Origin of the sequence: Mycobacterium mantenii (assembly GCF_010731775.1) — a bacterium.
In the GTDB taxonomy this organism is placed as follows: Bacteria; Actinomycetota; Actinomycetes; order Mycobacteriales; family Mycobacteriaceae; genus Mycobacterium; species Mycobacterium mantenii.
Genome location: NZ_AP022590.1, coordinates 6,118,003 through 6,173,127, shown reverse-complemented (window position 1 = coordinate 6,173,127; position 55,125 = coordinate 6,118,003). Strand labels below are relative to the sequence as shown.

Annotated in this window: 59 protein-coding genes and 5 pseudogenes (2 of these 64 cut by a window edge); 26 read left to right on the top strand and 38 right to left on the bottom strand. The window is 65.7% G+C overall.

Annotation, left to right across the window (positions count from 1 at the left end):
* The 4 genes and pseudogenes from G6N50_RS29655 to G6N50_RS28685 form a co-directional block, all read left to right on the top strand.
* A pseudogene (locus G6N50_RS29655) lies at window positions 1–901 on the top strand (IS3 family transposase) (its annotated part extends 334 nt beyond the left edge of the window); the annotation flags it as partial.
* 47 nt (window positions 902–948) lie between these two features.
* A pseudogene (locus G6N50_RS29650) lies at window positions 949–1,128 on the top strand (DUF4189 domain-containing protein); the annotation flags it as partial.
* Between the two features lie 1,516 nt (window positions 1,129–2,644).
* Window positions 2,645–3,040: a DUF732 domain-containing protein gene (locus tag G6N50_RS28690; RefSeq protein ID WP_158086041.1), complete on the top strand. Its 396-nt coding sequence runs from the start codon at window positions 2,645–2,647 to the stop codon at window positions 3,038–3,040.
* A gap of 30 nt (window positions 3,041–3,070) precedes the next feature.
* Window positions 3,071–3,364, top strand: coding sequence for a DUF732 domain-containing protein (locus tag G6N50_RS28685; RefSeq protein WP_083092752.1), 294 nt, complete (start codon window positions 3,071–3,073; stop codon window positions 3,362–3,364).
* A gap of 67 nt (window positions 3,365–3,431) precedes the next feature.
* Here the strand turns inward: G6N50_RS28685 and G6N50_RS28680 are convergent, their stop codons facing one another.
* From G6N50_RS28680 to G6N50_RS28655, 6 genes are all read right to left on the bottom strand, one after another.
* Window positions 3,432–3,608, bottom strand: coding sequence for a hypothetical protein (locus tag G6N50_RS28680; protein WP_163650923.1), 177 nt, complete (start codon window positions 3,606–3,608; stop codon window positions 3,432–3,434).
* The gene (locus G6N50_RS28675) at window positions 3,605–3,802 is read right to left on the bottom strand and encodes a hypothetical protein (protein WP_163650921.1); all 198 of its coding nucleotides are present in this window, start codon (window positions 3,800–3,802) and stop codon (window positions 3,605–3,607) included. Before G6N50_RS28675 ends, G6N50_RS28680 begins: the two co-directional genes overlap by 4 nt.
* A 59-nt stretch (window positions 3,803–3,861) precedes the next feature.
* Window positions 3,862–4,308 carry a hypothetical protein gene (locus G6N50_RS28670; RefSeq protein WP_083092756.1) on the bottom strand — a complete coding sequence of 149 codons (447 nt, stop codon included), beginning with the start codon at window positions 4,306–4,308 and terminating at the stop codon, window positions 3,862–3,864.
* Window positions 4,309–4,585: 277 nt separating this feature from the next.
* Window positions 4,586–5,161 carry a hypothetical protein gene (locus G6N50_RS28665; RefSeq protein WP_142275410.1) on the bottom strand — a complete coding sequence of 192 codons (576 nt, stop codon included), beginning with the start codon at window positions 5,159–5,161 and terminating at the stop codon, window positions 4,586–4,588.
* Between the two features lie 125 nt (window positions 5,162–5,286).
* Entirely contained in the window at window positions 5,287–5,652 is a 366-nt protein-coding gene (locus G6N50_RS28660; RefSeq protein WP_083092759.1) for a DUF7715 family protein, read from the bottom strand.
* 89 nt (window positions 5,653–5,741) lie between these two features.
* Window positions 5,742–6,302 carry a hypothetical protein gene (locus G6N50_RS28655; protein ID WP_142275411.1) on the bottom strand — a complete coding sequence of 187 codons (561 nt, stop codon included), beginning with the start codon at window positions 6,300–6,302 and terminating at the stop codon, window positions 5,742–5,744.
* A gap of 362 nt (window positions 6,303–6,664) precedes the next feature.
* On the opposite strand from G6N50_RS28655, the gene G6N50_RS28650 reads away from it, so the two are divergent.
* Entirely contained in the window at window positions 6,665–7,660 is a 996-nt protein-coding gene (locus tag G6N50_RS28650; protein ID WP_158086042.1) for a beta family protein, read from the top strand.
* On the opposite strand, the gene G6N50_RS30210 is transcribed toward G6N50_RS28650, so the two are convergent.
* The 13 genes from G6N50_RS30210 to G6N50_RS28590 form a co-directional block, all read right to left on the bottom strand.
* A complete protein-coding gene (locus G6N50_RS30210) occupies window positions 7,554–8,195 on the bottom strand; it encodes a sce7726 family protein (protein ID WP_142275412.1) in 642 nt (213 codons plus the stop codon). The genes G6N50_RS28650 and G6N50_RS30210 overlap by 107 nt on opposite strands.
* Window positions 8,196–8,411: 216 nt before the next feature.
* The gene (locus tag G6N50_RS28640) at window positions 8,412–8,594 is read right to left on the bottom strand and encodes a hypothetical protein (RefSeq protein WP_083092763.1); all 183 of its coding nucleotides are present in this window, start codon (window positions 8,592–8,594) and stop codon (window positions 8,412–8,414) included.
* A 131-nt stretch (window positions 8,595–8,725) separates the two neighbouring features.
* Window positions 8,726–9,121 (bottom strand): hypothetical protein, encoded by a 396-nt coding sequence (locus G6N50_RS28635; RefSeq protein ID WP_083092765.1) that lies wholly within the window; start codon window positions 9,119–9,121, stop codon window positions 8,726–8,728.
* Between the two features lie 25 nt (window positions 9,122–9,146).
* Window positions 9,147–9,800: a hypothetical protein gene (locus G6N50_RS28630; protein WP_083092767.1), complete on the bottom strand. Its 654-nt coding sequence runs from the start codon at window positions 9,798–9,800 to the stop codon at window positions 9,147–9,149.
* A 1-nt stretch (window position 9,801) separates the two neighbouring features.
* Window positions 9,802–10,194, bottom strand: a complete 393-nt coding sequence (locus G6N50_RS28625; protein WP_083092768.1) for a helix-turn-helix domain-containing protein — start codon at window positions 10,192–10,194, stop codon at window positions 9,802–9,804.
* 504 nt (window positions 10,195–10,698) lie between these two features.
* Window positions 10,699–10,962 carry a hypothetical protein gene (locus tag G6N50_RS28620; RefSeq protein WP_083092770.1) on the bottom strand — a complete coding sequence of 88 codons (264 nt, stop codon included), beginning with the start codon at window positions 10,960–10,962 and terminating at the stop codon, window positions 10,699–10,701.
* 148 nt (window positions 10,963–11,110) lie between these two features.
* On the bottom strand, window positions 11,111–11,479 hold the full coding sequence (locus tag G6N50_RS28615; protein WP_083092772.1) for a hypothetical protein: 369 nt from the start codon (window positions 11,477–11,479) through the stop codon (window positions 11,111–11,113).
* Window positions 11,476–11,721 (bottom strand): hypothetical protein, encoded by a 246-nt coding sequence (locus tag G6N50_RS28610; RefSeq protein WP_083092773.1) that lies wholly within the window; start codon window positions 11,719–11,721, stop codon window positions 11,476–11,478. The genes G6N50_RS28615 and G6N50_RS28610 overlap by 4 nt, the downstream gene beginning before the upstream one ends.
* A gap of 151 nt (window positions 11,722–11,872) precedes the next feature.
* Window positions 11,873–12,874 (bottom strand): AAA family ATPase, encoded by a 1,002-nt coding sequence (locus G6N50_RS28605; RefSeq protein ID WP_163650919.1) that lies wholly within the window; start codon window positions 12,872–12,874, stop codon window positions 11,873–11,875.
* Window positions 12,871–13,440: a hypothetical protein gene (locus G6N50_RS28600; RefSeq protein WP_142275413.1), complete on the bottom strand. Its 570-nt coding sequence runs from the start codon at window positions 13,438–13,440 to the stop codon at window positions 12,871–12,873. The genes G6N50_RS28605 and G6N50_RS28600 overlap by 4 nt, the downstream gene beginning before the upstream one ends.
* A complete protein-coding gene (locus G6N50_RS28595; RefSeq protein ID WP_083092779.1) occupies window positions 13,437–13,754 on the bottom strand; it encodes a DUF2742 domain-containing protein in 318 nt (105 codons plus the stop codon). Before G6N50_RS28595 ends, G6N50_RS28600 begins: the two co-directional genes overlap by 4 nt.
* Window positions 13,751–13,978 carry a DUF6011 domain-containing protein gene (locus G6N50_RS30205; RefSeq protein WP_372509946.1) on the bottom strand — a complete coding sequence of 76 codons (228 nt, stop codon included), beginning with the start codon at window positions 13,976–13,978 and terminating at the stop codon, window positions 13,751–13,753. The genes G6N50_RS28595 and G6N50_RS30205 overlap by 4 nt, the downstream gene beginning before the upstream one ends.
* A 54-nt stretch (window positions 13,979–14,032) precedes the next feature.
* Window positions 14,033–14,290, bottom strand: a complete 258-nt coding sequence (locus tag G6N50_RS28590) for a helix-turn-helix transcriptional regulator (RefSeq protein WP_083092781.1) — start codon at window positions 14,288–14,290, stop codon at window positions 14,033–14,035.
* Between the two features lie 99 nt (window positions 14,291–14,389).
* Here G6N50_RS28590 and G6N50_RS28585 point away from each other — a divergent pair, with 99 nt between their 5' ends.
* Complete coding sequence (locus G6N50_RS28585) at window positions 14,390–15,127, top strand: hypothetical protein (RefSeq protein WP_083092782.1); 738 nt, start codon at window positions 14,390–14,392, stop codon at window positions 15,125–15,127.
* A pseudogene (locus tag G6N50_RS28580) lies at window positions 15,114–16,234 on the top strand (tyrosine-type recombinase/integrase); the annotation flags it as partial. The gene G6N50_RS28585 and the pseudogene G6N50_RS28580, both read left to right, overlap by 14 nt.
* 80 nt (window positions 16,235–16,314) lie before the next feature.
* Here the strand turns inward: G6N50_RS28580 and nrdF are convergent.
* Window positions 16,315–17,289 (bottom strand): class 1b ribonucleoside-diphosphate reductase subunit beta, encoded by a 975-nt coding sequence (nrdF, locus tag G6N50_RS28575; RefSeq protein WP_179970078.1) that lies wholly within the window; start codon window positions 17,287–17,289, stop codon window positions 16,315–16,317.
* Between the two features lie 261 nt (window positions 17,290–17,550).
* Between nrdF and G6N50_RS28570 the strand changes: the two genes are divergently transcribed.
* Together G6N50_RS28570 and G6N50_RS28565 are read left to right on the top strand one after the other, a co-directional pair.
* Window positions 17,551–17,997 (top strand): SRPBCC family protein, encoded by a 447-nt coding sequence (locus G6N50_RS28570; RefSeq protein WP_083092784.1) that lies wholly within the window; start codon window positions 17,551–17,553, stop codon window positions 17,995–17,997.
* Window positions 17,981–18,525: pseudogene (locus tag G6N50_RS28565) on the top strand (TetR/AcrR family transcriptional regulator). Before G6N50_RS28570 ends, G6N50_RS28565 begins: the two are co-directional and overlap by 17 nt.
* A gap of 15 nt (window positions 18,526–18,540) precedes the next feature.
* Here the strand turns inward: G6N50_RS28565 and G6N50_RS28560 are convergent.
* From G6N50_RS28560 to G6N50_RS28535, 6 genes and pseudogenes are all read right to left on the bottom strand, one after another.
* Entirely contained in the window at window positions 18,541–20,082 is a 1,542-nt protein-coding gene (locus G6N50_RS28560; RefSeq protein WP_083092787.1) for a flavin-containing monooxygenase, read from the bottom strand.
* 153 nt (window positions 20,083–20,235) lie between these two features.
* Entirely contained in the window at window positions 20,236–20,964 is a 729-nt protein-coding gene (locus tag G6N50_RS28555; protein ID WP_142275414.1) for a TetR/AcrR family transcriptional regulator, read from the bottom strand.
* 61 nt (window positions 20,965–21,025) lie between these two features.
* Window positions 21,026–23,191: pseudogene (gene nrdE / locus G6N50_RS28550) on the bottom strand (class 1b ribonucleoside-diphosphate reductase subunit alpha).
* The gene (gene nrdI / locus G6N50_RS28545; RefSeq protein ID WP_083092790.1) at window positions 23,161–23,604 is read right to left on the bottom strand and encodes a class Ib ribonucleoside-diphosphate reductase assembly flavoprotein NrdI; all 444 of its coding nucleotides are present in this window, start codon (window positions 23,602–23,604) and stop codon (window positions 23,161–23,163) included. Before nrdI ends, nrdE begins: the two are co-directional and overlap by 31 nt.
* A gap of 141 nt (window positions 23,605–23,745) precedes the next feature.
* Complete coding sequence (locus G6N50_RS28540; RefSeq protein ID WP_064952259.1) at window positions 23,746–23,985, bottom strand: redoxin NrdH; 240 nt, start codon at window positions 23,983–23,985, stop codon at window positions 23,746–23,748.
* A 503-nt stretch (window positions 23,986–24,488) separates the two neighbouring features.
* Window positions 24,489–25,076: an NAD(P)H-dependent oxidoreductase gene (locus tag G6N50_RS28535; RefSeq protein WP_083092792.1), complete on the bottom strand. Its 588-nt coding sequence runs from the start codon at window positions 25,074–25,076 to the stop codon at window positions 24,489–24,491.
* Between the two features lie 59 nt (window positions 25,077–25,135).
* Between G6N50_RS28535 and G6N50_RS28530 the strand changes: the two genes are divergently transcribed.
* Both G6N50_RS28530 and G6N50_RS28525 read left to right on the top strand, forming a co-directional pair.
* Window positions 25,136–25,744 (top strand): TetR/AcrR family transcriptional regulator, encoded by a 609-nt coding sequence (locus tag G6N50_RS28530; RefSeq protein WP_083092794.1) that lies wholly within the window; start codon window positions 25,136–25,138, stop codon window positions 25,742–25,744.
* Window positions 25,741–26,778, top strand: a complete 1,038-nt coding sequence (locus G6N50_RS28525) for a DNA polymerase IV (RefSeq protein ID WP_083092796.1) — start codon at window positions 25,741–25,743, stop codon at window positions 26,776–26,778. The genes G6N50_RS28530 and G6N50_RS28525 overlap by 4 nt, the downstream gene beginning before the upstream one ends.
* Here G6N50_RS28525 and G6N50_RS28520 read toward each other — a convergent pair.
* Together G6N50_RS28520 and G6N50_RS28515 are read right to left on the bottom strand one after the other, a co-directional pair.
* On the bottom strand, window positions 26,713–27,642 hold the full coding sequence (locus tag G6N50_RS28520; protein ID WP_083092797.1) for an SDR family oxidoreductase: 930 nt from the start codon (window positions 27,640–27,642) through the stop codon (window positions 26,713–26,715). The two genes, G6N50_RS28525 and G6N50_RS28520, sit on opposite strands and share 66 nt — an antisense overlap.
* Before the next feature lie 31 nt (window positions 27,643–27,673).
* Window positions 27,674–28,309 carry a TetR/AcrR family transcriptional regulator gene (locus tag G6N50_RS28515; protein WP_083092799.1) on the bottom strand — a complete coding sequence of 212 codons (636 nt, stop codon included), beginning with the start codon at window positions 28,307–28,309 and terminating at the stop codon, window positions 27,674–27,676.
* A 114-nt stretch (window positions 28,310–28,423) separates the two neighbouring features.
* Here G6N50_RS28515 and G6N50_RS28510 point away from each other — a divergent pair, with 114 nt between their 5' ends.
* Window positions 28,424–29,902, top strand: coding sequence for a cytochrome P450 (locus G6N50_RS28510; RefSeq protein WP_083092801.1), 1,479 nt, complete (start codon window positions 28,424–28,426; stop codon window positions 29,900–29,902).
* An 89-nt stretch (window positions 29,903–29,991) separates the two neighbouring features.
* Here G6N50_RS28510 and G6N50_RS28505 read toward each other — a convergent pair whose 3' ends face one another.
* Window positions 29,992–30,492, bottom strand: coding sequence for a 2-isopropylmalate synthase (locus G6N50_RS28505; protein WP_083092803.1), 501 nt, complete (start codon window positions 30,490–30,492; stop codon window positions 29,992–29,994).
* A 333-nt stretch (window positions 30,493–30,825) separates the two neighbouring features.
* On the opposite strand from G6N50_RS28505, the gene G6N50_RS28500 reads away from it, so the two are divergent.
* Together G6N50_RS28500 and G6N50_RS28495 are read left to right on the top strand one after the other, a co-directional pair.
* Window positions 30,826–31,011: a hypothetical protein gene (locus tag G6N50_RS28500; protein WP_068270574.1), complete on the top strand. Its 186-nt coding sequence runs from the start codon at window positions 30,826–30,828 to the stop codon at window positions 31,009–31,011.
* A gap of 398 nt (window positions 31,012–31,409) precedes the next feature.
* Entirely contained in the window at window positions 31,410–31,628 is a 219-nt protein-coding gene (locus tag G6N50_RS28495) for a hypothetical protein (RefSeq protein WP_142275415.1), read from the top strand.
* 70 nt (window positions 31,629–31,698) lie between these two features.
* On the opposite strand, the gene G6N50_RS28490 is transcribed toward G6N50_RS28495, so the two are convergent.
* From G6N50_RS28490 to G6N50_RS28480, 3 genes are all read right to left on the bottom strand, one after another.
* On the bottom strand, window positions 31,699–32,691 hold the full coding sequence (locus tag G6N50_RS28490) for a sensor histidine kinase (RefSeq protein WP_083092804.1): 993 nt from the start codon (window positions 32,689–32,691) through the stop codon (window positions 31,699–31,701).
* A gap of 141 nt (window positions 32,692–32,832) precedes the next feature.
* On the bottom strand, window positions 32,833–34,290 hold the full coding sequence (locus G6N50_RS28485) for a FadR/GntR family transcriptional regulator (protein WP_083092806.1): 1,458 nt from the start codon (window positions 34,288–34,290) through the stop codon (window positions 32,833–32,835).
* 20 nt (window positions 34,291–34,310) lie between these two features.
* The gene (locus G6N50_RS28480) at window positions 34,311–35,504 is read right to left on the bottom strand and encodes a thiolase family protein (protein ID WP_083092808.1); all 1,194 of its coding nucleotides are present in this window, start codon (window positions 35,502–35,504) and stop codon (window positions 34,311–34,313) included.
* Between the two features lie 64 nt (window positions 35,505–35,568).
* On the opposite strand from G6N50_RS28480, the gene G6N50_RS28475 reads away from it, so the two are divergent.
* Window positions 35,569–35,904: a Zn-ribbon domain-containing OB-fold protein gene (locus tag G6N50_RS28475; protein ID WP_083093114.1), complete on the top strand. Its 336-nt coding sequence runs from the start codon at window positions 35,569–35,571 to the stop codon at window positions 35,902–35,904.
* Window positions 35,905–35,914: 10 nt separating this feature from the next.
* On the opposite strand, the gene G6N50_RS28470 is transcribed toward G6N50_RS28475, so the two are convergent.
* Complete coding sequence (locus G6N50_RS28470; RefSeq protein ID WP_083092810.1) at window positions 35,915–38,092, bottom strand: acyl-CoA dehydrogenase; 2,178 nt, start codon at window positions 38,090–38,092, stop codon at window positions 35,915–35,917.
* A 175-nt stretch (window positions 38,093–38,267) separates the two neighbouring features.
* The gene (locus G6N50_RS28465; RefSeq protein WP_067827497.1) at window positions 38,268–39,026 is read right to left on the bottom strand and encodes an SDR family NAD(P)-dependent oxidoreductase; all 759 of its coding nucleotides are present in this window, start codon (window positions 39,024–39,026) and stop codon (window positions 38,268–38,270) included.
* 111 nt (window positions 39,027–39,137) lie between these two features.
* Between G6N50_RS28465 and G6N50_RS28460 the strand changes: the two genes are divergently transcribed.
* The 6 genes from G6N50_RS28460 to G6N50_RS28435 all read left to right on the top strand — a co-directional run bounded on the left by G6N50_RS28460 (window position 39,138) and on the right by G6N50_RS28435 (window position 46,675).
* On the top strand, window positions 39,138–40,679 hold the full coding sequence (locus tag G6N50_RS28460) for an ATP-dependent DNA ligase (RefSeq protein WP_083092812.1): 1,542 nt from the start codon (window positions 39,138–39,140) through the stop codon (window positions 40,677–40,679).
* A 44-nt stretch (window positions 40,680–40,723) separates the two neighbouring features.
* Complete coding sequence (locus G6N50_RS28455) at window positions 40,724–43,003, top strand: carbon starvation CstA family protein (protein ID WP_083092814.1); 2,280 nt, start codon at window positions 40,724–40,726, stop codon at window positions 43,001–43,003.
* Window positions 43,004–43,160: 157 nt separating this feature from the next.
* Entirely contained in the window at window positions 43,161–43,457 is a 297-nt protein-coding gene (locus G6N50_RS28450) for a hypothetical protein (protein WP_142275416.1), read from the top strand.
* Between the two features lie 181 nt (window positions 43,458–43,638).
* The gene (locus G6N50_RS28445) at window positions 43,639–45,156 is read left to right on the top strand and encodes an Hsp70 family protein (RefSeq protein ID WP_083092817.1); all 1,518 of its coding nucleotides are present in this window, start codon (window positions 43,639–43,641) and stop codon (window positions 45,154–45,156) included.
* Between the two features lie 14 nt (window positions 45,157–45,170).
* Window positions 45,171–45,836, top strand: a complete 666-nt coding sequence (locus tag G6N50_RS28440; RefSeq protein ID WP_179970200.1) for a nitroreductase family protein — start codon at window positions 45,171–45,173, stop codon at window positions 45,834–45,836.
* 8 nt (window positions 45,837–45,844) lie between these two features.
* Window positions 45,845–46,675 (top strand): oxidoreductase, encoded by an 831-nt coding sequence (locus G6N50_RS28435; protein ID WP_083092820.1) that lies wholly within the window; start codon window positions 45,845–45,847, stop codon window positions 46,673–46,675.
* A 3-nt stretch (window positions 46,676–46,678) separates the two neighbouring features.
* On the opposite strand, the gene G6N50_RS28430 is transcribed toward G6N50_RS28435, so the two are convergent.
* Window positions 46,679–47,635 (bottom strand): LLM class F420-dependent oxidoreductase, encoded by a 957-nt coding sequence (locus tag G6N50_RS28430; protein WP_083092822.1) that lies wholly within the window; start codon window positions 47,633–47,635, stop codon window positions 46,679–46,681.
* Window positions 47,636–48,141: 506 nt separating this feature from the next.
* Between G6N50_RS28430 and G6N50_RS28425 the strand changes: the two genes are divergently transcribed.
* The 4 genes from G6N50_RS28425 to G6N50_RS28410 are packed head-to-tail and all read left to right on the top strand — an operon-like array spanning window position 48,142 to window position 52,585.
* Window positions 48,142–49,350, top strand: coding sequence for an acetyl-CoA C-acetyltransferase (locus G6N50_RS28425; RefSeq protein WP_083092823.1), 1,209 nt, complete (start codon window positions 48,142–48,144; stop codon window positions 49,348–49,350).
* Between the two features lie 2 nt (window positions 49,351–49,352).
* Window positions 49,353–50,129, top strand: a complete 777-nt coding sequence (locus G6N50_RS28420; protein WP_083092825.1) for an enoyl-CoA hydratase/isomerase family protein — start codon at window positions 49,353–49,355, stop codon at window positions 50,127–50,129.
* Window positions 50,126–51,268 (top strand): CaiB/BaiF CoA transferase family protein, encoded by a 1,143-nt coding sequence (locus tag G6N50_RS28415; protein ID WP_083092827.1) that lies wholly within the window; start codon window positions 50,126–50,128, stop codon window positions 51,266–51,268. Before G6N50_RS28420 ends, G6N50_RS28415 begins: the two co-directional genes overlap by 4 nt.
* A gap of 21 nt (window positions 51,269–51,289) precedes the next feature.
* Window positions 51,290–52,585, top strand: coding sequence for an acyl-CoA dehydrogenase family protein (locus G6N50_RS28410; RefSeq protein WP_083092829.1), 1,296 nt, complete (start codon window positions 51,290–51,292; stop codon window positions 52,583–52,585).
* On the opposite strand, the gene G6N50_RS28405 is transcribed toward G6N50_RS28410, so the two are convergent.
* On the bottom strand, window positions 52,582–53,229 hold the full coding sequence (locus G6N50_RS28405) for an MspA family porin (protein WP_083093115.1): 648 nt from the start codon (window positions 53,227–53,229) through the stop codon (window positions 52,582–52,584). The two genes, G6N50_RS28410 and G6N50_RS28405, sit on opposite strands and share 4 nt — an antisense overlap.
* Window positions 53,230–53,475: 246 nt before the next feature.
* On the opposite strand from G6N50_RS28405, the gene G6N50_RS28400 reads away from it, so the two are divergent.
* Window positions 53,476–53,679, top strand: a complete 204-nt coding sequence (locus tag G6N50_RS28400; RefSeq protein WP_232068852.1) for a hypothetical protein — start codon at window positions 53,476–53,478, stop codon at window positions 53,677–53,679.
* A gap of 12 nt (window positions 53,680–53,691) precedes the next feature.
* On the opposite strand, the gene G6N50_RS28395 is transcribed toward G6N50_RS28400, so the two are convergent.
* Together G6N50_RS28395 and G6N50_RS28390 are read right to left on the bottom strand one after the other, a co-directional pair.
* Window positions 53,692–54,651 carry a phosphotransferase family protein gene (locus G6N50_RS28395; protein ID WP_083092832.1) on the bottom strand — a complete coding sequence of 320 codons (960 nt, stop codon included), beginning with the start codon at window positions 54,649–54,651 and terminating at the stop codon, window positions 53,692–53,694.
* A protein-coding gene (locus G6N50_RS28390) for an SDR family NAD(P)-dependent oxidoreductase (RefSeq protein WP_083092834.1) crosses the window boundary here: on the bottom strand, window positions 54,652–55,125 show its 3' portion. 324 nt of this gene lie beyond the right edge of the window; the window shows 474 of its 798 coding nt (coding positions 325–798); the start codon falls outside the window, past its right edge — the gene reads right to left on this strand; its stop codon occupies window positions 54,652–54,654.

The following is a 55,125-nucleotide window of genomic DNA, read 5'->3' as shown; positions in this document are numbered from 1 at the left end:
CACAGGCACCGCTTCGGGTCGCTCCGATCTGCCGCGTGCTCACCGAGCACGGTGTGCCGATCGCCCCACGCACCTTCTACGCCTGGGTCAAGCGGGCACCGTCGAAGCGAGCCCTGTGGGACGCCACCATCAGCGAGGTCTTGGCCGGCTACTACGAACCCGATGAGCACGGCCGGCGCAAGCCCGAGTCGCTGTACGGGTCGGTGAAGATGGGCACATCTGCAGCGCAAAGGCATCCCGGTGCCGAAGTCCACGGTGGAACGCCTGATGCGCCGAAACGGGTGGCAGGGCGTACGCCGCCAGAAGGCCGTGCGCACCACGATCGCCGACCCGGCGGCGGTGAGGCCACCGGATCTGGTGGATCGCCAGTTCGTGGGCGCACCCAACCAGCTGCTCGTTGCGGACTTCACCTACGTCAAGCTCGTCACGGGGTGTTCGTCTACGTCGCATTCGTCATCGACGCCTACGCCGGGGCGATCGTGGGATGGAGGCCTGCGCCTCCAAGCAGACCCAGTTCGTCGAATCGGCGATCCGTCAGGCCGTCGCATTGCGGTCGCGTCAGGTCACCCGATCGAGGACGTCCACCACAGCGACGCAGGATCGCAGTACACCAGCGTGAGATTCGGTGAAACACTTGCCCGGGCATCCGACCCTCGGTCGGCAGTGTCGGCGATGCCTATGACAATGCTCTGCCGGACCACGATCGATCGGAAGACTGAGTCCGGCCTGATTCCCCGTTCCGTCGCGGGCGCTCACCACGGTCGGTGACGTCGAGTACATCACCGACTACGTCGCCTGGTACAACCAGCAGCGCTCATGCACCGCCTCGCGGCCGCCCCCGCCGAAGCCGAAGCCCAGTACTATTCCCTAACACGTGACCGACCAACCGGCCGGCTCACAGAACCGAGGGAGCAACCAAATGCGGTCGACCAGTGCAACGCTTCCACTGGCGGTGTCTGTGAAGCTGTGGCGGGCATGCACAACGGCTGCGCATCGGTTGCGATCGACCCCGACGCCGGCCGATTTCAAGGCGGATATGGTTCGGACACAACAGCATCCAATGCCGACGCGCTAACCGAGTTGGATTCACCCAGCGGCGTAATCGCGGCCTCGCATTGCTCTTCTTGAACGCACCTCGCTAGCGGCTTTTAGCCCGGCGGTCGGCGCGAATCGCCCAACTCGCCCATCCACGCCAGGCGACACCTCGACGCCAGCCGATCAGACCCGAGGTCGTCGCCGCAGCGCTATGCCTATTTCCCGGACAGGCGTCACTCCGCAATGCGAATATTCACAGAAGAACCAACAGGAGAGACCCAATATGGCCCGCAACCACAACCAGGACGACGAGCAACCCTTAACCACAGCTGCCGCCGCGCGTGACGAGACCGAGATCGGGCGGCCGCCGATGAAACCGAGCTCGTACCGCCGATCGCCGCCAGGGCGTCCGAGCTTGCCTGGTCTGATGAAGACGCGCCGCCGGCGGCGATTACTCGTGGGAGGCGCGGCGGAACGTGCCAGCATCATCGTTATCGCCGGCGCCGCAGTCGCTGTCGCGGTCGGTCTCTTGACGTGGCTTGGATTCCATCTCCTTGACCAGCCCAAGCCGACAGTAGCCCCGGAGGCCACACGGCCTGCCACGATCGTTCCGGAAGCACTGCCGACGGTTACCGCGGCGCCCCCATCGACGGTAACGGTCATACCCCCAGCGCCCGCGCCTACGACAGTCACGGTGCAAGCCCTGCCGCCACCAGCACCCACAGTGAAACCAGCTCCGGCGCTCCCGCCCCCTGGCGGGACCCACGTTTTCTCCATCTGCCCGGATGGGCATGAAGGTGTCGTCGGCGGCCACACCAGCTGTGCGTTCGCGGCGAACGTACGCCAGTCTTCTATGCCTCCGGCATGGCGGGCAGCTTCACCGCGTTCTCGCCGGTTACTGGGGATGGTTACGAAATGACCTGCGTCGGAAGATATCCGGCCTATTTTAGTGATGGATCGACCAAGGTATCGACGCGCTGCTACGGCGGGGACAACGCCGAAGTAGTTATCTGGTAGCGCATTTCACAACCGTGGCACGGGCGCGGAGAAGCGAGAGGGCATGCCAAACTCACGCGAGCGCCAGGGCACACATACTCCACCGCAGCGGACGATGAGGCTTTTGCCCCATGTGCTACTTCGACCGACCGGTGCCGCCGTGCCAGGAGCCGGAACCCTGCTTGTGTTGGGAGTGGCTGTTTGTGCCATCCCCGTCGTGAAGGTTGCTGGGTGAATGATCCGGCGAAGGAACGCAGTTCCCATCGACGTTGACATAGCCGCCGCAGGTCGGCAGCGGTCCCATAGGCGAGAGCGGGGCAAAGATCAAGAGAGCCGCGGCCACCCCAGCCGGGACAACGCTGATTTTATTGACACGAGACATGACTGAACTCCGGTGTGATGATGCGGTGCGGAACTGGACCCCCGACGTCCTGAGGCCATCAATGTAGCCCGGTGGACTGTCCGTGTTGGCGGCTTTCACAAATCCCGATGTAAAAACTCACGGAAGCGCATACGCTCCCATCGACGAATCGGACAACGTCACCGGACGACAGTCGCCAAGCAACCGGGAGTCGTGGGCATGCTGTTTCGTGGAGCTTTCGTCGCCACAGCCATGGCTATGGCACTTCTGGTGATGGCCGGATTGGGACCGGGCCGGGCGCATGCTGACCCCGGCCCCGGTTACTGCGGCGCCCGCCAAGATGCTCTCGACTGCGTGCCCTACGACGGTCCGGCGCCGCCGCCACCCACCCCGGCTGAAGCCTCGTTCCTGCGCGCCGGGCGTTCTTACGCTCCCAGTGCCGATGATGCGACGCTGCTAAGGATCGGCCGGGGCACATGCAACATGCTTCGCGGCGGCTCCTCGACCAACTACGTCGTTCACGACATTGCCCGCCACTTGGCCATGAGCAACCAAGGGGCCGACCAAGTAATGGACGCGGCGATGGGCAATATCTGCCCCGACGTACATATCGGCGCCAACGGCGCGGATGACTCGCGACCCCACTGACTCTCAACTGCCTGAAGAAAGATCAAAACCATGCGAAGCGTCATCACCCTCGTAGGAGTCGCGGCGTCGGCCCTGCTCATTGCCACCGCGGCGCCGGCCCGCGCCGACGGCGCCAGCTATATCCAATACCTCAATGACCACAACATATTCGTGCCGGGGATAAACGATGCCGTCAGGATCAGTCGCGGATCTCAAGTGTGCGTCTCGTTGCACAACGGCATGACGCCGCAACAGATCATCGACGCGAACCCGATTGTGTATTTCGACCTTCGCGGAGTGATCGACGCCGCCCAGCACGAACTGTGCCCGGACACGCTGCACTAGGGAACCGGGTCGCACTCGTCCGCGTCTGAATAGGTGGATCAGGCCTCGTACCCTATTTGTTTACCAGTCAGGTCCCGGCGTCGGCGTCACCGATCAGCGTCTCCCACGCCTCCTGTAGTCGCTTCTCTTTGGTGAACCGGTTTAGTTCCTCACCGATATTGCTGAATCGGCCTTGTTTCGCCGCCTGGACCACCACGACCAGCCGGCGAGCCAATTCCTCGGCTTCCCCGATCGAAAAGTTCAACGAGACACGTCCTTTTCCGGTGCCGGTGCGGCCGAAAGATCGAAGCCCTCTTCAAACGCTGCGGCCGTATCCGGCCCAAATGGTTCGACCGTAATGATCGCTTCGCGCTCGCTACCGTCTGCCGTCTTGCCCGGGGGTATCGAGTACACGGATGGTTTCGGGTCGTCGTCGAGATAGGTGACAGTCAGGAACATAAACCGGAAACCTAGCAACGCGACGTGCAACGACGATGAAGTGACGCGCCGGGGGCTCTCTAAGCCTTGGAGTAGGCCGCGAGTACGGCACCGATGAACTTGTCGGTCGCCTCGAGCCGTTCGGTCGGCGCACTGCGCGGGGTTCCATCCAATACGACCTGTCTGTCCTCGGAAAGTTCGAGCGTGAGCACACGGCCTATCCGCGATACGCGGGTGAAGTTGTCGTACTCGACCGCGATGTCGACCTTGATGCTCGGCAGTTCGGCGAGCCGCGTGAGCCTGCCTTTGATCTCCGCATCTTCATCGGATGCCCCTGTGCAGGACAGTTCACCGAGCACGCTGCCGTCGAGCCAGTACGCAACCCTGTCGGTGGCGGTCTTGGTCACACCGACCCGTGCTGATGCGCTCTCGGTCAACTGCAGCAAGGCATCTATGTATGCGCGCGAGACTGGCACGTTGGGGCCGAATAGTTCGAGGCGGAGGCTGTTGAGTGCGTCGTCGGTCATTGGTCGCTTACCCAGCGATGCAGGCGGTGTCCGCCGGGACCGATGGGACGCAAGCGGATAAGCACCCGCTGAGCGTGGTGACGCTACAAGCGAGCATCAGGGCAACGAGTATTCGGGTGAGACGAGGCATGACCCCAGCTCCATTCTGTCCGCGCTGAAACAAGTTGCCCGAAGCTAGTAACTGTACGTTGTGTTTCGTCGAGGCCAAGCCGGTTTTTCTATATCAGCGAGACACCGATGCCCGCGCCACTCCGAGACGCCGCTTCGAGGCGGTCTGTTACGCAGCGAGGGGAACCGCAACACATCCCCAGCTCGGCGAAGCGTTCGGCGCGGTAGCCGAGAACTGCCCTGTCGTAGACTCGCCGGCCGCGATCGGATATGCCTTTCCCGACACCGGTGCCTGATTCCACCGCTGCACAGGGGCGAAGTTGCTGAACCCTGTTCCCGTGGTGGCGTTGGTCGCTCCACCGAATGCCCCAACCGCGATCTGATTGGGGGTCAATGTCATGGACAGCGCCGCGTTTAAGCTGGCTCCTGTCGCGGAGGTGCCGGTGCCGATGCTTTTCACGTTGGTGTAGGCGAATGAGTTGAACGCGTAGTCCCAACTGGTACCGCCGGGAAGTGACAGCGTGAAAGTCTGTGCGCCGGTGGGGGGATTGAGCAGAGCGTAGGAAAATAGGTACCCGTAGTACCCGCCCCCGCCGGAGTAGAGCGTGCCAGAACCGTAGCTGCCGATAGTCCCGCCCGTCACCGTGGGAACGGATGTTCCGTTAACGCTGACCAACGCGTTGCCTGACCCGGAGTTGGTAACCCAATAGCCAAGAACCACAACAGCGTTGACGAGCGGACCCATGGTGTGCGTCCATGTAGGGGTCTGAACGGCACCCGCGCCGGTTGAATCCCATCGCGGCCCGGCTTTGACCAGAATCGGCGCCCTCATGATCGGGTTGTTTGGAAACCCACGGCCTAGTCGAGCCATCAGCGAGTGCAGGTTTCTGCTGGCTCAAGCCGATATTGCCATTCCCGGCCGCGGCCTTGCGTTAGCCGCAAGACGGTTCCGACTGGGTGCTCGGAAGCAGCCTCGATCGCGTCGGATGCGATCTCCTGGACGATGGATTCCAGGGGTTCGCCGAAGGTTTGGTCGTCGTGTCCGCTGTTCTCAAAGCTATTGCGGCAGGCGGCAATTACGTCTTCTTCTCGAACGTCCAAGTCGCGGACCATGAGCATGGTGGTGCATTCGTGCCACGGGCAGATGCCGGGGATGGCGAGTAGCTCACCGTCGACGCTCCATTGGAAGAACTCCCGATCGGCCTTAGTTGGCCTGTACACGGTCAACACTTGCATTGCCTACCTCATCCTTGCCTGTCAGCGGTCACCGCCAACGCTAGAAGGACAAGGGGCGCAATGGGTTTCTGCTCGCGTCGGCGCGAGTGTCAGAAGGGAGGAGTCCAGGGATTGCGTCGGCCGGGTCGGCGCCCAAGTTGGGTGTTTGCATGGCGTCCCATGGTGTCCGCGACCTCACGAGGGAGCAGCGGTTTCCATGACGTCACGACTTGAATGTCTGTAGCTTTGGGCATGATCTCGGCCCATTGGCCATAGCAGCTAGCCAGCTTTGCGCGCTTGCAGGCGGCCGTGGTCAGGGTGGTGTACCAGACCCGCTGCTTGAAACCCGTGTACGAGCCTTGATAGGCGATGGCGGCCCAGTGCTCATCCGCGAGGCGGAAACATACGACGGATTTCTCTACCAGTCTCTTGTCGCGCTCGGCAGGTTGCTTTATTGGGTCCAGCGCGGTGGCCAGTTCGAAATACCTTCCGGCTAGCCACATGTCATCCCACGCCATGACCTCGTCAATGAACCCGACCGACTGCGTGGCGCTCGTCTCCCACCGGTCACCAGATCTGACCGCTACGAACCCATAGCCGGATTTGACGAACCGCACCATTGAGCCATCGACAGGCTCGGGGAGCTGCCCACGCTCACGGGTCGAAAACATGGACCTAGTTTCTCGGATTTTTCAGCCCTGTGTAAAAAAGTTGGCGACCATGTGGCGGTCGCTCAGTGGACCCCCGTTCGATAAAATCGGCCGGGGTAGCCATGCGACCATCCACGCATGTCAGAGGCCTGGTGGTTGTTGCTAGGGCCATGCCATTGTGCGATGGCCGACGTCCGCACCGTCGTGTTTGCAAGTGGCTGCCCGTGACCTGTTCTAGGGCATTCCGTAGCTGCGCGGTATTGAGTACCACTCGGAGAAAACTACCCAGTTGATTAACCACGTGGCTTATGATCGCCGTCGGGTATTTACCGGGAAGGGCTCCAATGGTTCACGCTGGCACATCATTGACCAATCGGATGTACGTGGCGATTCTGAAGGCGAAGCAGGGCGAACTGCTAGCGATTCAGTCAACGAGTCCGAAGTCGTTCGTACCGCTTATCGAAATGCCGACGGCGGAGAAGGCTTCGGCTGTTATCCGTACTTGGCCACATTCAGACGACGTGATTTGGGTGCACCCATTGAACGTCACAGGCATCGAAGATGCCGAGTGGGTAGCGGAAGTCGCGCAGAGCTTTGCGACCCTTCGGGACGGGAACCGGGTCGCCGTACCGGTTGTCACAACCAGTGACGACGCGGCGGTGCTTGATGCAGTGCGCACTATCACCGGCCGCGACCGTCGAGGACTGGTATTACGGCTTGACTGCGAAGACGCCTTGGCTGCTGGCCGCGATGGCCTTACATCCGACATCGACGACGTGTTGGCAGCGTGCGAAGTCCCTTCAGCTAACTGTGATCTCGTGATCGACGCAGGTCTTGTCGACGGTGGCCCGGCCGTTCAGGCGTCAGTGACCTCGAGTGTTCTGGCAATCCTTCCCTACCTGCAGGATTGGAGAAGCCTAGTCGTTGCATTCTCTGCGTTCCCTGAAGTAGTTGGCAATATTATCGCGCCCGGCACTGTCGGTTCGATTCCACGAACCGATGCTGCATCTTTCACATATCTCACGTCCACTTGGCGGGATCGTGAATTGACGTTCGCTGATTACGGAGTTGGCGTCCCGACGTACGCGGATACTCCTTACGCTCCTATACCCAATATCCGCTATGCGCTGCCTGGCGAGTGGCGGGTGCATCGTGCGCAGCAGAGACGTGATCCAAGTCCCCAGTACGTCGCATTGGCGCGAGATGTCGTAAGGGCGAATTACTTTGGCGGGGCCGATTTCAGCCCCGGCGACCAGTACATCAATAATGTGGCTAATGGATCCGACGGGCCAGGAAACGCGGGGTCGTACCTGAGAGCCGCGATGTCACGACACTTCCACGTCGTTTTGGATTCTCTCGCCACCCAGGGCGCGCCTTAAGTACTTCTCGTACTTCGCTACGCAAATCGGCCACGTTCAGTGTTTCGATGAGCCTCTCCCATACTTCTGCGCGTGGCTTTGACCGGACTCCTCGGTCTGCTCCCATTCGCGCCAAGATCGCGAGTGCCTCGTCGCGCCATAACAACTGGACGACCGCCGACGCATCGACTGTCGGGTTTTCGATCGCTACCCGATCGAAACGCAGAGAAACGCCGCTAGTGGTGGTAGGCAGCGCCGTTACGATCCCCCACCACGATGGGATTAGTTGCTGGGCCCGGTCGATGTGGTTGCCGGCGGCCACCAAGTACACATAATCGAACACGCGGCTGTAGGTCGCCTCCTGCCTAGGAAGGCGAGCAAGGGTGTCGCGTTCGCTCTTGAGTTCGAATCCAGTGAAGGCCCCATTGATGACCGCGAAGTCAACTCTGACTTCCTCACACAACCCGAGTTCTTCCATGACTCGGGTCGACGAGTCGTTGGCATGCTCAACGACGAGATGGTTCCGCAGGGCGACGCGTACGTCGTGGTCGCGCACTAGGCACACTCACACGTTACGAAGGCCGCCATCGTTGGAAGCATACGGCGGTGGCGATCCAGGTTTAAGATGCACGCCGGACAAGGAGGTCGTTCGTGACGGAATTGCGCCCTACGGACGGCGTGACGGTGACCAACCGGGGACGGTGACGCTGCCCCGATTCCTAGTTGTATGAAACCCTGGCGGCCGCGAAGGTGAGTGTTCCGCACCATTCGTTTAGAACGGCACCCGCATGATGTCCATGCCGACTGCCGGGCCGTACTTCTGGTCGCGCCAGGCTCGATACGCCTGGTCCATTAGGCGCGCAGACGGTGATACGCCGCGGAACTGGCTAGGGTTATCGCTCACCTGGATCAGCGCCTGGTGCGCGGCCATGGTTCTCAAGTAGTGCTCGTCCATTCTGGCTCCTCCTCAAACCGAAGTTTCGGCACCAGCCGGTCGCGCCAACGTTGTCGACCGCGGCTGCGGCCCCGGCTGGTGCCGCCTGCCCGCGCGTGCAGCGTCCGAGGATGACGTGCGGACTAGGTTCATTAGGCGGTCGTTCCGGACAGCGCGCGGACAGCGTCCTTACGGGCCTTCACGGCGGCGGCAACGACGTCGTTGCCGAAGCGGAATCCGGCATCCCGCAATGCTGTACGAGCGGTGGGCGCTCCTGCGGCCAAGTCAACGCCGAGGTGCTCGAGCGCCTTGAGGCAGTCTTGTAGCGCCTCACTCTCGGTTTGAGCGGCGTCGTCGGCTTGGTGGTCCATCGTACTGTCCGCGATACGCTCAACGAGGCCCAATCTTAGGAGTTGCTCCGCCTTCTCGTCCGAGAGCCATGGGATTACGGCCCCGGAAGACCCAACCACGGGCGATTGGTAGTAGTAGCGAACCCGACCCTCTTGGTCTTTGGCGATGACCAGGTGACACATGACGCGGTAGGGCATGACAATCCTTTCCTTTTATGCGGGTTCAGTCTCCTCGGACCGCTCCCGAACTCCAACGCGCGGTTCCATCACCGTTGTCGATCAACTCAGACGCAAAGTCGTCGTCGACCTCTGGGATAGCGAAATATCGGACTTCGGGCGGCTTGAGCCCGTTGCGAAATCCAGGACCCAGACGCCACGCAACATCCCGGTACGCAGGGTCCGCGTCGATCTCGGCGCCCGAACGGCCTTGCACCGGCGACTGTCTCGAAGATTGCGAAGCCATGACCGACCGAGTGATGCGTGGCGTGGCAGGCATGGACGCGATCGTTTGCGCCGCGGCGTCGTGGTTGGTCGCCAGTGCGTTGAGCCATGTCTGGCGACTTTCCAGCCCAATCTTTCCCTCCGCGATAGCGGCATTGACCAGACGCCGATCGGCGTCATCCCGGCTGAGATCCAGTGGCGCGACGATCCGGTCGTACGCGTACTCGAGATCGTATTCGAGGTCGGGGTCGACTCCGGCGGCACGAAGCATATCCGCTCGTGGAGACACCAACGACGCCAGCGTCTTTCGCGTTCCGGGCCGATCGGCCTTCATGGCCATCAACCATTGCGGCACAAAGTCCGGGCTGATGCGACCGTCGTTCGCAGCGGCCGCCACCAACAGGGCGTCCTGTCGATCCTGCTCTGCCTCAGTCACTTCACACTCCTCGTAAGTAGTTCTCGCGATACATCTCGATCTCCTCGTCGCTGATCAGCCACCGATCGCCGACCTTCCTCCCGATCCGGCCGGCCCGGCACGCGTAGCGGACACTGCCGGGCTGAATACCGAGGACCTCAGCTGCAGCTTCGGGGCTTCTCTCAAACGCTAGAACCTCTTCCGCTAAAACCGCTTTCGAACTAACGCCCGCGTTAGCAGCTGCACGTGCCAGCCCGTCGCTCAAGCCATCCCGTAGGTCCCGCGCCTTCGGCGGCAGCGGCTGTCCGTTCTGGCGCGCGAGCAGTTTCTCCGTCAGGCCGACCAGATCAACCACAAACGCAGCCATACCAAACGAGATGGTGAGTCCATCGCCGTACCGAATGTCAGCAGCCATCTGGCGCCTCGAAAATTTCGTGTGCCGCGGCTGCAAGCTGGCAAGCCAACTCGATCGACCCGTTACGGGTCGCGGTGAATCGCAGACCACACAGCTCGAGCTGCACACGGCCATCGCTGGCCCAAGCTGCGACCTCGAGGTGGTGGGGCCGGCCCTAAGCCTCACCGCTGAGTTCCTGTCCGGGACAGGGTCGGCGTGGCCGCTCGAACACGTTTTCACGTCGGGGAGGGGAGCTTGACGGGCAAGCGGTCGAGTTGACCCACCGGGTGCCTCCAGAAAATCGGCTGGGGTAGCTGCTGCCACTGCTCGGTCCCTGGAGCCACGAGCGTGCCGTCACAACCGCGCCATGGTGCGATGGCCGACGTTCGCGCGCTCATCGCCTCGACCTCGGACAGGCGAGATCGGTGTCCAGCATCAGGCCGATAGCCCTTCCACAGCGCGGGCATTCACGGAGAACAGCCGGTAGTGGCTCTTCGCTTTCGTGCCCGGTTGTCTGATCGGTGCTCACGACTCAGACTCCCCAGTAGCCCGGTCGTAGGCGGCGATCGCTTCACGCAGACGATGGACGTCGGTGGCGCCAAGCGAGTACGGGCCTAACTCAATGTGCCAGCCGGCGCCCTGATCGTGGACGAGTCGTAGCGGTAAGGCGACCCACGCGTCGGTTTCTTCGAGGTAGGGCTCGACGTAGTCGAAGCTGGCGAAGACACAGCGCCCAAGGCTGTTGTTGGCGTAGAGGCGCGGTGCGTCGAGAACGGGAAATTCGGTCATTGGTGTTGTGTTCCTTCCTGGGTGGGCTGGCCGGAGAGTCTTTCGTTTCGGAGGACCAACTTGCATTCACGACACAGGCCGGTGATCTCGTGTGGGTTGAGTAGCTCAGCGCCGCACATGGTGCATTCGGTTGGGATTCCGCCAACGCTCATAGCTCGGTTCGCTCTCCGGTGAGAATGGCCACCAGATCGGCCAGGGTGCATGTCACCCACTGGCACATGGGATCGCCTACGCCATGGCGCTTGTGGACAACCAGGCCCACCAGGGCGTCATCGTTACCGGCCTCGATGCGGGCTTCGGCCGTCCATTCCGGTAGGCATAAGCGGGCAGCATCTTTGCACTCGAGGACCACGCGTTGGCCGTGGAGCCGCACACCGCTGATATCGCCGCGGTCTCGAGATCCATTGCGACTGCGCCGCTCGATCCGGTCGTCGTCTAGAGCGTCGGCAAGTGCTTGTGCGATAGCGGTCTCGAATCGTGTGCCTGCTTGCTTGGCGCTACGGCGAGATCGGGTCATGGTCGCCCTCCGCGCCGACTGACGGCGATGCGGCGGACGTATTCCAGCGGCAACTTCCCGACTTGTTCGTGGACCGCCAGGACACAGGTGGGGTCGTACAGCGTGCATGTGCCGATGTCGTCAGGACTCGCCAGCATCAGATAGTCGATGCCGTCGGAATCGATCACTGTGGCTGCGATGTAGTGGGAGCCCACGTCGCATAGGGCGACGCTGCGCCGATGGTCGATGATGGCAGTCTTCATAATCCCTTGCTTTCCAGGGCGATGGATGGCGGTTTTGGAATGTCTCAGGTTTCAGTCCCACGTGGTTCCACCTCCGGGTCTATAGACCCGGAGGGTGGTGCAACCAGTTCCACCTCCGGGTGAAACCAGGTGAAACTAGGTGGAACCAAAGTCATTTCGTGGCCACCTTGTAAAAGGGGCGCTTATCGGTGCCTTCGTTGATGATTTCGCCGCGTTCTTGCAGGTCAGACAATGCGCGATAGAACGTCGACTTCAGCATTTCGCAGCCCTCGAACAGCTGAGAGGTGTACGCCCCGCGGTCACCGAAGTGAGACCTGAAGTGAGACAAGAGCTTGTCTGCGCGGTCGGGGGTGGTTCCAGCCCTTGAGACCCCGATAATGACGCTGCCAGTGCCCTCTACCGCCTCTAATTTCAGCCGGTGGATGTCGACCTCTGGACCGTCTTTTCGCTTCTCGCGGTCCAGCACTATGACCGCTCCGTCGAGGGTGACGGAGTAGACGGTATCGGCGCCGGCCTCGAAAGCTGACGAGCCGCGAAAAGTCTTGCCGTCTTTCCCGGTGTGGTGAACGCCTTGAATGACACCTCGGCCGCCGGGCGTGTGCTGGCGTAACCGGTGGAGCGCATCGACGACTAGGCCGCAATCCTTGGCGGAGTTCTCATCGGCGCCGACCATGCACCGAGCCAGCGTGTCGAGGATGACATAGGAGAAGCCACCCCAGTCGATCAGAGCGGACAGGTTGGCGACGTCAGCTGCGTTGATGAGATTCACTGGCCGCGGCAGGATGTCGAGGCTGCCATCTGGGATCTTGGTGTTCCAGCCTGTCTCCCACGCGGCAAGGCGCCCCTTGAGTCCGTAAGCGCCTTCGGCGGCGACGTACAGGACGCGACGTTGTTCGGTAACGCGCCCCTGCCATGGCCGATTTGTTGCGACGCTGGACGCCCAGTCCAGGGCAATGAAGGACTTACCCGAGCCCCAGGGCCCGTAGAGCAAAGCGACGGTGCCCTGGTCGAGCACGTTGTCGATTAGGGGTTCGGGGTCGGGCAAAGCAAGCAGTGCTGAGCGAGTGAGTAGCCGGTCAGCGAGCACGGGTGTCTTGCCGTCGTCGGGCGGTGCGTCGACGACGATGCCGTTAACTCGGGGTGTGGTCGTCACGATGCCGCACCCCGAGTTGTCTTCGCCGGCACATCGCGCGGTCCGACACGCCGCCAGGCGGACTCGATCGTGGCGTGAATCTCACGGGCTTCCAGGCCGACCGCGGTAGCAATACGTTCCAGCTCGGCACGGGCGGGTGCCTCGTTGGCGTGCTGAGCTTTGACGAACTCGAAAACGTTGCATGCAACGGCGAGCAGCGTGTGGTTGCGGACGCCTTCGCGAGCGTTGGCAAGGCGCTCAAGTTCTTTACGGATAGCCGCGGCGACGTAAGCCGGATTCGTCCCCGGGGCTGCTATGTGGTGCGCCGGTGTTTTCCCTGATGTCAATATAGTCCCGTCGCGCTCGGCGCGAATCCGGTCGGCTCGGCGTTTGGTCGGTCCGTCGGACAGCGCGTAGATCTCAGGATCGACGGCGGCCGCCCGGGCGAGGTTCTCAACAAAGTTTTCAGTCCACGGGAAGTCAGACCAATCCCTTGCGCCCGTCCCCGAGTGGTGCATTCCGCCGGAGTGCGAGCACACAATGACCCAGCCACAATGAGGGCAGTTAACGTCCGCCTCGAGGTTCACGCGACCCCCTGGCGAGGGATGCGGCGCGAACTGCCGCGCTGGCGAATCTCATTGGCGATGGCAGACCAGTCAGCCGCTGATGCGACAGCGCGACTGGCCTGCGCGTGGGCCGCCTGGGCAACCTCCTTGCGGAGCACGTGATGCTCGCCGTCAATCGCGAGGGCAAGCAACTTTCGCGGATCGCCATCTGACATTGCGCACCATTCGGGGGTGCCAGCCCACGGCAGTGGTCCGACATTGGCCTGGGCCAGAACCGCTTCGAGGAATTGATGTGTTTCAGACCAGGAGACCTGCTGGGAGGCTGAGACGCTCATGCTCCCGCCGCCTCAACACGGCTGTGTCGCCAGCAAATTGGGCCACTCGATCGAGCGACCGACAGCGGCGCGCACAATGGCCGGCGACACCGGCTGCATCGCACGGTAGAATCGGCGATGGTTGTTGTGGCGTGGTAGCTGCGAAAACTGTTGGTCGGCTTTCGGTTCTCCGGGGGCCGATCTTCTTTTATCGGAGCGGTGGCTGTCAGGCCAGGTGGGCTCATGTTTGTCTTCCAAGTCTTCTGCGTGGCCTGGGTTGGACGGTTCGTGATCCGGGCTTAGCTGGCGGCAGCTCCGCGGGGCTCGTCGGCGCGCTGCTGGCCCCGGACGGTTGGATCGTCGGTGCGGCTACGGGTCCGCGACTCGACCCACTTCTCGACGTCACTCCATCGGTAGCGGACCTGGCGGCCGGTGACCTTCACAAACTCCGGTCCAGAGCCCATGTAGCGCATTTGCGCCGCTTGACCTCGGGTTAGGCCCGCGTACTCGCAGAACTCATCCACTGTCGCCAGTCGGCGGACACCGGTGTCGGGCATGTGCAACTCCTCAGCTCTTGTAAATCCGACTGCTGTAATTATCTGAGCATGAGCCAGTGGACTTGTCAACTCTTGTATTCACAACTACTGTGATTCACCATGACAGCGGCAGAGGGGCCGGTCCCAACGGTCGCGGAGGTGCTGGGGCGCACGGCTAAGGCGCTACGCGGCGATCGGAAGGTGGAGCTGGTGGCGCACGCAGCGAAATCGGCCGGGCTGAATTGGGGAACTGGCCGCATTGCTGACCTTGAGGCGGGGCGCGTAAGCCCCACTCTGCCAACGCTTTACGCTCTTTGCGTCGCTTTCGGGATTCTCCTTGATCGTCCCCTGACATTGGCTGACCTGTTTGCGGGCGACGGCCGAGTCAGGATTACAGCGGATGGCGCCACTATGGAACTCAGCGAGCTGCGCGACATGCTGGCAGGGCAGCCGGTCGACTACGGCCCCCACCAAATCCTCAGCAGACTCGTGTTCGCGGGCGCGACGGCCGCTGCCGAGCAATTCGACGTCGCCGCCGGAGAGGCGTTCTCCGCCGCCGGGGTTGAAATGCCCGACCTCGTTAGACGCACGGGGCTGCATCAGCACCCCGTGCCGCAAATTGTGAGACAGAATTTGCTCGAAGCGGATTACCGTATGTTGCGCAGTCTGGGCCTGAAGCTTGACGAGGACGGCGTCCTCGATGAGGCGGTTCGCGCGATGGCCGACCGGTGGGGCCGTTCATTCACCGCCGAGAGAGACCGCCGAGCCGGCCCTGACGCAAACGCGCAAAAGCGTGGCCGAATCTCACGTGAGCTGAAAGCCGAACTGCAGGAGGCGATTAATCGTGGCGACGATTAGCAGATATCAAACCTCCGACGGCGCAACGCGTTACCGCGTCCGTTACCGGACGCCGGATCAGCGGCAAACCGATAAGCGTGGTTTTGCGACCAAGAAAGCTGCCGAGGCGTTCGCCGCATCCGTCGAGGTATCGAAGCTGCGGGGCGAGTACGTGGCCCCTCGGGACGCTCGTGTGACGCTGGGTGAGTTAGGGCCGGCGTGGCTGGACCGTCAACGTGGTCACCTCAAACCGTCTGGCTATGCCGTGATGGAAACGACCTGGCGGTTGCACTTGCAGCCTCGATGGGGGCGTGTCGCCCTCGGTGACATTAAGCCGACCGGGGTGCAGAAGTGGATTTCGGACTTGGGCCGCGGTGCGGCTGACGTGAAACCGCTCGGTGCCAGTGCCGTCAAGCGAGCGCACTACGTCCTGTCGAGAATCTTGGCCGACGCGGTTCGCGACCGGTTGATCGTGGTCAATCCGGCCGCAGGGATCGCGCTGCCGCGCCCAAGCCGGAAACGGCCGGTCTACCTGACGCATGAGCAGGTGGCTGCGCTAGCAGCCGCGTCAGGCGACTACGAGGGCCTCGTGTTGTTCTTGGCCTATACCGGGTTGCGGTGGGGCGAAGGCGTCGGCCTGCGGGTCCGCGATCTGGACCTGCTCCGCAAGCGGGCCACGATCGCGGAGAACGCCGTGCAGTCGGGCAGGCGGATATTTGTGGGCACTCCGAAGGCTCACAAACAGCGCACCGTGCCGCTTCCGGCGTTTCTGCTGCCGCATCTGGCCCGTCAGTGCGAACGGAAGGACCGAGACGACCTGTTGTGGTCCAGCGACGACGGCGTCCACTTGAGGCGGCCTCATCCGGTGTCGGGGTGGTTCGCGAAAGCGGTTGCTCAATCGAAGGTGCCGCGTGTGACTCCGCATGATTTGAGGCATGTCGCGGCCAGTCTTGCCGTGAGCGCCGGAGCCAACGTGAAGGCGGTACAAAGATGCTCGGGCACGCCTCCGCAGCGATGACGCTAGACATCTATGCCGATCTGTTCGACGACGATCTAGAGGCGGTTGCGACCGCGTTGGATCAGGCTCGCTCTCGCGAAAGTGTGGGCAAAATGTGGGCACGGGGCGGGCACGGGCTGCCAGCCAAGGCGAGCGATGGGACGCTGCCGCCGGAGTGCCCGGCCACCGATTTATCCGCTGACCTGCGAAATCAGAAGTCCCAGTCCTCGTCTTCGGTGATTACGGCCTTGCCGATCACGTACGACGACCCCGAGCCGGAGAAGAAGTCGTGGTTCTCGTCGGCGTTGGGTGACAGCGCGGACAGGATGGCCGGGTTGACGTCGGTCTCGTCGCGTGGGAACAGCGCCTCGTAGCCGAGGTTCATCAGCGCCTTGTTGGCGTTGTAGCGCAGAAACTTCTTGACGTCTTCGGTCAGCCCGACCTCGTCGTAGAGGTCCTGGGTGTACTCCACCTCGTTGTCGTAAAGCTCGAAGAGCAGCTCGTAGGTGTAGTCCTTGAGCTCCTGCTTGCGTGCGTCGTCGACGAGGGCCAGGCCGCGCTGGTATTTGTAGCCGATGTAGTAACCGTGCACGGCCTCGTCGCGGATGATCAGCCGGATCATGTCCGCGGTGTTGGTCAGCTTGGCCCGGCTCGACCAGTACATCGGCAGGTAGAAGCCGGAGTAGAACAGGAAGCTTTCCAGCAGCGTGGAGGCCACTTTGCGCTTGAGCGGCTCGTCGCCCTTGTAGTACTGCATGACGATCTCGGCCTTGCGCTGCAGGTTGGGGTTCTCCTCCGACCAGCGGAAGGCGTCGTCGATCTCGGCCGTCGAACACAGCGTGGAGAAGATGTTGCTGTAGCTGCGCGCGTGCACCGACTCCATGAAGGCGATGTTGGTGTAAACCGCTTCCTCGTGCGGCGTCAGCGCGTCGGGGATCAGGCTGACCGCGCCGACCGTGCCCTGGATGGTGTCCAGCAGCGTCAGGCCGGTGAACACCCGCATGGTCAGCTGCTTCTCCCCGGGCGTCAGGGTTGCCCACGACGGGAGGTCGTTGGACACCGGCACCTTCTCGGGCAGCCAGAAGTTGCCGGTCAGCCGGTCCCACACCTCGGCGTCTTTTTCGTCTTGCAGCCGGTTCCAGTTGATCGCCGAGACGCGGTCGATCAGCTTCATGTTGTCGGTCACCAGAACCCCACTTCACACACCGTTTCGCCGGATTGATCTCAGGCTCCAGACACTACCCCTGGGGTGCGACAACCCAGCGGAACACAAGAACTTGTGTTTGCGTGTCGTGCACACCTGTCGGGTCACCTCCAGTATGAGCTCCGCGGCGCGGGCGGTGTGGCCGGATTTGCTGCGAATCAGCGCCGGCCGGATGCGCGCACCGGCGCGATCGACGCGTCCAGCCGCTGTTCACCACGCGGCTAATCATGTACCATTTGGTACATGATTAGCGAAGACAGTGTCGAGATCGACGCACCGCCCCGACTCGTCTGGGAGGTCTTCACCGACGTCGAGCACTGGCCCGACTGGACCGCGTCGGTGACCTCCCTGACCGGGCTGGACGGGCCCGGGCTCGCCGTCGGCAGACGGTTCGCGATCAAGCAGCCCGGCATGTCGAAGCTGGTGTGGAGGGTCACCGACATCGAGCCGGGTGCGTCCTGGACCTGGGTGCAAATCTCTCCCGGGGCGCGGGTGACCGCTCGCCACGATGTCGTCGCACGGCCAGGCGGCCGCACGCTGGTGCGCCAGCAACTCGGCCAGCGCGGTGTGCTGGGCGCCCTCGCGGGGCGGCTGATGGCCAAGAAGACCAAGCGCTTCCTGCAACTCGAGGCCCAGGGCCTCAAGGCCAGATCCGAACAGCTCAGCCGCGCCAATGGCACGCACTCCTGACACCGAGCGTCGCCGGCAACTGCTCGATGCGCTCATCGCCGAGTTCGCCACCGGCGGCATCGGCGACCGGTCGCTGCGCGAAGTGGCCGCCGCGGTCGGCACCAGCCACCGGATGCTGTTGCACCACTTCGGCTCTCGAGAAGATCTGCTCGTGGCGATCGTTGAGGAGGTCGAGCGCCGACAGATGGGGCTGCTGGCCGAATTGCCGGCCGATCCGGCCGGCAGCTTCGCGGCGATGTGGGCCGACCTTCGTCGACCCGAATTGCGCGAATCCGAGCGGCTGTTCTTCGAGTGCTACGCCCGCGCCGTCCAGGGCGAAAAGCCTTTTGCCCGAATGGTTCCCGGCGCCGTCACCGGCTGGTTGGCCGAAGTCGACGCGATCGCCGAGGACCGGTCGAACCCGCCCTGGCGCGACTGGGACTGGCCGTCGCCCGCGGCCTGCTGCTGGATCTGGTGGCCACCGACGACGACGCCGGTGTGGACGCCGCCGCGCAGGCCTTCGCCGAACTCCTCAGGCGTCAGCGATGATTCGCGCGCCCGACGTCAGGAGGCGGCCGCGGCCTCGCCCATGTTCATACCGTAGAACTGGTATTCCTCCGGCTTGACTGAGCGGGTCGCCCGCCAGTACTCCCAGGTGTAGCCGCCCCAGAGCACGGTGTTCTTGCCGTGCTCGTCCAGATACCAGCTGCTGCAGCCGCCGCTGTTCCACACCGACGGTCCCAGCCGGCGCTGCAGCTCGTCGTTGAACTTGTCCTGGGCGGCGCGGGTCGGCGCCAGCGCCTGTGCGCCCAGCCTGTCGCAGGTCGCGATCGCGTCTGCGACGTAATGGATCTGGGATTCGATCATGAACACCACCGAGTTGTGTCCCAGCCCGGTGTTGGGGCCCAGCAGGAAGAACAGGTTGGGTACGTCGGCGACGGTGATCCCGCGGTGCGCGCCGATGCCCTCGCGGTTCCAGCGGTCCACCAGGTCCTCGCCGTGCAGTCCCTTGATCTGGACGTAGGTGTAGGAGTCGGTGACGTGGAAGCCGGTGGCATACACGATCACGTCGGCCGGCCGGTGGGTGCCGTCGGCGGTGACGATGCCGTCGGCGGTGATTCGCGCGATGTGGTCGGTGACCAGTTCGGTCTTCGGGTCGGCAACCGCGCCATAGTAAGTGGAGGAGTTCAGGATTCGCTTGCACCCGATGCGGTAGTTCGGGATCAGCTTGCGCCGCAGCTCCCGGTCCTTGACCGACCGGCGAATGTTGTATTTGCAGTAGGCCTCGATGAACTTGAGCAGGTTCGGCCGCTTGGTCATGCCGAAGGCCAGCGCTTCCTGCCCCCAGTAGATCGCGAGACGGACCAGCGCGCGCAGGCCGGGCACGTTCTCCATGGCCCCGCGCACCGCTGGCGGGATCTCGGGGTTGGAGCGCGGGACCACCCACGGCGGAGTGCGTTGGTAGAGCTGAAGTTCGGCGACCTGACCGACGATCTCCGGCACGATCTGGATCGCGCTGGCGCCGGTCCCGATCACCGCCACCCGCTTGCCGGTCAGGTCAACGCTGTGATCCCACTCCGCGGAGTGGAAAGCGGCGCCACGGAATTCGTCGCGACCCTCGATGTCGGGCATGGACGGGATGTGCAGGGCGCCGGCACCCGAGATCAAGAACTGCGCGACGTATTCGCGTCCGTCGGTGGTGAACACGTGCCAGCGGTTCTCGTCGTCGTCCCAGTGGGCGCGGTCGACCAGCGAGTTGAACTCGATGTAGCGACGCAGCCCGTATTTCTCGGTGACTCCTTTGAGGTAGTCCCAGATCTCGGGCTGGAAAGAGAACGGGTTCTTCCAGTCGGGCTTGGGCTCGAACGAGAACGAGTAGAGGTGCGACGGGATGTCGCAGGCGCACCCGGGGTAGCTGTTGTCCCGCCAGGTGCCGCCGATGTCGCCGGCCTTTTCCAGGATGACGAAGCCGATGCCCCGCTTCTGCAGCTCGATGGCCATCCCCAGACCGGAGAACCCGGTCCCGATGATGACGGCGCGTGTGTGCACGGGTTTCGAGGCGTTGGCCCCCGGGATGGTCTCGGTTTGTGTCACGACGTCGGTCACGGTCGATCGGTCTTTCTCTCCAGGCCTGTTTTGGTCGGCTTTAGCCGGCGTCTTCGCTACGGCCCCCGGCTGACGCAGAATACCCGGTACCCAGGGTATCGGATTGGACGAGTGTTATCGATGGCCGCGGTGGTTGTCAACGCCGCAGCTCGCTCAGCTCGCGGCCGAGTCACCGGCCACCATGTCGTGAACCGGCAGGTCAGGGTTCATCCTGATGCCCAGCGCCTCGGCGGTGCCGACGATGACACCCATCATGATGGTGGTCAGGTGCGCGACGAATTGCTCGCGCGTCATCAGGCGCGGGCTGTCCGGCTCGGGACCCAGCCACCACTCGGTGGCCGACGCGGCGCAGCCGAAGGCCGCGTGCCCGGCCAGTTCGACCGCCGCGTGGTCGAGCTCCATCTCGCGCAGCTCGTTGTCGAACATGTCGGCCACGGCCAGGGTGATTCCGCGTCCCTCGTCGAGGATCTGGGGGCTGGCCGCCGACCGGCCCTGGATGAACACGCGCAGCACGTTGGGGTGCTTGTCGACCAGGACCACGTACTCCTCGACGCTGCGCCGGATCACCTCGCGGGCCGAGTCGGTTTTCAGGTCGATGGACGGGAAGATCGCCGCCCACAGCATGTCGCGCAGACGCTCCCCGATCGCCTGGAACAGGTCGGACTTGTCGTGAAAATGCCGGTAGATCTTCGGTTTGGCGGTGCCGGCCTCCTCGGCGATCTCCCGCACGGACAGCTCGGGCCCGAGGCGATCGATCGCGCGGAAGGCCGCGTCGACGATTTCGTTGCGCACTTTCTTGCGGTGCTCGCGCCAGCGTTCGCTGCGCGCGTCAACCTTGGCCCCAGGCTTGACGCTGGGGTGGGGTCGGGTAATTCTCACCACATCAAGCACCATACCGCGCTGCAGCGCTGACCTGGGCAGACTGGCCGATCAGCCCGAGGTTCTACAGCATGCAGGACACGCAGCCCTCGACCTCTGTTCCCTCCAAGGCCATCTGGCGCAGCCGGATGTAGTACAGCGTCTTGATTCCCTTGCGCCAGGCGTAGATCTGCGCCTTGTTCACCTCGCGGGTGGTGGCGGTGTCCTTGAAGAACAACGTCAGGCTCAGCCCCTGGTCCACGTGCTGGGTGGCCGCGGCGTAGGTGTCGATGATCTTCTCGTAGCCGATCTCGTAGGCGTCCTGGTAGTACTCCAGGTTGTCGTTGGTCAGATAGGGCGCCGGGTAGTAGACGCGGCCGATCTTGCCTTCCTTGCGGATCTCGATCTTGCTCGCCACCGGGTGGATCGAGCTGGTCGAGTGGTTGATGTAGCTGATCGACCCCGTCGGCGGGACGGCCTGCAGGTTCTGGTTGTAGATGCCGTGCTGCTGCACCGACTCCTTGAGCCGTCGCCAATCCTCTTGCGTCGGAATGCGGATGCCCGCCTCGACGAAGAGCTCCCGGACCCGCGGGGTGGCCGGCTCCCACACCTGCTCGGTGTACTTGTCGAAGAATTCACCCGAGGCGTACTTCGACTTCTCGAAGCCGCCGAACTTCGAACCCGCTCGATCGCGATGCGATTCGACGCGCGCAGCGCGTGGTAGAGCACGGTGTAGAAGTAGATGTTGGTGAAGTCGACGCCCTCTTCGGAGCCGTAGAGAATGCGCTCGCGGGCCAGGTAGCCGTGCAGATTCATCTGACCGAGCCCGATCGCGTGGGACTCGTTGTTGCCCTGCTCGATTGAGGGCACCGACCAGATGTGCGTCTGATCGCTCACCGCCGTCAGCGCGCGGATCGCGACCTCGATGGTCTGCGCGAAGTCGGGCGAGTCCATCGTCTTGGCGATGTTCAGCGATCCCAGGTTGCACGAAATGTCCTTGCCCACTTTGGCATACGACAGGTCGTCGTTGAACACCGACGGCGTGGACACCTGCAGAATCTCCGAGCACAGGTTCGAGTGGGTGATCTTGCCGTCGATCGGGTTGGCCCGGTTCACCGTGTCCTCGAACATGATGTAGGGGTAACCGGACTCGAACTGCAGCTCGGCCAGCGTCTGGAAGAACTCCCGTGCCTTGATCTTGGTCTTGCGGATGCGGGCGTCGTCGACCATCTCGTAGTACTTCTCGGTCACCGAGATGTCGGCGAACGGCAGACCGTAGACCCGCTCGACGTCATACGGCGAGAACAGGTACATGTCCTCGTTCTTCTTGGCCAGCTCGAAGGTGATGTCGGGGATCACCACACCCAGGCTCAGCGTCTTGATGCGGATCTTCTCGTCGGCGTTCTCGCGCTTGGTGTCCAGGAACCGATAGATGTCCGGGTGATGCGCGTGCAGGTACACCGCGCCCGCGCCCTGACGGGCCCCGAGCTGGTTGGCGTAGGAGAACGAGTCCTCGAGCAGCTTCATGATCGGGATGACACCCGAGGATTGGTTTTCGATGTTCTTGATCGGGGCGCCGTGCTCGCGAATGTTGCTGAGCAGCAACGCAACTCCCCCCGCCGCGCTTGGACAGCTGCAGCGCGGAGTTGATCGACCGCCCGATCGACTCCATGTTGTCCTCGATGCGCAGCAAAAAAGCAGCTCACCGGTTCGCCGCGCTGCTTCTTGCCCGAGTTCAGGAACGTCGGGGTGGCCGGCTGGAAGCGGCCGTCGATGATCTCGTCGACGAGCTTCTCGGCCAGGATGGTGTCGCCGGCGGCCAGCGTCAGCGCCACCATGACCACGCGGTCTTCGAAGCGCTCCAGGTAACGCTTCCCGTCGAACGTCTTCAGCGTGTAGGAGGTGTAGTACTTGAACGCGCCCAAAACGTCGGGAACCGGAACTTCTTGGCGTAGGCGCGGTCCAGCAGCGTCTTGACGAAGTTACGGCTGTACTGGTCGAGAACCTCACGCTCGTAATAGTTCTCCTTGATCAGGTAGTCGAGCTTTTCGTCCTGATTGTGGAAGAACACCGTGTTCTGGTTGACGTGCTGCAGGAAGTACTGATGCGCGGCCTCGCGGTCCTTGTCGAACTGAATCTTGCCGTCCGCGTCGTACAGGTTCAGCATCGCGTTGAGCGCGTGATAATCCGTCTCCCCCGGCAATGCGTGGGCTCCGGTGGTTACAGGCTCTGCAGCGACGGTTGGTGACACGTCTGTTCCTTCCAGAAATCGGCTAAGCCCGCGCGGACGGCATCCACGTCGTCCTGGGTTCCCATTAGTTCGAAGCGGTAGAGGTACGGGACGCCGCACTTGCGCGAGATCACGTTGCCCGCGTAGGCGAATTCGGCGCCGAAGTTGTTGTTGCCCGCGGCGATGACGCCGCGGATCAACGACCGGTTGTGCTCATTGTTCAAAAAGGCGATGACCTGCTTGGGCACGTAGCCGCCGGCGTTGAGGTCGGGAGTGGCCCGGCCGCCGCCGTAGGTGGGCAGGACGAGGACGTAGGGCTGGTCTACCTCGATGCGGTCATGCAGTGGTATCCGCGTGGCGGGGATCCCCAGCTTCTCCACGAAGCGGTGGGTGTTCTCCGAGACCGAGGAGAAATAGACCAGTGACGATCGCAAACGCGGCCGCGGCGATCGCGAGTCCGGCGTAGCCGGATGAAGCGGGTCGCCGCCATCAAGTCTAGCCGGGCCAAGCGGGTCGTCACCCGTCCAATCTGGGTTGCGCGACTGCACCGCAACCTCCTTACCTAACGTCTTGCCTTACGCGCTCAGTTCCGCCGTGGACAGCGCCTTGATGCGGTCGGGCCGGAAACCCGACCAGTGGTCGTTGCCCGCCACCACCACGGGTGCCTGCAGGTATCCCAGGGCCATCACGTAGTCACGCGCCTCGGCGTCCAGCGAGATGTCGACCTTCTCGTAGGCGATGCCCTGCTTGTCCAGCGCCTTGTAGGTCGCGCTGCACTGCACACATGCCGGCTTGGTGTACACGGTGATGCTCATAGAATGCCGCTCCTTTGCGGAAGAGGGGGACCCAATGGACTGGCAACTACTTTTGACTGCGTCTTTGCTATGTTCAGCGATCCGTCAGGCTCCCTGATTCCCGTCGTGCGGCGGTCAAGGTCGAACGACCTGTGGGTGCCGATTTCGGGGGGTTCACCGAGCCTGGCTGGCTTGGTGGTCCTGGGATCTGCCGGTGCTCGAAACACTACACCTAGTGGCTGACAAGATGTCGAGATACAAGATGTTCTGAATAACAATTTTGAAATTCCCTGGTCGTGAGCCCTGTCGCGAAAAATCTGAACACCCGCTCGGCGTGTCGCAAGTCACACGCCGAGGCGTGGGCGCCTCTGTGCATCTATATATCAGCGACCACCGACATGACCCCCGAGGACGACGGGCCCGGCCGCCGCTAGCAAAGCCGCCAGACGAAGCTGGCGGCTTTGGCTATTCGGTTGTGGCAACCTCGCTGGTCGCCCGGCGAGCGGCTTGTCGACTTCCGCCAATCAGCCGACTTCGGCCGCCAGCTTGCCCACCACATCACGCACGTTCCCGGACAGCTCGGCGTGCTCGGCAGGCGCCTTGCCCTCCAGGGTTTTGAACGGCACCGACAGTTTGATCGACTCCACGACCCGCGCGCCGGCAATGCCGAAGGACTTGCGGGTGTCGTCGTGCGCCCAGACCCCGCCGTACTGGCCGAAGGATCCCCCGATGACCGCCAGTGGCTTGCCCTTCAGCGCGCCGTCGCCGAACGGGCGGGACAGCCAGTCGATCGCGTTCTTGATGACGGCCGGGTAGCTGCCGTTGTATTCGGGGGTGACCACCAGGGCGGCGTCGGCGTCGGCCGCCGCGGCGCGCAGCGCGGCCACCGGGGCCAGCGGTGGCGCGCCGATGTTCATCACGCCGTCGATCTCCTCGTTGTAGAACGGCAGTTCACCGAGCCCCTCGAAGATCGTGACGGTCACGTCGTCGGCGGCGACCGCCCTTGCCAACTCGGCGATCTGGCGGTTGATCGACGCCGCCCGCAGACTTCCCACGAACGCCAAAATTTTGATTGCCACTGGTCGGAGTTTCCCTTCGATCGTTGTGTACATCTTCGCACGATCTAACCGGACTATAGTCCGATTAATTCCGGCAGCGTTAAAGTGCAGGGGTGAGCGAGCGGACCGGTGAGTTGCATGTGTTCGCCCCCCGGGTGGTGCACCAGGAACGGGGCGACGCGGCACGCAACCGCGCCCTGCTCCTCCAGGCAGCCCGGAACCTGGTCGCCGAGCGCGGCGCCGACGCCGTCACCACCGACGACATCGCCGCCGCCGCCGGAGTCGGCAAAGGCACGCTGTTCCGCCGCTTCGGCAGCCGGGCCGGCCTGATGATGGTGCTGCTCGACGAGGACGAACGGGCCGTTCAGCAGGCGTTCCTGTTCGGCCCGCCGCCGCTGGGCCCCGGCGCACCGCCGACCGATCGGCTGATCGCTTTCGGCCGGGAGCGGATCCGCTTCGCCCACTACCATTGCGAACTGCTATCCGCGGCCAACCGCGACCCGCAGAACCGGCACAACGCACCGGCCATGGTGCTGCGCACGCACGTGCGGGTGCTGCTCAAGGCGGCCGAGTCCACCGGCGACCTCGATGCCCAGACGGACGCGTTGCTCGCGCTGCTCGACGTCGACTATGTCGAGCATCAACTGGCCGAGGGCGGCCACACGCTGGCGACCCTGGGCGACGCGTGGGAGAGCCTGGCGCGCAAGCTCTGCGGGCGGTGACCGCCACGAACTGGATCCTGCACGTCGACCTCGATCAGTTCCTGGCGTCGGTCGAGTTGCGCCGGCACCCCGAATTGGCCGGGCTGCCAGTCATTGTCGGCGGTAATGGCGATCCGAATGAACCGCGCAAGGTCGTCACCTGCGCCTCCTACGAGGCCCGGGAATTCGGGGTGCGGGCGGGCATGCCGCTGCGCGCCGCCGCCCGCCGCTGCCCCGAGGCGACCTTCCTCCCCTCGGACCCCGCGGCCTACGATGCGGCGTCCGATCAGGTGATGGGTGTGCTGCGCGACCTGGGGCACCCGGTCGAAGTGTGGGGCTGGGACGAGGCCTATGTCGCGGTGACAGCGCAGGACCCGAGCGAGGTCGCACAGCAGATCCGCGCCGTCATTTCCTCGGAGACCGGGCTGTCCTGCTCGGTCGGCATCAGCGACAACAAGCAGCGCGCCAAGGTCGCCACCGGCTTCGCGAAACCGGGCGGCATATTCGTGCTCACCGATACGAACTGGATGCCGCTGATGGCCGACCGTCCGGTCGACGCGCTCTGGAGTGTGGGCCCCAAGACGGCGAAAAAGCTTGCGAATCTTGACATTACGACGGTGTGGCAACTGGCCCACTGCGACGCGGAGCTGCTCACGGCCACCTTCGGCCCGCGCACCGGGCTGTGCCTGCTGCTGTTGGCCAAGGGCGGCGGCGACAGCCAGGTCAGCGCCGAGCCGTGGGTGCCACGCTCCCGCAGCCACGTCGTCACCTTTCCGCGCGACCTCACCGACCGATCCGAGATAGACACCGCCGTAACGGATTTGGCCGAACAGGCGCTGGCCGATGTGCTGGCGGCGAGCCGAGTCGTGACCCGGGTGGCGGTCACCGTACGAACGGCGACCTTCTACACGCGCACCAAGATCCGCAAGCTCGACGCGCCCAGCACCGATCGCGACGTCATCGTGGCCGCGGCCCTTCGTGTTCTCGATCTATTCGAGCTCGACCGGCCGGCCCGGCTGCTCGGGGTGCGCCTCGAGCTGGCCATGCCGGACTAGCGGCGGGGCGGGCCGCAGCGCGCGGGTGAAGATGACGTTCACCTGGCGCATCGCCACGCTATAAGGCCACCAAGCAAGCCTTTTGAACGCGTACAACGCGCGGATGTCGGCCGAGGTGTAGATCAGGTATCTGTTCTTGGCCACCCCGGCCAAAATCTTGTCGGCGGCCTTTTCCGGCGACACGGCATGGCCGGCGAACCGCCTCACCCACCGCGCGACGTCGGGGTCCTCGCGGTCCACGCCGGCGATCTCCACCGTGTTCACCAGCGGGGTGTTCACCGCGCCGGGCACCACGACCGACACCCCGATGCGGTGGCGGGCCAGGTCGAAGCGCAGCACCTCGGACAGGCCACGCAATCCGTACTTGCTGGCGCTGTAGGCGGCATGCCACGGCAGGGCGACCAGCCCGGCCGCGGAGGACACGTTGACCAGATGGCCGCCGCGTTTGGCCGCCACCATCGGCGGGACGAAGGTCTCGATGACGTGGATCGGTCCCATCAGATTGATGGCGATCATCTTGCTCCACTGCTCGTGGGTGAGCCGGTCGACCGTGCCCCAGGCCGATACGCCGGCGATGTTCAGGACGAGGTCCATGCTCGGGTGTGCGGCGTGGACGTCGGCGGCGAACGCGGCCACCTGGTCATAGTCGGCGATGTCCAGCGCCCGGTGTTCGGGGACCTGTGCGCCCAGCGCGCGCGCGTCGGCCACGGTCAGTTCGAGACCCTCGCGGTCGCGGTCGGTCAGATAGAGCTCGGCGCCCTGTGCGGCCAGTCGCAGCGCCGTGGCGCGGCCGATGCCGCTCGCCGCGCCGGTGACAAGGCACCGCTTTCCCGCGAAAGACCGCCCGGGTCCCCTCTGCGCCATGGCGGAGACGATACCGGCGGTAACGCCGCGCCTAGGGACGGCCGGCCCACAGCGCGTGCAGCCACAACCGCTCGAGCACGCGCACCCGTCGGTCCCGGTCGCTTTCGCGCCCGGTCAGGATCGGGTCGCCGGTCAAAACCAGCGCGGTGGTGCCGGCCAGGGTGCGGATCAGCGTCGGCAGGTCGTCACTGATCGGACTCGCGGTCCCGGCCTTCATCTCGGCCTCCACAATCCCGACGATCTGGCCCAGCACCACCTCGAACTGCTGATCCAGCAAATCGCGGATCTCGACGTCGGTGTTGCGCGCCTCGTTGCAGGCGGTCACGACCGGGTCGTTGTGCGCATAGACGGCCGCGGCGCTGCCGACCATCCGCTTGGCGAACTGCTCGGGCGATTCGCCGGCCTGCCGGGGCGCGAAGTACTCGGTGAGTTCTTCGAGTTCCTCGGCGGCCTCGGCCATGAGTTGTGCCAGCACCGCGTATTTGGAGTCGAAGTAGAAGTAGAAGCCGGATCGGGCCACCCCGGCCCGCAGGCTGATGGTGCTGACCGACAGTTCCGCGAAGGGCTTTTCCTGCAGCAGTTCGCGCACCGCCTGCACGATCGCCTGGCGTTGCTTGTCGCCACGCCGTCGTGCGCCCGGCTCCGGAGCGGCGGGTTGGCTGGTCACTCCCTGACCTTGCACCACGCCGCGCAAAAAGCAAACTTGACAGCCGTCAAGTTTTTCGGCGAAGGTTATAAATTCAGTGACGGCCGTCACGGGAGGGCACGCAAAGGAGCGTTTATGACCGCCACCATCAGCACCCCGCATTACCTGCTGGATCAGGCGCGGCGCCGGTTCACCCCGACGCTGCAGACCATCCCGGGAATGGGGGCGATCGAGAAGCGCCTGCTCGCCCACGAGTGGGAGACCAAAGTCCTGGCGGAACCGCCGGCCGGCAGCGACCTCAAACCCGTGTTGGGCGATGCCGGACTGCCGATCCTGGGCCACATCATCGAGCTGTTCCGCGGCGGCCCGGACTATGCGTTGCACCTCTATCGAAACCACGGCCCGCTGATCTACCTGGATTCGCCGATCATGCCCGCGGTCACCGCGCTGGGCCCGGACGCCACCCAGGCCGTGTTCTCCAACCGGAACAAGGATTTCTCGCAGAAGGGCTGGCACCCGGTGATCGGGCCGTTCTTCAACCGCGGCCTGATGATGCTCGACTTCGACGAGCACATGTATCACCGCCGGATCATGCAGGAGGCCTTCACCCGCAGCCGGCTGACCGGCTACGTCGAGCACATCGATCGGGTCGCCACCGACATCGTCGCCAACTGGCCGACCAACGATGCGCGCTTCCTGTTCCACCCGGCGATGAAGGAGCTCACCCTGGACGTCGCGTCCCTGGTGTTCATGGGGCACGAGCCGGGGTCCGACCACGACCTGGTCACCAAGGTCAATCAGGCGTTCACCACGACGACGCGCGCCGGCGGCGCGATCATCCGGCAGCCGATACCGCCGTTCAAGTGGTGGCGCGGCCTGCGGGCCCGCAAGTTGCTCGAGGACTACTTCATCGAGCGGGTCAAGGACCGCCGCAACGCCACCGGCAACGACATGCTCACGGTGCTGTGCCACACCGAGGATGACGACGGCAACAGCTTCACCGACGAGGACATCGTCAACCACATGATCTTCTTGATGATGGCCGCGCACGACACGTCCACCTCGACGACCACCACGATGGTCTACAACATGGCGGCCAACCCGGAGTGGCAGGAGCGGGCGCGCGAGGAATCGGCCCGGCTCGGCGACGGACCGCTGGACATCGAATCGCTGGAGAAGCTGGAAACGCTCGAGCTGATCATGAACGAGTCACTGCGCATGGTGACACCGCTGCCGTTCAACATGCGGATGGCGGTGCGCGACACCGAGCTGCTGGGCCACTACATCCCGGCCGGAACCAACATCACCATCTGGCCCGGCATGAACCATCGGCTATGCGAATTGTGGACGGAGCCAGACAAATTCGACCCCGAGCGGTTCGCCGAACCGCGCTCGGAGCACAAGAAGCACCGGTATGCGTTCGCGCCGTTCGGCGGTGGTGCGCACAAGTGCATCGGCATGGTGTTCGGTCAGCTGGAGGTCAAGACGGTCGTGCACCGGCTGCTGCGGCGCTACCGCCTCGAACTGGCCCGGCCGGGCTACCAGCCGCACTGGGACTACGGCGGCATGCCGATTCCGATGGACGGCATGCCGATCGTGTTGCGCCCCCTGTAGGCCGGGCCCAACGACGGCCGCGCGTCGCCGAAATCGACGCCAGCGCCATCGGCACTCGAACTTCTTCGCGCTGCCGCTATTTCGGCGCGTCAGGCGAACAGCCGATTGGCGCAGGCGATCACCGCGCGCAGCGCCGACTGCGTCGGATCGTCCGACCAGCCCATCGCCCACTCGGCGCGGGCGCCGTCGCCGCCGCGGACGAAAGTGGCTATGCCCGTTGCCGATCGCATCTGGTGGAACTCCACGATCTCGACGGTGATCCCCCGCTCGTGCAGCATCGCGGTCAGGGCCGCGATCGGTCCACCGGCGGCAGCGGTGGCGGTGCTGATGCAATCGCCCACGGCGATCACGGCCCGGAAGTCGCGGGCCTGCAAGCCCAGTCGGGTCGCGGCGCGATCTTCGTCGGTGCACTCCCAATGGCCTAATCGCAGCGGTCCGGCGTTACGCCCGTAGGCCGCGACGAAGCCCTCCCAGGACGTGGCAGCGGCCTGCTCCCGCAGACCGCGGGGGAGCGAGACGCCGAAGCGGTCGCCGAACCACACACTGGCGGGCTCGAAATTTTCGGGCTGATTGCGCTCGGGAAGAGCCATGGTGCCGGTCTTTTCTGGTCAGCAGGAGCGACCGACGGCAGTAGCTTCCGACCCACAGCGGGGGGTCGGTCAGGATCAGACCCCGCTGCGGGTGCTAGCTACTACGCCACGCTCGCAAAGACGCACGGGCGTTGACGCTAGACCCCCGGACACGATTTCTGCAACTGCCGCGGGCCCACGCCTCACAGCCCTGAGCGGCACCAACGGACCGTACAAAAAAATACAGAAATTAATCCTAAAAGTTTGGTTTACATGTGTGCAACAGGGGGTATGAAGGGAACCGGCAGTCAATTAGACGGCTGTTCAACTACCCCTCACATGGAAGGCTCGATCATGAAGGCGAAGAGCACCAAGAAAACCCTTAAAGCTGCCGCAGCGGCCCTCGGGGTGGCCGCGGTGTTAGCAGTACCCGGGTGTGCGACGACGGTCACCGGGGGCGCCGGAGGCTCGGGCCTCATCGGCGGGAGCGGCGGCGGCGTCGGCACCATCGGTGGCGTCCTCGGCAGCCTCGGCCTTTAAGCCGATTACACAAGCGACCCGCTAGGATTTTTGTTCCCGGCGGGACGCTATTTCCTAGCACGCTTCCCCAAATCCGGCACACCCGGATGATGGAAGTAAGCCAAACTCGATTCGGCCCGGATTGAGCGTCGTGATAGCCATTTATTAATGGCGCTTTGTCGATGCTTATTGCGATTTAACGGCACCTCCCCAAGGCGAGAGATTCTTCGCTTCCGCGCGCACTCGATCATCGAATAGCGTTGTCGTGGTATGTGATTGACGCGCGCACAAACCCATCAACGGCACGTTAACTAAAATCTAACTGGGTCTTTACGTGTGTCTAATAGACGTTATAACATCCGATTTGTCGGCCGGTTCACGTGCCGGGGCTAATGCCCTCCAGATGAAAGGATGGGATTATGAATTCAACGAGGACAAAGAAGGTCCTTAAAGCTACCGCGGCCGCTGCGGGATTTGTCATGGTGTTGTTCGCGCCGACCGGTTGCCTGGTGACGGGGACCACCGGGGCAACCACCGGCGGCACGCTGGGCGGCACCACGGGCGGCACCACGGGCGGCACCATCGGCGGCACGGTGGGCGGAGTCGTGGGCGGCATCACCGGGGCGCTGGGCCTGTAACCCCGACAACGAGCGACCCGCCCAGACCTGTGGTCTCGGCGGGTCGCTGGTTTCTTTCGGCCGCCTCGTCTTACCCGGCCGGCCCTGGGGCCTGCTCGAACCGCAGGTATGCCTGAATCGTCGTACCGGTACGGGTGGTATGGGTGCGCACCAAGTCCGAGATGGCGTTGACCAGGTACAGGCCGCGACTCGCGGGGCCACACGGGCCCGGGTCCAGCCGGCCCACCATCGGGTCGTCGAATTGTCCGGTGTCGCGCGCCTCGCAGACCAGATGCCCGTCGTCTTGCCAGAAGGCCAATCGGCAGGCACCACCGGTGTACATCAGGCTGTTGGTGGCCAGTTCGGTGGCGACCAGCTGCAGATCCTCGATGCTTTCCTGGGACAGCCCCATCCAGCCCGCGTAGTCGACGGCAAAGGACCGCGCCGGCCGCAGGTCCGCAGACCGGCGAACCATGTAGGTGACGGCCCCGGGGCTGGCGGCCAACGGGCGGTTACAACGTTCCAGGACGTCGATGGGGGCGTAATCCGAGCTGCGCTGCAGCGCACCGCATTCCCACAGCAGCGGATGTGTCGCGCGCGCGTCGGCCAGGACGGCCGCGTCGAGCTGGCTCTCGTCATACAGGCACAGGCTGGTCGCCGGGTAGGCGTCCATGGCCTCGTTGACCAGGGCCTCGTGCTCGATGCAGGCGACGAATTCCTCCTCGGTGCGGCCGGGCCACGCGAGTTGGCTGACGATTCGCACGCGCCGATCGGGGTGCTCGTCGATGAACGCACCCTCCATCGCCATGAACCGGGTCGGGTTGCGGGCGATCTCGGTGATGTCCACCATGCGCAGGTCACCGGGCAGGTCATCGCGGGCGGACAGCTTGTCGTGCAGCAACGCCATCGTCTGGGGCGGCACGGCAACCAGCACCGCCTCGGCCCGCTCCAAGCCGTCGCCGACGAAGCGGTCTACCAAGTCCAAAAATTCCTGATGAGAGTGGTAAATCAGAGCGGAGTGGACGAAACCGTATTGTCTGGTTTCGTTACCCACCGTCACTTCAGCGCTCTCGCTTTCGATCACTTACGCCAACCCCCTGCTGAGTCGGCTGTCGCCTTCCCTCCCTTCCAGTACCCAAGACGGGCCTTCGCTATACCGCGCCACGGATCACATTTGGATTCACCTCATTTGGTGGGGCCCATCGGGTGGTCGCCGGTCGCCGGTCTAAAGCCACCACGAGGCGGCCGCGTCGAGATGACGGCGGAGGCGATAACAGGCGACGCTCTCGTCGGCGGCCCCGACCGCTTCGACGATCCGCAGGTGAGCGTGGTGCACGGCCAGCACGTCCGACCATGTCGGCAGCGCCTGCCCGGTGCTCGACCAGTGCCGGCGAAACAGCTCGACGATGATGCGAAGGAAGAGATCCAGCAGCGCGTTTCCGGCGAGCTGCGCCAAGCCGACGTGGAAGTCGAACTCCTCCGCCATGGCCCGCCGAACATCGTCGGGTGTTTGTCGGGAGTCGTCCGGCAGCCCGGCCCCGTGGTGGGCCAGGAAGGCCGCAACCTCGGATTCGCCGAGCCGCTTGACGACCTTGGCGACGTTGTCGATCTCGATGGCATCGCGGACGCATCGCAGGTCTTCGCGGCTCGGCTCGCGGTATTGCAGGTACAGGGCGATCGTGTCGATGCTGGCCTGTGCCGCGGGTTGGGCGACGACGAGCCCGCCGCCGGGTCCGCGGCGCATGTGCGCAACCGAGTGGTATTCGAGCAGCCGCACCGCTTCGCGAAGCACCGCGCGGCTCACCCGGTAGCGCTCCAGCAGGGCCGCCTCGGTGCCGAACACCGAACCCACGTGCCAGCCGCTGGCGGCGATGTCGTCACCGATGGTGGCGGCCAGCATTTCGGCCAGTTTGCCCCGGGGCGCCTCGGAATCGAGCCGCCGACGCGACTTGCGCCCCCGCCTTCCGTCGCCCGCGTGATGCTGCTGCAGCCAGCCGGTCACCGCCTCGACGTGTCGCTCCGACAGGTTCTTGGCCCTCGCCGAATCGCCGGCCGTGACGGCCGCGACGATCTCGGAGTGGTGGGCATGCAGATGGTCGACCGCCTCGATGGCCTCGGTCGCCGAATCCGTTCGCGACGCCAGGGCGTAGCGGGTGGTGAGCCGCATCAGAACGTTGATAAACAGTTGCAGCACCGGGTTTTTGGATTGCTCGGCGAGCGCGATGTGGAACTCGTCGCGCGGGGCCGGCAAACCGGGCTTCCACTGCTCCTCGGCGTGCAACACCGCCCGCAGCCGCGCGATGCCGGCCTCGTCGATGCGCTCGGCGGCGAGCGAGGCCGCCAGCGGCTCGAGCACCAGGCGCGCGTTAAGCAGGTCGTCCAGCGTCGTGCCCAGGTATTCGAGATAGATGACGACGGCCCGGGTGGCGGGCCCCGCGTCCGGCTCGCAGATGTACAGCCCCCCGTTGGGGCCGCGGCGCATCCGCGCGACCTGATGGTGCTCGACCAGGCGAACGGCCTCGCGCAGCACCGACCGGCTCACCCCGAAGCGCTGCTGCAGAGCTTGTTCCGATCCCAGCGATTGATCCACCGCCCAGCCGCGGCGGACGATATCGGCCTCGATGTCCCGGGCGAGGATCGACGCGAGTTTGTCCGCCTGGCCGGTCTTCGGATCCTCGGTCATCCGGGCTCGATCGCTCTCGATCAACAGGTCAGCAGCATGCACCCCGCGACGGGCCCACCGCCGACGGAGACGACCCCGACCTCAGGGCGACGCGATACCTGCCGCTCCCCCGCGTCACCGCGCAATTGCAGACACCCTTCGTGCAGCGCCCAGTAGCCGTGCATGCGCCCGGCCGAAAGTTGGCCGCCGTAGGTGTTCAGCGGCAGCTGCCCGTCGCGGGCGATCCGCGCCCCGCCCTCGACGAACGGGCCGGCCTCGCCGTCGCCGCAGACCCCGAGCGCTTCCAGCCACGCCAGGGTGAGATAGGTGAATCCGTCGTACAACTCGGCGAGCTGGAGGTCGGCGGGCTTCAGTTCCGTGCGCGACCACATCTGCGCCGCCGCATCCGACATCGCCATCTTCGGATAGTCCGCACGGTGAAACCAGCCGCCGGCGCCGTCGGACCCGCCGATCGCCTCCACCTTCACCGCGCGGTGTGGACAGTCCGCGGCGTACTCGGCGTGCGACACCACCACCGCGATCGAGCCGTCGATCGGGACGTCGCAGTCCAGCAGCCCGAGCGGGGTGGATACCAGCCGCGCGCCCAGGTAATCGGCCATCGTCATCGGATCCCGGTACACCGCAAGAAGATTCAGCGCCGCGTTGCGCCTGCCGTTGAGCGCTATCCAGCCCAGCTGTTCCTTGGTGGTCCCGTACAGCTCCATGTGGCGGCGGCAGTTGAGCGCCAGCCAGTTGGCGGCCGAGTAGGCGTGCGCCGCAACCAGATCGTTGACGTCGTCCATTGCGCCGACGGCGGGCTTCGGCTCGCCTTCGGGCGTCTCGAACATCCGCGCCAGCGGCGGGGCGGGCGCGTTTTCCTCCTGCTTGACCGGGACCGTGCCGCCCAGCATTTGTATCGTCCGGTACACCACCACGTGGCGGGCGCGGCGTTCGGCGACCGCGCGGCATGCCGACATCACCGGCGAAAGCAAGCCGCCGGTGCCGAAGCCCGACCCGCAGTCCGCGGCGTCGATGCGCAGCTGGGCGTTGACGTCCGCCGCCGGTGTGTCACCCAGCGTGGCGATGCCGTCGATGTCGGTGGCGGCCAGTCCGGCGTCCTCGATGGCGGCGCGCACCGCCTCCATGGTCAGCTCCAGGCCCGGGATGCCGGTGCGACGGCCGATCCGCGAGATCCCGATGCCGGACAAGATCGCGTCTTTTTCGAAATGCGTCATGCACACCGCCCGTCAGACCACACCCACCGCCGCCATCGAATCAATTGAGTGTACTGTATTCGTCGTGTCGGACGGGCCGCTGCTGATCGAGTACTGCGACGACTGCGCGCGCTGGGTGCATCCGGCCAGCGGCAAATGCCGCGAGTGTGGGGGCCCGCTGGTGTCGCGAGAAGTCTCCGGGCGGGGCACCGTGTTCACCTACACGGTCAACCATCACCCGTACAACCCGGAGATCCCCACCCCGTACGTCATCGCCATCGTCGAGCTCGCCGAACAGAGCGGCCTGCGGGTCGCCGCCAACATCGTTGACTGCGAACCGGATTCGGTGACCTGTGGCATGCCCGTCGAGCTGCGGCCGCAGCGCGGCAGCGGCGGCGCGGCGCAGTTCGCGCCGGCCTGACGTCCGCGGACTAGTTGATCAGCGGGTCGCGCGGCATGCCGAGGATCCGCTCGGCGATCTGATTGCGCGTCACTTCCGATGTGCCACCGGCGATCGCCATGCCGCGGGCCCCCATCATCAGCCGGCCGGCCAGGGCGCCGGGACCGTCCGTCAGCGCGACCTCGGGACCCAGCAGCGCCGCCATGATCGCGGCGCCTTCCACCATGTGCTCGGCCAGCTTCAGCTTGGTGACGTTGCCTTCCGGGCCGGGTCCCGCGCCTTCGACGCTGCGCGCGGCGCGCCGCAGGTTTAGCAGCCGCAGCGCGGTTTCCTCGGCGAGGTACGAGCCGACTCGAATTCGCCCGCCCGCCAACCGATCCGGGCGTTGCTCGGTGAGCTGCACGAGTTGGTCGGCCAGCCCCTCGTAGAACGAGCCGCTGCCGCCGATGCTGACACGCTCGTTGCCCAGCGTTGCGCGCGCGACGGTCCACCCGGAGTTGGGCGCCCCGACGACGTCTTCGTCGGGGACGAACAGGTCGTTGAAGAAGACCTCGTTGAAGTCCGAGCCGCCGGTGATCTGCCGCAGCGGCCGCACCTCGACCTCGGGCGCCTTCATGTCGATGATCACCGTGGTGATGCCGGCGTGCTTCGGGGCGTCGGGGTCGGTGCGCACCGTGGCAAGGCCGCGTGCGCAATAGTGCGCCCCGCTGGTCCAGACCTTCTGGCCGTTGATCTTCCAGCCGCCGTCCACCCGGGTGGCGCGCGTCTTGATGGACGCGGCGTCCGATCCGGCGTCGGGCTCAGAGAACAGCTGGCACCAGATCTCGTCCTTGCGCAGCGCCTTCTCCACGAATCGTTCTATCTGCCAAGGTGTTCCGTGCTGGATCAGCGTCAGGATCACCCAGCCGGTGATCCCGTAGTCGGGTCGCTTGATGCCGGCCGCGCGGAACTCCTCCTCGATCACCAGCTGCGCCACCGCGTCGGCCGCGCGTCCCCACGGCTTGGGCCAGTGCGGCATCACGTAGCCGGTCTCGATCAGCTTGTCGCGCTGGGCCTCTTTGCCCAGGGCGGCGATCTCGGTGGCGTCGGCGCGGATGCTGGTGCGCAGTTCTTCGGCTTCCGGGGGCAGGTCCAGGCTGTTCTCGCGGACGGCGCCGGCGGCGGTGCGCTCGAAGACGTCGGCGGCCGGTGCGTCGCCACCGAACAGCGCGGTGGTCACCACCGCCCGGCGCAGGTGCAGATGCGCGTCGTGTTCCCAGGTGAAGCCGATGCCGCCGTGCACCTGAATGTTGAGTTCGGCGTTGCGGACGTAGGCGGGCAACGCCAGCGTCGCGGCCACCGCGGCCACCAGCCGGAATTGCTCCTCGTCCTCGCCCGCCGCGCGGGCGGCGTCCCAGACGGCGGCGATCCCGGACTCCGCGCCGACCAGCATGTTGGCGCAATGATGCTTGACCGCTTGGAACGTGGCGATGGTGCGCCCGAATTGCTGGCGCACCTTGGCGTAGTCGACGGCGGCGTCGACGCAGTCCGACGCCCCGCCCACCGCCTCGGCGGCCAGCAGGGTGCGGGCCCGGGCCAACGCCGATGGGCGCGCCCCCGCCAGCACGTCATCGTCGGAGACGCGCACGTTCTCCAGGCGAACGCGGCCGGACCGCCGGGTCGGATCGAAGTTCTCCGGCACCTCGACCGACACACCGTCGCGGCCGCGCTCGAGCACCAGAACGTCGTCACCCGCCGCGATCAGCAACAGCTCGGCCAGCCCGGCCCCCAGGACGATTCCGGCCTCACCCTCGGCTATCCGACCTTTTGAGCCGTCGTTGACCCGCACCTGGCCGTCCAGCCCGATGCCGGCGGTGACGGTTCCATCGATCAGGCCGGGCAGCAGCCGCGACTTCTGTTCGGCGGTACCGTCTTTGGCGATCACGGCGGACGCGATCACGGTGGGCACGAAGGGCCCCGGCGCTACCGCGCGTCCGAGTTCCTCGATCACCACGACGAGCTCGGGCAGTCCGAAGCCCGAGCCGCCGTATTCCTCGTCGACGTGCAGGCCGAGCCAGCCCAGTTCGACCAGGTTGTGCCAGAACCCCGGGCGGGGCTCGTCGGAGGCGTCGAGCAGCGATCGCGCCGCCCAGCGCGCCTTCTGCGAGGTCAAGAACCCGCGCGCCACCTCGGCGAGTTCACGATGGTCGTCGGTTATTGCGATACCCATGAGGGCCCTCCTCGCGCCGCATGCCAGCCGGGTGTGATCGTCCCGCTCCCGCTTGGGCCGCCGCGCGGCCCGCAACGTCGGGGCTGAAGCTGGGTGGCCTGCCCCGCTTCGAGGGGAAGCGGGGCGGCTGCCTAAAGAGTGTACTTAATGCGGGGAGGGACCCAACGGGGGGCGGCTACTTGGGTGCGAACCGCTGTCCGGCGTCCAGTCGCAGGCACTGCCCGTTGAGCATCGGGTTGTCCACGATGGCGGCGGCCAGCTTCGCGTACTCCTCGGGACGGCCGAGGCGCTTGGGGAACGCCGCGTCCTTGGTGAGCGCCGCCGCGAACTCGTCCGGGATGCCCTGGGTCAGTCCGGTGGCGAACAGGCTCGGGGCGATGGCCAGCACCCGGATGCCCAGCGAGCCCAGGTCGCGGGCCATGGTCAGGCACATGCCCGCGATACCCGCCTTGGCGGCGGTGTAGGCGACCTGCCCGATCTGGCCCTCGAAGGCCGCGATGGAGGCGGTGTTGATGATGACGCCGCGTTCCTCGTCCTCGGGCTCGTTCTTGGCCATATGCGCGGCGGCCAGCCGGCTGATGTTGAAGGACGCGATGAGGTTGAGGTCGATCACGGACTGGAAGGATTCGAGGTCGTGCGGACCGGACTTGGTCATCGTCCGCTTGGCGATGCCACCGCCGGCGGTGGTGACGATGACGTGCAGGCCGCCGAGCTTGTCGACAGCGGTCTGCAGCGTCTCTTCGGTGCCGGTGAAGTCGGTGACGTCGACGGGGTAGAACGCGCCGCCGAAGCCCTCGGCGACCGCCTTGCCGTCGGAACCCTCACGGTCGAGGACGGCGACATCCGCCCCGCGCGCGGCGAACAGTTCCGCGGTGGCGCGTCCCATCCCCGATGCGCCGCCGATGACGACGGCCTTCTTCCCGTTTATCTCCATCCGGACGTCTCCTTCGTGGTTGTCAGAACCCGTGCAATCTGTAACGTTACGTAGGCACGCTAGCGTGTCCGTTCTCCAGGCCTGTCACCGAGCCATGCCAAGCTGGCAACCGTGCTCCTTCTCGACGTGGCAACGACGTCAAACGACGTCGGAAGCACATCGTCGCGGCTGACCAAGGTCGCCCACATCGCCGACCTGCTGGCCCGCGCCGCGCCCGACGCCGCGCGGGTCGCCATCATTGTGTCGTGGCTTTCCGGTGAGCTGCGGCAGCGCCAGATCGGCGTGGGCTGGGCGGCGCTGCGCTCGCGGCCGTCGGCGGCCACACAGGCCACGCTGACCGTCACCGGCGTCGACGCTACCTTCTCCGACATCGGCGCCGTGTCGGGCAAGGGCGCGCAGGCGCGCCGCGCCGCTCTGGTGAACGCCCTATTCGCCGCCGCCACCGAAACCGAGCAGACCTTTCTGCTGCGACTCCTCGGCGGCGAACTGCGCCAGGGCGCACTGGCCGGGATCATGACCGACGCCGTGGCCAAGGCCGCCGGGATCCCGGCCGCCGTGGTGCAGCGAGCCGCGATGCTGGGCGGGGACCTGCCGGCGGTGGCGGCGGCGGCCCTTTCCGGCCCCTCGTCCGGCTCGGCGTCGGCGCTGGACGCGTTCACCCTGCGGGTCGGCCGGCCGGTCGGCCCTATGCTGGCGCAGACCGCGACGGGCGTGGCCGACGCGATCGAACGCCACGGCGGGCAGGCGATTTTCGAGGCCAAGCTGGACGGCGCGCGGGTGCAGATCCATCGCGCCGGCGACCAGGTCACCGTCTACACCAGGAGCCTGGACGACGTCACCGCCCGGCTGCCCGAAGTGGTGGAGGCGACGCTGGCGCTGCCGGTCGACAACCTCATCGCCGACGGCGAGGCGATCGCGCTGCGGCCCGATAATCGGCCGCACCGGTTTCAGGTCACCGCCTCGCGCTTCGGCCGCTCCGTCGACATCGCTGCAGCCCTTGCCGCGCAACGGCTTTCGGTGTTCTTCTTCGACATCCTGCATCGCGACGGCGTCGACCTGCTCGACGCGCCGACCACCGAGCGGCTGGCCGCCCTGGATGCATTGGTGCCGCCGGCGCAGCGGGTCGATCGGCTGTTCACCGCCGACCCCGCGGAGGCGGGCGCCTTCCTGGACGCGACGCTGGCCGCCGGCCACGAGGGTGTGATGGCCAAGGCGCCGGACACGCCGTATGCGGCGGGTCGCCGGGGAGCGGGCTGGCTGAAGGTCAAGCCGGTGCACACGCTGGATTTGGTGGTGCTCGCGGTGGAGTGGGGATCGGGTCGCCGCCGCGGCAAACTCTCCAACATCCACCTGGGCGCCCGCGATCCGGTCACCGGCGAATTCATCATGGTGGGAAAGACTTTCAAGGGCATGACCGACGCCATGCTGGAGTGGCAGACCGCCCGGTTCGGCGAACTCGCGGTCGGCGGCACCGACGGGTACGTCGTACACGTGCGGCCCGAGCAGGTGGTCGAAATCGCGCTGGACGGAGTGCAGAAGTCGTCGCGCTACCCCGGCGGTCTGGCACTGCGGTTCGCGCGCGTGCTGCGCTACCGCGACGACAAGAGCCCAGCCGAAGCCGACACCATCGACGCCGTGCGCGCGCTGTACTGAATTTCGGACAGGCGCAGTTGGCTTGCGCGCGTAGGGTTTCCGCCGTGGCAGTCACAGGGCGCGACACAGACGTCAGCTACATCCACACCGATGACGACCTGCCACCCGTCGCTATCGTCGACCGCTCCCCCATCACCGCCCGGCACAAGGTCGCGTTCGCGATCATCGCGGTGCTCGGCGCCGCCGCGTGGGCGATCATCGCGTTCGCCCGGGGCGAGACGGTCAACGCGGTGTGGATCGTCGTCGCGGCGATCTGCACGTACCTGATCGGATTCCGGTTCTATGCCCGGCTGATCGAATTGAAGATCGTCCGGCCGCGCGACGACCACGCCACGCCCGCCGAATTATTCGACGACGGCACCGATTACGTGCCGACCGACCGTCGGGTGCTGTTCGGCCATCACTTCGCCGCCATCGCCGGCGCCGGGCCCCTCGTCGGTCCGGTGCTGGCCACCCAGATGGGCTATCTGCCCTGCAGCATCTGGATCATCTTCGGCGCGGTATTCGCGGGCGCCGTGCAGGATTACCTGGTGTTGTGGATCTCCACCCGGCGGCGGGGCCGTTCGCTGGGCCAGATGGCCCGTGACGAGCTGGGCGCTGCCGGCGGGGCCGCCGCGATGGTGGGCGTCCTGGTCATCATGGTGATGATCATCGCGGTGCTGGCCTTGGTCGTGGTGCGCGGACTGGCCCAGAGCCCGTGGGGCGTGTTCTCCATCGCCATGACGATTCCGATCGCCGTGTTCATGGGCTGCTACCTGCGGTTCCTGCGTCCCGGCCGGGTCGGGGAAGTCTCACTCATCGGTTTCGCGTTGCTGATGCTGGCCGTGGTCTCCGGCAACTGGGTCAGCGAAACCCCTTGGGGCGCATCCTGGTTGAACCTTTCGGCGGTCACGGTCTCGTGGCTGATCATCATCTACGGCTTCGTGGCGTCGGCGCTGCCGGTGTGGTTGCTGCTGGCGCCGCGCGACTACCTGTCGACGTTCATGAAGGTCGGCGCCATCGCGTTGCTGGCGCTCGGGATCTTCCTCGCGCACCCGCTCATCCAGGCGCCGGCGGTCTCGCGGTTCGCCCACAGCGGCGACGGGCCGGTGTTCCCCGGCTCGCTGTTTCCCTTCCTGTTCATCACCATCGCGTGCGGCGCGCTGTCCGGTTTTCACGCGCTCATCTCGTCGGGGACGACGCCCAAGCTGCTGGAGAAGGAAAGCCAGATGCGCTTCATCGGCTACGGCGGCATGCTGACCGAGTCGTTCGTCGCCGTCATGGCGCTGATCAGCGCGGCGATCCTGGACCAGCACGTGTACTTCGCCCTCAACGCTCCGGCCGCGCAGACCGGCGGCACCGCGGCCACTGCGGCGCACTACGTCAACGGGCTCGGGTTGCCGGGTGGCCCGGCAACCGCCGATCAGCTGAACCAGGCCGCCGCCGTCGTCGGCGAAAAATCGATCGTGTCCCGCACCGGCGGGGCCCCCACGCTGGCGGTGGGCATGTCCGAGGTGCTGAACCGGGCCTTCGGCGGCGCCGGTCTCAAGGCGTTCTGGTACCACTTCGCGATCATGTTCGAGGCGCTGTTCATCCTCACCGCCGTCGACGCGGGCACCAGGGTCGCCCGTTTCATGCTCTCCGATTCGCTCGGCAATCTGGGCGGGCCGCTGACCAAGCTGCAAAACCCGAGTTGGCGCCCCGGCGTGTGGGGGTGCAGCCTGGCCGTGGTCGCCGCGTGGGGCGGCATCCTGCTGATGGGCGTGACCGACCCGCTGGGCGGCATCAACACGCTGTTCCCGCTGTTCGGCATCGCCAACCAGCTGCTCGCGGCGATCGCGCTCACCGTCATCACGGCGATCGTCATCAAGAAGGGCCTGCTGAGGTGGGCGTGGATTCCCGGGGTCCCGCTGCTGTGGGATCTGGTGGTCACGCTGACCGCGTCGTGGCAGAAGACCTTCTCCGCGGATCCCACCGTCGGCTATTGGACGCAGCACTTCCAATACCTGGCCGCGCGCAGCGCCGGCAAGACGTCGTTCGGATCGGCCAAGAACGCGCATCAGCTCGACGCGGTCATCCGGAACACCTTCATCCAGGGCACGCTGTCCATCCTGTTCGCGGCGGCCGTCGTCGTCGTGGTGATCGCCGGAGTCGTGGTCGCGCTCGGGGCAATTCGCGGGCCGGCCAGCAGGCTGAGCCGGCCGTTGACCGAGGACGACCCGGTGCCGTCGAGGTTCTTCGCGCCGTCGGGCCTGATCCCCACCGCCGCCGAGCGCGAGGTGCAACGGCGATGGGACGCGCCGCCGATGTCGACTCCGGAGGCATTTGGCGCTCCGAAGCGCTGAGGGCTCGTTGCCCATACCTGCCGAAATGCGGTAGCCGGTCGCGCGCAAATAGGTAGTCAACTACGCGTGCCAACCGGTGATCGCCGACCGTACGTTGAGTCCGTCACGAGCCGACCTACCTGCTCAACGGGGACGCAACGCGAAGAAGGTGGACGAAATGCTGGTCACGCCAACGGGACTCCGGACCTCACCCCCTACCGTCAACGAGCCCATTCCGCAATCGCCCTCGGCGGCCTCGGTGAACGCGGCAAGCGCAGAGGTTCTGATCAGTACCCAGCAGGTGCTCTTCGGCACCGCCGTCGTCCAGGAGACGCGCCGCGCCCCGCTCGGCAGCCGGATCACCGCCGCGCTGCGGCACATGGTCGCGGACGCGAATCGGCCACGGCACCCCTACCTGAGGCACTACGCCTACCTCGAGGACGCTCGCATGGCACGCGAACTGGACAGGCTGTGAACGTGATCATCAGCGTCGCCTGCGCCGGGTTGATGATGCTGCTCGCAGTGGGAACCCACAACCTGCAGTGGCGCCTCGAGCGCAACGACTACGAGCGCCACTTCGAGGTCTGACCCAACGCGGAGGGGCACGCCGCGAAAAGGTCCTGCCGAAGTCAGCGGCGCGGTCCTAAACTTGCGCGATGAGAGTCGGTATCGACTTCGGCACCACCCACACCGTCGTTGCGGCCGTCGACCGCGGCAACTATCCCGTCGTCTCCTTCGAGGGCGCGGATGCGTGGCCGTCGCTCATCGCCGCCAACGCCGCCGGGGAGTTGCGGTTCGGCGCGGAGGCCGCCGCCGTCCGCCACGACCCGGCATGGTCGGTGCTGCGCTCGTTCAAACGCTTGCTCAACGACGCCGGGCCCCAGACCGAGGTGACCCTGGCCGGCCGTGACTACCGCCTGGCAGACCTCCTCACCGGCTTCCTAGCCCAGCTGAAAACCGATCTGCAGCGGCACTCGAACGCCACCCTGGCCCCGGGCGAAGCCGTCGAAGCCGCGATCAGCGTGCCGGCCAACGCCTCTAGCGCCCAGCGCCTGCTGACCCTGGATGCCTACGTGGGCGCCGGTTTTCACGTCGTCGCGCTGCTCAACGAGCCGTCGGCCGCCAGCCTGGAATACGCCCACCGATACCGGTCGACCATCACCGCCAAACGCGAATACGTCCTCATCTACGACCTCGGCGGCGGCACATTCGACGCGTCGCTGCTGAAGATGACGGGGCACGCGAACGAGGTCGTCGTCAGCGAGGGCATTCAGCGCCTCGGGGGTGACGACTTCGACGAGGCGATCGTCGAGCTCGTGCAGGCGGGCGCGGACCTGCCCGCCCTCGACGCCGCCCAGCGCGACCTGCTGGCTGAGGAGTGCGCCGCGCGCAAGGAGGCCGTCGGGCCGCAGACACGCCGATTCCTGGTGGACCTGTCCCCCGTCGATCGGCCCCCGTTCTCCTGCCCCATCGACGACGTCTATTCGGTGTGCGCACCGCTGGTCGACCAGACGATGGAGTTGCTCAACCGAGTCCTGCGCGACCCGGCGCGAGGACGCGCGGACGTGGACTGGTCGGAGGTGGCGGGCATCTACGTCGTCGGCGGGGCCGGCGGTTTCCCGCTGGTGTCCCGGATGCTGCGCGGCGCCTTCGGCGAGAAGCGGGTGAAACGCTCGCCGCACCCGTTCGCCGCCACGGCCATCGGACTCGCGGTCTTCCTGGACAAGGAGTCCGGTTTCGCGCTGTCCGAACGCTTCTCGCGGAATTTCGGAGTCTTCCGGGAGGCCGAGGCCGGCGCCGGAGTGGTGTTCGACCCGATCGTGTGCAAGGACGTTTCGCTGCCGGCCGACGGGCAATCCCCGCTGGTGGTGAAACGACGGTATCGAGCGGCACACAACATCGGGCACTTCCGGTTCGTGGAGTGCAGCCGCCTGGTCAACGGGCGGCCCGACGGAGACGTCACGCCCTATGACCCGGTGTTGTTCCCGTTCGACCCGGCGCTGTACGACCGCGACGACCTCGGGCGTCAGCCGGTCGGCCGGTGGACGGACGGGCCCGACGTCGAGGAGCGCTACGTCATCGCCCCCAGCGGTGCGGTGGAAGTGACGTTGACGACGCGATCGTCCGGCTTCGAACGCACCTTCCGCCTGGAGCGGTGCGCGTCGGCGAGTTGATGAGTCATCCCGCCATGCGGCTATACGACGTGATGCGAACAACTTTCGCGGCACGGGAGTTCACGGGAGATCCCTTGCCCGACGAGGTGCTGGGGCGCATCTTCGGCAACGCCCGGTTCGCTCCCAGCGGCGGCAACAGGCAGGGCGCCCACATCACCGTAGTGCGCGACGAAACGGTCCGCCGCCGGCTGGCCGAACTGGGCAAGCCCGCCGCCCGCCGCTACTTCGCCCAGTTGCGGGCAGAGGAAAACCCGTGGAATTCGGTGCACCCCAGCGCCGTGCCGCAAGACGTCATCGACGCGACCGAGGTTCCCGACACGTTCGTGGCGCCGATCGCCAAAGCGCCTGTCGTCCTTGTCATTTCAGTAGATCTGGCCGTTGTTGCCGCCGTCGATCAGGAACTGGACCGCGTCGGTATCGCGGGTGGGGCATCGGTATACCCACTGATTTGGAACATTCTGCTCGCCGCGCGCAGTGAGGGCTACGGCGGCACCATCACGACGATGGCCATCGCGGCCGAAGAACAAGTCCGCGAACTGCTGGGCATCCCCGAGCTACACGCGGTGGCCGCGGTGGTGCCGCTCGGAAAACCCGTGCGGCAGTTGACCAAACTGCGCCGCAGGCCGGTCGCGGAGTTCATCACCCGTGATCGGTTCGACGGTCCGGCATTCGAAAGTTGAGGTGCCCCATGTCCACATGGCTCATCACCGGGTGCTCGACCGGGCTCGGCCGGGCGCTGGCCCAGGCGGTGATCGGCGCCGGCCACAACGCCGTCGTCACCGCGCGTGACGCGGCCGCGGTCGCCGACCTGGCCGAGACCGCACCCGAACGGGTGCTCGCCGCCGCCCTCGATGTCACCGAGCCCGCGCAGGTCGCCTCGGCCGTACAGCGGACGGTCGAGCGATTCGGCCATATCGACGTACTGGTCAACAACGCCGGCTACGGGTATCGCGCCGCGGTCGAGGAGGGCGACGACACCGACGTCCGCGCCCTGTTCGAGACGCACTTCTTCGGCACCGTCGCCATGATCAAGGCCGTGCTTCCCGGCATGCGGGCGCGCCGCAGCGGCGCCATCGTGAACATCTCCTCGATCGGCGCAACTGTGACCCCGGTGGGGTCCGGCTACTACGCGGCGGCCAAGGCCGCGATCGAGGGCATGAGTGGAGCGTTGCGCGGTGAGCTTGTGCCGCTGGGTATTTCGGTGACCATCGTCGAGCCCGGCGCGTTTCGCACCGACTTCGCCGGGCGCTCGCTGGTGCAGTCGGCGACCGTCATCGAGGACTACGCCGCCACCGCGGGACAGCGGCGCAAGGAGAACGACACCATGCACGGCAACCAGGTCGGCGATCCCGCCAAGGCGGCCAACGCGATCATCGCGGCCGTCGAATCGCCTGAGCCGCCGGCCTTTTTGTTGCTGGGACCCGACGCGCTGGGCTTGTATCGCTACACCGCGGACGCGCGGGCGGCCGAGATCGCAAAATGGGAAGAGCTCACCAGCAGCACCGATTTCGAGGGCTGATCCCTACCCGCGCACCTCGGGCAGCACGCCCTGCTCCCACGCCGCGAAGAACCCGTCCATGTCGGGGCCGATCTGCTGCACGTAGATCTCGTCGACGTCGGCGTCGATGTACTTGCGGACCTGGGCGATGTGCTTTTCAGGATCCGGTCCGCACGCCACGCTCTCGGCCACCGCCTCCGGCGGCACCAGGGACATGAGGGCCGCAAAGTCCTTGGGCCGCGGCAAGATTTGCGATGTCTGACCGGGCAGCCCCTCGTTGCCCCACAACCGGTGCGCCGTCTTCAGGGCGGCGTCGGCGTCCCCGTCCCAGCAGACCTTCATACCGCCCTGCACCGGCTTGTCGCCGCCGCCGGCCTCCCGAAATTGCTTGACCAGGTCGCCGTCGGGCATGGCGGTGCTGTAGCCGTCGCCGACGCGGGCGGCCAGCTCAACGGCCTGCGGGCCGAAGGCCGAAACGTAGATCGGCACCGGCTGGTCCGGCCGGGTGTAGATCTGCGCTTCTTGCACCTCGTAATGCTTGCCGTGGTGGCTCACCTCACCACCCTTGTGCAGCTTGCGGATGACCTCGATCGACTCCTCCAGCATCTCGAGACGCACCCCGGCGGACGGCCAGGGATCGCCCAGAATGTGTTCGTTGAGGGCCTCGCCGCTGCCGACCCCGAGCACGAAGCGTCCGTCGAGTTGCACGGCCGCGGTGGCCGACGCCTGCGCGATGATTGCCGGGTGGATTCGGATGGTCGGGCAGGTCACCGCGGTGCTCACCGGCAGCGACGTCGCCTCCGACAGCGCACCGATGACTCCCCACACGAACGGGCTCTGGCCCTGCTCGTCGTTCCAGGGGTGGTAGTGGTCGGAGATCCACAGCGCTTCGAACCCCGCGTCCTCCGCACGCTTGGCCTGGTCGATGAGTTCCTTCGGGCCGAATTGCTCGCAGGTCAGAAAGTATCCGATCTTGGTCATGGCGCCTGGCTACCCGCTGAAGGTCCGGTTATGCGCCGCCGCCCGCGCTGTTTACCTTCGGCGCGCGGGTTGTCGTGCGGCAGAGCCCGACTGCGCGACCTCAGGCCCGGCCGATCACCCCATCGGACAGCCGGTTTCGCGGCCCTGATCGATGCGCCAGATCAGCGACTGGGTGCAACCGCTCGGGTAGCGTCGCTCGCTCGCCGGAAGGACAGTGTCAAGTGCCCGCCTTTGAGCGACAACTCCACCGCGCTCTGGCCCGCTCGCAGGGTTGTCGCTCAAAGGCGGGCAAACATCCCATCCGGCCCAGCGGGGACCGGCGGGGGCATGTGACCAGAGAAACGCAACCCGCTGCCCGCCAATACCGAGCGAGAACAGCTTCGCCAATTTGGAGAAGGTAGTTCTCCGCAGTCGAGAGACGGATTACGATCGCTGGTGACCCGTGCCGGTCCGTCCGAACCAGGTCCCCTGAACCATGACGATCGGAGTCCATCATCGACGCCTGGATTCTCGACGCGGTCCGCACGCCCCGCGGGCGTGGCCGTCCCGACGGCGGACTGCACGGCGTGCATCCGCAGGCCCTGCTCTCCCGGTGCCTCAACGCGCTGGCCGAGCGGATCGGCTTCGACCCAGCCGACGTCGACGACGTGATCGCCGGCAACGGCATTCTCAGCGGAGACCATGGCGACGACATCGCCCGCCTGTCGGTGCTGCTGGCGGGCTGGCCCGAGAGCGTTCCCGGGATGACGCTGAGCCGATTCTGCGGGTCGGGCCAGCAGGCCGTGACCGTTGCCGCCTCGGCCATCGCCGCGGGCAGCGAAGATCTGGTGCTCGCCGGCGGCGTCGAGTCGATGTCGCGCTGGGACGTCACCGCGGGCGTCCCGACCATCGACGGCAACAACCCGGATCTTCGCTCACTCTATCCGACTGTTCCCCAAGGTATTTCGGCCGACCTCATCGCAACCCTGGAGGGATTCACCCGCGACGTCGTCGACGCCTACGCCGCGCAGAGCCAGAGCCGCGCCGGCGCGGCCATCGAGCAGGGACACTTCGAGCGTTCGCTGGTCGACGTGCCGACACCGGCCGGTTGCCTCGAGCGCGACGAACATCCCCGCCCCGGCACCACCACCGAATCGCTGGCCCGCCTCAAACCGGCCTTCGCCGCGATGGGCGCCGCGTGTGCCGATGGTGAGCGACGCACGTTCGACGAGATATGCCTGCAGCGCTACCCCGACATCGACCACATCGACCACGTGCACCACGCGGGCAACTCCTCCGGGGTCGTCGACGGCGCCGCCGCGGTGGCGCTGGCCTCCTCGAACTGGATGCACACCCATCGGGTGACGCCACGCGCGCAGATCAGGGCCACCGCCGCCGTCGGCAGCGAACCGATCATCATGCTCACCGCGCCCGGTCCCGCGGCGCAGCGATGCCTCGAGCGCGCCGGCATGACTGTGGCCGACATCGACCTCTGGGAGATCAACGAGGCCTTCGCCGCCGTTCCGCTGAAGACGATGCGCGATCTCGACATCGACCCCGAGGTGGTCAACGTCAACGGCGGGGCGATCGCGCTCGGACACCCCATCGGCGCCACCGGCGCAATGCTGATCGGCACCGTTCTGGACGAGCTCGAACGCCGTGATCTGACAACGGGTCTGGTGACCATGTGTACCGGTGGCGGGATGGGCACGGCAACGATCATCGAGCGGGTGTGACCATGCTGGAAACGGTGGAGCTCGAACAGCCCTGCAACGCGGTCGCCGTTCTGCGGCTGAATCGCCCGCAGCGGCTCAACGCCATCAACGAGACGATGCAGACCGAATTGCGGTACACCCTTGGCGATTTGGCCGCCAATCCTACGGTGCACGCCGTCGTGCTGACCGGTGCCGGACGTGGCTTCTGCGCGGGCATCGACATGCACGACTTCGGGCCCTCGATGCTGGACGCCGGCGCACCCGCGCTGGATCGGATGCGCTTTCAGGAGAGGATGGCCGCCCTCGCCGAAGCGGTGCATGCGTTGCCGCAGCCCGTCATCGCCGCGGTCAACGGCCCGTGCGTGGGGGCCGGGCTCGCGCTGTGCCTGGCCGCCGACATCCGAATCTGTTCAACGGCAGCCTCTTTCGGCAACGCCGCCATCCTGCTCGGGCTCTCGGGCGCCGAGATGGGCATGAGCTACCACCTGCCGCGCATCGTCGGCACCAGCGTTGCGGCCGACTGGATGCTCACCGGCCGGAACGTGTCGGCCGGCGAGGCCGACCGGCGCGGCCTGGTCAGCGAGGTCATCGAACCGGACCGACTGACCGGCCGCGCGGTGGAGCTGGCGTCGCTGATCGCGAGCCATGCGCCGCTCGGCGCGCAACTCACCAAACGCGCCCTTCAGGTCAACACTGACGCCGCGAGCCTGGCGTCGGCCATGGAACTGGAAAACCGCAATCAGGTGATTTGCCACGCGACCGACGAGGCGGCCGAACGCCGGCAAAAGTGGTCGAAATGACCGGTCCCCTGCACGGCGTGCGCATCATCATGATGGGCGGGTTGGGACCCGCACCGCTGTGCGGAATGCTGTTGGGAGACTTGGGCGCCGAAGTCATCCGCATCGATGCGCTGGCGGGTGTCGACGCTCCTCTGCCGGTGGACTACACGGTACGGCGCAGCCAGCGTTCACTGGCCGCCGATGTGAAGGACCCGCGCGGCCGGGAGCTCGTTCGTCGGCTGGCCGCCGACGCCGATGCCTTCGTCGACGTGTACCGGCCCGGAGTGGCCGAGCGCCTGGGCGTCGGCCCGGAGGTGTTGCGGGAACTCAATCCTCGCCTGGTCTATGCCCGCATGACCGGCTACGGGCAGGACGGCCCCCTGGCCGGTCACGCCGGTCATGACATTAATTACCTCGCGCTGACGGGCGCTCTGCACGCCATCGGCACCGCGGAAACGCCGGTACCGCCGCTGAATCTCGTCGGCGACTACGGTGGCGGCGCAATGCTGTTGGCGGTGGGGCTGCTCAGCGCGATCCTCGAGGCCCGCGCCTCGGGCGCGGGTCAGGTCCTCGATGTGGCGATGGTCGACGGCGTTGCCGCCCTGCTGGCTCCGTATTTCGGCATGCTGCGCGCCGGCACGTGGCGCGACCGGCGTCAGGACAATCTGCTCGATGGTGCCGCGCACTTCTACGGCGCCTACGCCACGGCCGACGGGGGCCACATCGCCGTCGGCGCGATGGAGCCAAAGTTCTACGCCGAACTGTGCGACCGGCTCGACGTGGATGTACCCCACGACGAGGACGACCCGGACGCGTGGGCCGGCCACCGGGCCGCGCTGGCTGCGCGCTTCGCCGAGAAGCCGCGCGCCGAGTGGGAGCGCCTCCTCGACACGCCGGGATGTTGTGCGACACCGGTGCTTTCGCTGACCGAGGCGCCGCGACATCCGCACAACGTCGCGCGGCAGACCTTCGTCGAGCTCGACGGCGTTACGCAGCCCGCACCGGCGCCCCGCTTCTCCCGAACCCGTCCGGTCACGCCCGCACCGCCATCGCTTCCCGGCGATCACACCCGCGCGGTGCTGCGCGAGCTCGGCCTGGACGCCGACGCCATCACCGCGCTCGAGCACGCCGGCGTGGTGGCCCAAAGCAGCGCCAATTGACCGACCCAGAGAGGACGACATATGTCGTGGGACTTCTCCACCGACCCGGAGTGGGCAGAACAACTGCAATGGGTCGAAGGCTTCGTGCGCGAAGAGTGCGAGCCGATCGACCTGATTGTCAAGGAATCCCACGACCTCAATGACCCGGTGCGTCAGGCGCTGATCCCGCCGCTGCAGGAGATCGTGAAAAAGCGCGGCCTGTGGGCCACCCACCTGGGCCCGCAGCTGGGTGGTCCGGGCTACGGGCAGGTGAAGTTGGCGCTGCTCAACGAGATCCTGGGCCGCTCGGAGTGCGCGCCGATCGTCTTCGGCTCACAGGCCCCCGATTCGGGCAACAGCGAAATCCTGGCCCACTACGGCACACCCGAGCTAAAGGAGCGCTACCTGGAGCCGCTGCTGGACAACCGCATCATCTCGTGCTTCTCGATGACCGAGCCGCAGGGCGGGGCCGACCCGAAGGTATTCCGCACCACCGCGGTGCAGGACGGTGATCACTGGATCATCAACGGGGAGAAGTGGTTTTCGTCGTTCGCCTCGATGGCGTCGTTCATCATCGTGATGGCGATGACCGATCCCGAGGCGCCGCCGTACGAGCGCTACTCGATGTTCGTGGTTCCCGGCGACACCCGCGGTATCAACGTGCTGCGCGATGTCGGGCTGGGTTACCAGCCGGTCGGCGGTGGGCGTGAGGGTTATGTCCGATACGAAAACGTCCGCGTGCCCGCCGATCACATGTTGGGCCCGAGGGGTGCGGCCTTCGTCGTCGCGCAGACCCGCCTGGGCGGCGGGCGGATTCACCACGCGATGCGCACCGTGGGCCTGGTCCGCCGGATCTTCGACATGATCTGCGAGCGGGCGGCGTCGCGCTACACCCAGGGCGAGGTGTTGGCCAAAAAGCAACTCGTGCAGGAGATGGTCGCCGACTCGTGGATGGAGATCGAGGCATTTCGGCTGCTGACGCTGCAAACGGCTTGGAAGATTGACCAATTCAACGATTACAAGGCGGTGCGGACCGACATCTCGGCGGTGAAGGCGATGATGCAGAAGGTGCTGCATGATGTGTCCTCGCGGGCGCTGCAGGTGCACGGGTCGTTGGGCACCACGCATGAGATGCCGTTCGTGCAGTATCTGGTGGAGTCGTTCGTGCTCGGACTGGCCGACGGCCCGACCGAGGTGCACAAGGTCACGCTGGCCCGGCTGCTGCTGAAGGACCGTGAACCCGCGCCCGATCTGTTTCCCTCCGAGCATCTGCTGCGGTTGCGCGCGGCCGCGGAGGCGAAGTTCGCCGACAAGCTGGCCGGCATCCCCCGCGGCTAGACCGATTTCGTGACGCCGACGTACGACAGCACCACGTCGGACAGGTCGGTCATTCGAGTCAGCACCGCATAGGAGCGGATGAACGACTGGCCCACGCACCCGTCGATCTTGACGTGGAAGTTGCTGATCATGACCCAGGGATTCGCGCCCTTGAATTGTTTCTTGATCACCGGGACCACGATGACGAGGCCGGGCTTGAGTCCGACGCTCATCACGCCGTTGATCGGGGTGGAAACATACGGCAGTAGCGGCGGCAACGTACCGGTGGTGTCGAACGTCGGGCTGACGCCCGGGATGATGCCGGCACCACCCTCCATGATGACGCCGTTGGAGGTGCTCATGTCGATCCCGCAGCCGATTTGGTAGCCCACCTCTAGGACGCCGTGGGGCTCTTCGGGTCCTTTCAGCGAGCCCACGAATATGCCGCTGGCCATGTATTCGCGCGACGCGATGGACGTGGTCAATGGTGGCACCGGAACCTGCATCTCATCCTTCGCGCCCAACCCCAGGGTCCAGCCGTCCGGAGTGTTCAGGATGGCGGGGGGATTCGAGGGGACCGCACCCCCGGCCGGCGGCGCCGCGGCTGCTCCGGCGGGCTCGACTTCGGGATCCGCACTGGTCGAAGGCGCGGTGGGCAGTGACATGACGAGGCACATGGCAACCAGCACGGCGCGACGAATGACCACGGCAATCGGCCTCACGCACGACAACGTACGCACCCGCCGGTTCGAGTAGCGAAATTTGCTGGGCGACCGATCAAAAATGTTGTGTCTTTGTGACTCTTATGCGATGTAGACACCAAAGGTAGAATTGACCCGCAGTTCGGGCAGACGGCGGAAAGGACCGCGATGATGCTACGCAGGTGCGCCGGTCTACTGCTTGCTGGTTCGATGGCCTTGGCGGCTTTGACGGGCGGCACCGGCACGGCGCTCGCCTCTCCAGATCCCGGCCAGCCACCCGACTTGCCGTCCACCGACCAATGGCAAATTCAGTATCCGACCACGATGACGAACCCGTTCGAAGATTCGCTCGGCTCGGGCGACTGGGGTGGCGTCGGAATGTATTGCGAGAACCTCCACGCCAACTGCGGCTGATCGCCCGCACGATCAATCCAGTATTGATCGCGCCCGGTCCAACAATCCCGGAAGCATTGCCGCCATGGCTTCCAATTCGGCTCGGGGTGAAGCTCGTCGCCGATTGTGCTTGACGATCAGGGACCAGGTGGCCGCCGACTTGAAGCACGCCAGCGCCCTGAACCAGGCCAAGTCGCTGACCGCGCAACCCAACTCAGATTCATACAGTTCGGCGAGCTCGGCGCTCGGCGGCACCGTGCCGTCGGGTGCGGCCACCCGCCGGTAGGTGTCCGGGTCGCAGTTGATCAGGAACCAGCCCGCGTCGATGCGGGGATCGCCTATCGACCAGATCTCCCAGTCGATGACCGCGTTCACGCGCGACCCGGTCACGAGCAGGTTGCCCAACCGGAAGTCTCCGTGCACCACCCGGGGTGTCATCGCGCGCGGTGCGCAATCCAGCAGTGCGTAGCGCACTTTCGGCCAGTCGGGCGCCAACGCCGGATCGACGGTCCGCAGCGTGTCGGACCACCGGTGGACCTCAGCGACCGGATCGACCGCCGGTTCATCGCCCAGCCCGAGGTCCGTTGGCGCGAGTCTGTGCAGCGCGGCCATGGCGCGGCATGCATTCCGGTACCGATCGGACAGGCCGCCGGTCGGCGGGCAATCGTCGAATAACGGCTCCACACAATCGCCTTCGACATGCGCCATCACGTACAGCGGTGGCGTGCCGGGCGGATCTCCCACGTCCTCCCACAGCACCGCGGGCACCGGAACACCGCTCCCGGCAAGCGCTTTGATGATGCGGGCCTGACGCAGCACGTCGCGATGCGCGACCGGCTCGACACCCGGCGGAGCGGCCTTGATCACCACACGCCGGCCGGCCGCGGTGCCCGCGAAGGTGAGACCGGAGGCTCCGCCGGACAGCGGAGCGACGTCGGCGACACCCGCGCCGCTGAGCCGCCGCCGCAGGTCGCCCAGATCGAGCTCGGCCATTCAGCCCGCCGGCGCGGTCCAGCCGACCTCGGCGAGGAAAGGCTGGGTGTGGGCGATGCGCCCGGTCAGGGTCTTCGGGTCACCCGTGCACAACCGGAAGGCCGTCTCGGTGATCAGCGCGATGTCCTCGGTGTCGGTCTTGGCCAGATCGAGGGTTCCGGCGCCCGGGGTGGCCACGGGATTGGACGGGGCGGCGGCGTTGACCGCGATTCCGTCGTCGTGCAGTTCGGCTGCAAGGCTTTTCGTCAATCGGTTGAGTGCGGCCTTGGCCGTGCCGTAGATGCCGAAGCCCGCGGTCCGGTCGAACTCCGAGAACGGCGGCCCGGGCGGCAGGTCGCCGCCCACCGAGGTCAGGTTCAAGATCCAGCCCCGTCCGCGCTCACGCATCGCGGGTAACGCCAGCTGACACAGATGCAGGGGCCCCAGCACGTGCATCTCCATCATCAGCCGGGCCCGCCGCTCGGGAAACCCGTC

Bases quoted from the DNA above. Each gene is read 5' to 3' on its own strand.
- G6N50_RS28690 (WP_158086041.1), top strand. From the start codon at position 2,645: ATGGCTATGGCACTTCTGGTGATGGCCGGATTGGGACCGGGCCGGGCG.
- G6N50_RS28685 (WP_083092752.1), top strand. From the start codon at position 3,071: ATGCGAAGCGTCATCACCCTCGTAGGAGTCGCGGCGTCGGCCCTGCTC.
- G6N50_RS28675 (WP_163650921.1), bottom strand. From the start codon at position 3,802: ATGTTCCTGACTGTCACCTATCTCGACGACGACCCGAAACCATCCGTG.
- G6N50_RS28670 (WP_083092756.1), bottom strand. From the start codon at position 4,308: ATGACCGACGACGCACTCAACAGCCTCCGCCTCGAACTATTCGGCCCC.
- G6N50_RS28665 (WP_142275410.1), bottom strand. From the start codon at position 5,161: ATGGGTCCGCTCGTCAACGCTGTTGTGGTTCTTGGCTATTGGGTTACC.
- G6N50_RS28660 (WP_083092759.1), bottom strand. From the start codon at position 5,652: ATGCAAGTGTTGACCGTGTACAGGCCAACTAAGGCCGATCGGGAGTTC.
- G6N50_RS28655 (WP_142275411.1), bottom strand. From the start codon at position 6,302: ATGTTTTCGACCCGTGAGCGTGGGCAGCTCCCCGAGCCTGTCGATGGC.
- G6N50_RS28640 (WP_083092763.1), bottom strand. From the start codon at position 8,594: ATGGACGAGCACTACTTGAGAACCATGGCCGCGCACCAGGCGCTGATC.
- G6N50_RS28635 (WP_083092765.1), bottom strand. From the start codon at position 9,121: ATGCCCTACCGCGTCATGTGTCACCTGGTCATCGCCAAAGACCAAGAG.
- G6N50_RS28625 (WP_083092768.1), bottom strand. From the start codon at position 10,194: ATGGCTGCTGACATTCGGTACGGCGATGGACTCACCATCTCGTTTGGT.
- G6N50_RS28620 (WP_083092770.1), bottom strand. From the start codon at position 10,962: ATGACCGAATTTCCCGTTCTCGACGCACCGCGCCTCTACGCCAACAAC.
- G6N50_RS28615 (WP_083092772.1), bottom strand. From the start codon at position 11,479: ATGACCCGATCTCGCCGTAGCGCCAAGCAAGCAGGCACACGATTCGAG.
- G6N50_RS28610 (WP_083092773.1), bottom strand. From the start codon at position 11,721: ATGAAGACTGCCATCATCGACCATCGGCGCAGCGTCGCCCTATGCGAC.
- G6N50_RS28595 (WP_083092779.1), bottom strand. From the start codon at position 13,754: ATGAGCGTCTCAGCCTCCCAGCAGGTCTCCTGGTCTGAAACACATCAA.
- G6N50_RS30205 (WP_372509946.1), bottom strand. From the start codon at position 13,978: ATGAGCCCACCTGGCCTGACAGCCACCGCTCCGATAAAAGAAGATCGG.
- G6N50_RS28590 (WP_083092781.1), bottom strand. From the start codon at position 14,290: ATGCCCGACACCGGTGTCCGCCGACTGGCGACAGTGGATGAGTTCTGC.
- G6N50_RS28585 (WP_083092782.1), top strand. From the start codon at position 14,390: ATGACAGCGGCAGAGGGGCCGGTCCCAACGGTCGCGGAGGTGCTGGGG.
- G6N50_RS28570 (WP_083092784.1), top strand. From the start codon at position 17,551: ATGATTAGCGAAGACAGTGTCGAGATCGACGCACCGCCCCGACTCGTC.
- G6N50_RS28540 (WP_064952259.1), bottom strand. From the start codon at position 23,985: ATGAGCATCACCGTGTACACCAAGCCGGCATGTGTGCAGTGCAGCGCG.
- G6N50_RS28535 (WP_083092792.1), bottom strand. From the start codon at position 25,076: ATGTACACAACGATCGAAGGGAAACTCCGACCAGTGGCAATCAAAATT.
- G6N50_RS28520 (WP_083092797.1), bottom strand. From the start codon at position 27,642: ATGGCGCAGAGGGGACCCGGGCGGTCTTTCGCGGGAAAGCGGTGCCTT.
- G6N50_RS28510 (WP_083092801.1), top strand. From the start codon at position 28,424: ATGACCGCCACCATCAGCACCCCGCATTACCTGCTGGATCAGGCGCGG.
- G6N50_RS28505 (WP_083092803.1), bottom strand. From the start codon at position 30,492: ATGGCTCTTCCCGAGCGCAATCAGCCCGAAAATTTCGAGCCCGCCAGT.
- G6N50_RS28500 (WP_068270574.1), top strand. From the start codon at position 30,826: ATGAAGGCGAAGAGCACCAAGAAAACCCTTAAAGCTGCCGCAGCGGCC.
- G6N50_RS28495 (WP_142275415.1), top strand. From the start codon at position 31,410: ATGAATTCAACGAGGACAAAGAAGGTCCTTAAAGCTACCGCGGCCGCT.
- G6N50_RS28485 (WP_083092806.1), bottom strand. From the start codon at position 34,290: ATGACCGAGGATCCGAAGACCGGCCAGGCGGACAAACTCGCGTCGATC.
- G6N50_RS28480 (WP_083092808.1), bottom strand. From the start codon at position 35,504: ATGACGCATTTCGAAAAAGACGCGATCTTGTCCGGCATCGGGATCTCG.
- G6N50_RS28470 (WP_083092810.1), bottom strand. From the start codon at position 38,092: ATGGGTATCGCAATAACCGACGACCATCGTGAACTCGCCGAGGTGGCG.
- G6N50_RS28465 (WP_067827497.1), bottom strand. From the start codon at position 39,026: ATGGAGATAAACGGGAAGAAGGCCGTCGTCATCGGCGGCGCATCGGGG.
- G6N50_RS28450 (WP_142275416.1), top strand. From the start codon at position 43,161: ATGCTGGTCACGCCAACGGGACTCCGGACCTCACCCCCTACCGTCAAC.
- G6N50_RS28445 (WP_083092817.1), top strand. From the start codon at position 43,639: ATGAGAGTCGGTATCGACTTCGGCACCACCCACACCGTCGTTGCGGCC.
- G6N50_RS28440 (WP_179970200.1), top strand. From the start codon at position 45,171: ATGCGGCTATACGACGTGATGCGAACAACTTTCGCGGCACGGGAGTTC.
- G6N50_RS28435 (WP_083092820.1), top strand. From the start codon at position 45,845: ATGTCCACATGGCTCATCACCGGGTGCTCGACCGGGCTCGGCCGGGCG.
- G6N50_RS28430 (WP_083092822.1), bottom strand. From the start codon at position 47,635: ATGACCAAGATCGGATACTTTCTGACCTGCGAGCAATTCGGCCCGAAG.
- G6N50_RS28420 (WP_083092825.1), top strand. From the start codon at position 49,353: ATGCTGGAAACGGTGGAGCTCGAACAGCCCTGCAACGCGGTCGCCGTT.
- G6N50_RS28415 (WP_083092827.1), top strand. From the start codon at position 50,126: ATGACCGGTCCCCTGCACGGCGTGCGCATCATCATGATGGGCGGGTTG.
- G6N50_RS28410 (WP_083092829.1), top strand. From the start codon at position 51,290: ATGTCGTGGGACTTCTCCACCGACCCGGAGTGGGCAGAACAACTGCAA.
- G6N50_RS28405 (WP_083093115.1), bottom strand. From the start codon at position 53,229: ATGTCACTGCCCACCGCGCCTTCGACCAGTGCGGATCCCGAAGTCGAG.
- G6N50_RS28400 (WP_232068852.1), top strand. From the start codon at position 53,476: ATGGCCTTGGCGGCTTTGACGGGCGGCACCGGCACGGCGCTCGCCTCT.
- G6N50_RS28395 (WP_083092832.1), bottom strand. From the start codon at position 54,651: ATGGCCGAGCTCGATCTGGGCGACCTGCGGCGGCGGCTCAGCGGCGCG.